53 protein-coding genes, 2 tRNA genes and 1 pseudogene (2 of these 56 only partly in view) are annotated in these 55583 nt (G+C 63.3%); 36 read left to right on the forward strand and 20 right to left on the reverse strand.

Translation table 11 applies throughout. The features are described from left to right. The 4 genes from carA to AC4BCN_RS12195 form a co-directional block, all read left to right on the forward strand. Positions 1-484, forward strand: the end of a protein-coding gene (carA, locus tag AC4BCN_RS12180) for a glutamine-hydrolyzing carbamoyl-phosphate synthase small subunit (protein ID WP_034757422.1). The gene continues 695 nt to the left of window position 1, outside the view; the window shows 484 of its 1179 coding nt (coding positions 696-1179); the start codon falls outside the window, past its left edge; it ends in the stop codon at positions 482-484. Then, the gene (carB, locus tag AC4BCN_RS12185; protein WP_034757425.1) at positions 477-3713 is read left to right on the forward strand and encodes a carbamoyl-phosphate synthase large subunit; all 3237 of its coding nucleotides are present in this window, start codon (positions 477-479) and stop codon (positions 3711-3713) included. Before carA ends, carB begins: the two co-directional genes overlap by 8 nt. 168 nt (positions 3714-3881) lie before the next feature. After that, positions 3882-4358 (forward strand): transcription elongation factor GreA, encoded by a 477-nt coding sequence (gene greA / locus AC4BCN_RS12190; RefSeq protein ID WP_034757428.1) that lies wholly within the window; start codon positions 3882-3884, stop codon positions 4356-4358. After that, a complete protein-coding gene (locus tag AC4BCN_RS12195) occupies positions 4358-4801 on the forward strand; it encodes a DUF4149 domain-containing protein (protein WP_490493399.1) in 444 nt (147 codons plus the stop codon). Before greA ends, AC4BCN_RS12195 begins: the two co-directional genes overlap by 1 nt. 188 nt (positions 4802-4989) lie before the next feature. Here AC4BCN_RS12195 and AC4BCN_RS12200 read toward each other — a convergent pair whose 3' ends face one another. Further along, the gene (locus AC4BCN_RS12200) at positions 4990-5460 is read right to left on the reverse strand and encodes a YhbY family RNA-binding protein (RefSeq protein ID WP_010397237.1); all 471 of its coding nucleotides are present in this window, start codon (positions 5458-5460) and stop codon (positions 4990-4992) included. Positions 5461-5502: 42 nt separating this feature from the next. On the opposite strand from AC4BCN_RS12200, the gene AC4BCN_RS12205 reads away from it, so the two are divergent. The 6 genes from AC4BCN_RS12205 to AC4BCN_RS12230 all read left to right on the forward strand — a co-directional run bounded on the left by AC4BCN_RS12205 (position 5503) and on the right by AC4BCN_RS12230 (position 10932). Further along, a complete protein-coding gene (locus tag AC4BCN_RS12205) occupies positions 5503-6186 on the forward strand; it encodes an RlmE family RNA methyltransferase (protein WP_128139708.1) in 684 nt (227 codons plus the stop codon). A gap of 202 nt (positions 6187-6388) precedes the next feature. Next, positions 6389-8269, forward strand: coding sequence for an ATP-dependent zinc metalloprotease FtsH (ftsH, locus tag AC4BCN_RS12210; RefSeq protein WP_034757438.1), 1881 nt, complete (start codon positions 6389-6391; stop codon positions 8267-8269). Between the two features lie 115 nt (positions 8270-8384). After that, on the forward strand, positions 8385-9218 hold the full coding sequence (gene folP, locus AC4BCN_RS12215) for a dihydropteroate synthase (protein ID WP_490493400.1): 834 nt from the start codon (positions 8385-8387) through the stop codon (positions 9216-9218). Between the two features lie 39 nt (positions 9219-9257). Continuing rightward, positions 9258-10595, forward strand: a complete 1338-nt coding sequence (gene glmM, locus AC4BCN_RS12220; RefSeq protein WP_072454632.1) for a phosphoglucosamine mutase — start codon at positions 9258-9260, stop codon at positions 10593-10595. Positions 10596-10687: 92 nt separating this feature from the next. Then, positions 10688-10764, forward strand: a tRNA-Pro gene (locus tag AC4BCN_RS12225). Positions 10765-10857: 93 nt separating this feature from the next. After that, positions 10858-10932, forward strand: a tRNA-Arg gene (locus AC4BCN_RS12230). An 81-nt stretch (positions 10933-11013) separates the two neighbouring features. Here AC4BCN_RS12230 and AC4BCN_RS12235 read toward each other — a convergent pair. From AC4BCN_RS12235 to AC4BCN_RS12245, 3 genes are all read right to left on the reverse strand, one after another. Continuing rightward, positions 11014-11193: a hypothetical protein gene (locus AC4BCN_RS12235; RefSeq protein ID WP_034757449.1), complete on the reverse strand. Its 180-nt coding sequence runs from the start codon at positions 11191-11193 to the stop codon at positions 11014-11016. A gap of 169 nt (positions 11194-11362) precedes the next feature. After that, positions 11363-11929: a PEP-CTERM sorting domain-containing protein gene (locus tag AC4BCN_RS12240; RefSeq protein ID WP_490493401.1), complete on the reverse strand. Its 567-nt coding sequence runs from the start codon at positions 11927-11929 to the stop codon at positions 11363-11365. Positions 11930-12235: 306 nt separating this feature from the next. Beyond that, positions 12236-12787: a GbsR/MarR family transcriptional regulator gene (locus AC4BCN_RS12245; protein ID WP_175560510.1), complete on the reverse strand. Its 552-nt coding sequence runs from the start codon at positions 12785-12787 to the stop codon at positions 12236-12238. A 139-nt stretch (positions 12788-12926) separates the two neighbouring features. Here AC4BCN_RS12245 and cydD point away from each other — a divergent pair, with 139 nt between their 5' ends. The 5 genes from cydD to cydX all read left to right on the forward strand — a co-directional run bounded on the left by cydD (position 12927) and on the right by cydX (position 19246). Further along, on the forward strand, positions 12927-14615 hold the full coding sequence (gene cydD, locus AC4BCN_RS12250) for a thiol reductant ABC exporter subunit CydD (RefSeq protein ID WP_490493402.1): 1689 nt from the start codon (positions 12927-12929) through the stop codon (positions 14613-14615). Next, positions 14612-16294 carry an amino acid ABC transporter ATP-binding/permease protein gene (locus tag AC4BCN_RS12255; protein ID WP_490493403.1) on the forward strand — a complete coding sequence of 561 codons (1683 nt, stop codon included), beginning with the start codon at positions 14612-14614 and terminating at the stop codon, positions 16292-16294. Before cydD ends, AC4BCN_RS12255 begins: the two co-directional genes overlap by 4 nt. 67 nt (positions 16295-16361) lie before the next feature. Next, on the forward strand, positions 16362-17939 hold the full coding sequence (locus AC4BCN_RS12260; RefSeq protein WP_490493404.1) for a cytochrome ubiquinol oxidase subunit I: 1578 nt from the start codon (positions 16362-16364) through the stop codon (positions 17937-17939). A gap of 13 nt (positions 17940-17952) precedes the next feature. Further along, positions 17953-19107, forward strand: a complete 1155-nt coding sequence (gene cydB / locus AC4BCN_RS12265; protein ID WP_490493405.1) for a cytochrome d ubiquinol oxidase subunit II — start codon at positions 17953-17955, stop codon at positions 19105-19107. 22 nt (positions 19108-19129) lie between these two features. Further along, complete coding sequence (cydX, locus tag AC4BCN_RS12270; protein ID WP_034757467.1) at positions 19130-19246, forward strand: cytochrome bd-I oxidase subunit CydX; 117 nt, start codon at positions 19130-19132, stop codon at positions 19244-19246. A gap of 69 nt (positions 19247-19315) precedes the next feature. Here cydX and AC4BCN_RS12275 read toward each other — a convergent pair whose 3' ends face one another. Together AC4BCN_RS12275 and AC4BCN_RS12280 are read right to left on the reverse strand one after the other, a co-directional pair. Next, a complete protein-coding gene (locus AC4BCN_RS12275) occupies positions 19316-19540 on the reverse strand; it encodes a hypothetical protein (RefSeq protein WP_034757471.1) in 225 nt (74 codons plus the stop codon). A gap of 204 nt (positions 19541-19744) precedes the next feature. After that, on the reverse strand, positions 19745-20005 hold the full coding sequence (locus AC4BCN_RS12280; protein WP_490493406.1) for a hypothetical protein: 261 nt from the start codon (positions 20003-20005) through the stop codon (positions 19745-19747). A gap of 164 nt (positions 20006-20169) precedes the next feature. On the opposite strand from AC4BCN_RS12280, the gene AC4BCN_RS12285 reads away from it, so the two are divergent. Beyond that, a complete protein-coding gene (locus AC4BCN_RS12285; RefSeq protein WP_490493407.1) occupies positions 20170-20889 on the forward strand; it encodes a hypothetical protein in 720 nt (239 codons plus the stop codon). Between the two features lie 60 nt (positions 20890-20949). Here the strand turns inward: AC4BCN_RS12285 and AC4BCN_RS12290 are convergent, their stop codons facing one another. From AC4BCN_RS12290 to AC4BCN_RS12300, 3 genes are all read right to left on the reverse strand, one after another. Beyond that, entirely contained in the window at positions 20950-21336 is a 387-nt protein-coding gene (locus AC4BCN_RS12290; RefSeq protein WP_139143464.1) for a hypothetical protein, read from the reverse strand. Between the two features lie 123 nt (positions 21337-21459). After that, positions 21460-21834 carry a DUF1294 domain-containing protein gene (locus AC4BCN_RS12295; RefSeq protein ID WP_139092482.1) on the reverse strand — a complete coding sequence of 125 codons (375 nt, stop codon included), beginning with the start codon at positions 21832-21834 and terminating at the stop codon, positions 21460-21462. A 59-nt stretch (positions 21835-21893) separates the two neighbouring features. Next, a complete protein-coding gene (locus AC4BCN_RS12300) occupies positions 21894-22460 on the reverse strand; it encodes a methylated-DNA--[protein]-cysteine S-methyltransferase (RefSeq protein ID WP_128139698.1) in 567 nt (188 codons plus the stop codon). 93 nt (positions 22461-22553) lie between these two features. Between AC4BCN_RS12300 and AC4BCN_RS12305 the strand changes: the two genes are divergently transcribed. Next, entirely contained in the window at positions 22554-23303 is a 750-nt protein-coding gene (locus AC4BCN_RS12305; protein WP_490493408.1) for a nucleotidyltransferase domain-containing protein, read from the forward strand. Here AC4BCN_RS12305 and AC4BCN_RS12310 read toward each other — a convergent pair. Continuing rightward, positions 23300-25534: a TonB-dependent siderophore receptor gene (locus AC4BCN_RS12310; RefSeq protein WP_490493409.1), complete on the reverse strand. Its 2235-nt coding sequence runs from the start codon at positions 25532-25534 to the stop codon at positions 23300-23302. The two genes, AC4BCN_RS12305 and AC4BCN_RS12310, sit on opposite strands and share 4 nt — an antisense overlap. A 324-nt stretch (positions 25535-25858) precedes the next feature. On the opposite strand from AC4BCN_RS12310, the gene AC4BCN_RS12315 reads away from it, so the two are divergent. After that, positions 25859-26698 (forward strand): hypothetical protein, encoded by an 840-nt coding sequence (locus AC4BCN_RS12315; RefSeq protein WP_490493410.1) that lies wholly within the window; start codon positions 25859-25861, stop codon positions 26696-26698. Positions 26699-26701: 3 nt separating this feature from the next. Here the strand turns inward: AC4BCN_RS12315 and AC4BCN_RS12320 are convergent, their stop codons facing one another. The 4 genes from AC4BCN_RS12320 to AC4BCN_RS12335 form a co-directional block, all read right to left on the reverse strand. Further along, positions 26702-27100: a bacteriohemerythrin gene (locus AC4BCN_RS12320; RefSeq protein ID WP_070304367.1), complete on the reverse strand. Its 399-nt coding sequence runs from the start codon at positions 27098-27100 to the stop codon at positions 26702-26704. A gap of 298 nt (positions 27101-27398) precedes the next feature. Beyond that, a complete protein-coding gene (locus AC4BCN_RS12325; protein WP_161781522.1) occupies positions 27399-27554 on the reverse strand; it encodes a hypothetical protein in 156 nt (51 codons plus the stop codon). A 151-nt stretch (positions 27555-27705) separates the two neighbouring features. Beyond that, positions 27706-27891 carry a hypothetical protein gene (locus AC4BCN_RS12330; protein ID WP_100427032.1) on the reverse strand — a complete coding sequence of 62 codons (186 nt, stop codon included), beginning with the start codon at positions 27889-27891 and terminating at the stop codon, positions 27706-27708. Positions 27892-28002: 111 nt separating this feature from the next. Continuing rightward, positions 28003-30516 (reverse strand): PepSY domain-containing protein, encoded by a 2514-nt coding sequence (locus AC4BCN_RS12335; RefSeq protein WP_490493411.1) that lies wholly within the window; start codon positions 30514-30516, stop codon positions 28003-28005. Between the two features lie 195 nt (positions 30517-30711). Between AC4BCN_RS12335 and AC4BCN_RS12340 the strand changes: the two genes are divergently transcribed. The 3 genes from AC4BCN_RS12340 (at position 30712) to AC4BCN_RS12350 (ending at position 34085) form a co-directional block, all read left to right on the forward strand. Then, complete coding sequence (locus AC4BCN_RS12340; RefSeq protein ID WP_139092487.1) at positions 30712-31812, forward strand: branched-chain amino acid aminotransferase; 1101 nt, start codon at positions 30712-30714, stop codon at positions 31810-31812. Between the two features lie 68 nt (positions 31813-31880). After that, positions 31881-32597 (forward strand): ribonuclease T2 family protein, encoded by a 717-nt coding sequence (locus tag AC4BCN_RS12345; RefSeq protein ID WP_436482013.1) that lies wholly within the window; start codon positions 31881-31883, stop codon positions 32595-32597. An 81-nt stretch (positions 32598-32678) separates the two neighbouring features. Beyond that, a complete protein-coding gene (locus tag AC4BCN_RS12350; protein WP_490493412.1) occupies positions 32679-34085 on the forward strand; it encodes an MFS transporter in 1407 nt (468 codons plus the stop codon). 4 nt (positions 34086-34089) lie between these two features. Here AC4BCN_RS12350 and AC4BCN_RS12355 read toward each other — a convergent pair whose 3' ends face one another. After that, positions 34090-35724 (reverse strand): acyl-CoA synthetase, encoded by a 1635-nt coding sequence (locus AC4BCN_RS12355; protein WP_490493413.1) that lies wholly within the window; start codon positions 35722-35724, stop codon positions 34090-34092. 114 nt (positions 35725-35838) lie between these two features. Between AC4BCN_RS12355 and AC4BCN_RS12360 the strand changes: the two genes are divergently transcribed. The 12 genes and pseudogenes from AC4BCN_RS12360 (at position 35839) to bla (ending at position 47058) form a co-directional block, all read left to right on the forward strand. Next, positions 35839-36540 carry a Crp/Fnr family transcriptional regulator gene (locus AC4BCN_RS12360; protein WP_490493414.1) on the forward strand — a complete coding sequence of 234 codons (702 nt, stop codon included), beginning with the start codon at positions 35839-35841 and terminating at the stop codon, positions 36538-36540. Between the two features lie 62 nt (positions 36541-36602). Next, the gene (locus AC4BCN_RS12365; RefSeq protein WP_139092492.1) at positions 36603-37196 is read left to right on the forward strand and encodes a helix-turn-helix domain-containing protein; all 594 of its coding nucleotides are present in this window, start codon (positions 36603-36605) and stop codon (positions 37194-37196) included. A gap of 36 nt (positions 37197-37232) precedes the next feature. Beyond that, on the forward strand, positions 37233-37619 hold the full coding sequence (locus AC4BCN_RS12370) for a DUF2946 domain-containing protein (protein WP_490493415.1): 387 nt from the start codon (positions 37233-37235) through the stop codon (positions 37617-37619). A 62-nt stretch (positions 37620-37681) separates the two neighbouring features. Beyond that, complete coding sequence (locus AC4BCN_RS12375) at positions 37682-38278, forward strand: SCO family protein (RefSeq protein ID WP_490493416.1); 597 nt, start codon at positions 37682-37684, stop codon at positions 38276-38278. A 19-nt stretch (positions 38279-38297) separates the two neighbouring features. Next, positions 38298-38756, forward strand: a pseudogene (locus AC4BCN_RS12380) (copper chaperone PCu(A)C); the annotation flags it as partial. A 133-nt stretch (positions 38757-38889) separates the two neighbouring features. Beyond that, on the forward strand, positions 38890-39564 hold the full coding sequence (locus tag AC4BCN_RS12385; RefSeq protein ID WP_490493417.1) for a TetR/AcrR family transcriptional regulator: 675 nt from the start codon (positions 38890-38892) through the stop codon (positions 39562-39564). After that, positions 39561-40769 (forward strand): multidrug effflux MFS transporter, encoded by a 1209-nt coding sequence (locus AC4BCN_RS12390; RefSeq protein WP_490493418.1) that lies wholly within the window; start codon positions 39561-39563, stop codon positions 40767-40769. The genes AC4BCN_RS12385 and AC4BCN_RS12390 overlap by 4 nt, the downstream gene beginning before the upstream one ends. 121 nt (positions 40770-40890) lie before the next feature. Further along, positions 40891-42237 (forward strand): DUF3422 family protein, encoded by a 1347-nt coding sequence (locus AC4BCN_RS12395; protein WP_490493419.1) that lies wholly within the window; start codon positions 40891-40893, stop codon positions 42235-42237. Between the two features lie 73 nt (positions 42238-42310). Continuing rightward, positions 42311-43831, forward strand: a complete 1521-nt coding sequence (locus AC4BCN_RS12400; protein ID WP_490493420.1) for a hypothetical protein — start codon at positions 42311-42313, stop codon at positions 43829-43831. 61 nt (positions 43832-43892) lie between these two features. Then, positions 43893-44285 (forward strand): BlaI/MecI/CopY family transcriptional regulator, encoded by a 393-nt coding sequence (locus AC4BCN_RS12405; protein WP_152252364.1) that lies wholly within the window; start codon positions 43893-43895, stop codon positions 44283-44285. Then, entirely contained in the window at positions 44282-46039 is a 1758-nt protein-coding gene (locus tag AC4BCN_RS12410; RefSeq protein ID WP_490493421.1) for a M56 family metallopeptidase, read from the forward strand. The genes AC4BCN_RS12405 and AC4BCN_RS12410 overlap by 4 nt, the downstream gene beginning before the upstream one ends. Positions 46040-46116: 77 nt before the next feature. Next, a complete protein-coding gene (gene bla / locus AC4BCN_RS12415; protein WP_490493422.1) occupies positions 46117-47058 on the forward strand; it encodes a subclass B3 metallo-beta-lactamase in 942 nt (313 codons plus the stop codon). Positions 47059-47063: 5 nt separating this feature from the next. On the opposite strand, the gene AC4BCN_RS12420 is transcribed toward bla, so the two are convergent. Both AC4BCN_RS12420 and AC4BCN_RS12425 read right to left on the reverse strand, forming a co-directional pair. After that, on the reverse strand, positions 47064-47387 hold the full coding sequence (locus tag AC4BCN_RS12420) for a tetratricopeptide repeat protein (protein ID WP_490493423.1): 324 nt from the start codon (positions 47385-47387) through the stop codon (positions 47064-47066). A gap of 71 nt (positions 47388-47458) precedes the next feature. After that, positions 47459-48445: a zinc-dependent alcohol dehydrogenase family protein gene (locus AC4BCN_RS12425; protein ID WP_338681931.1), complete on the reverse strand. Its 987-nt coding sequence runs from the start codon at positions 48443-48445 to the stop codon at positions 47459-47461. 119 nt (positions 48446-48564) lie between these two features. Between AC4BCN_RS12425 and AC4BCN_RS12430 the strand changes: the two genes are divergently transcribed. The 3 genes from AC4BCN_RS12430 to AC4BCN_RS12440 all read left to right on the forward strand — a co-directional run bounded on the left by AC4BCN_RS12430 (position 48565) and on the right by AC4BCN_RS12440 (position 52973). Beyond that, complete coding sequence (locus AC4BCN_RS12430) at positions 48565-49485, forward strand: LysR family transcriptional regulator (protein WP_338681933.1); 921 nt, start codon at positions 48565-48567, stop codon at positions 49483-49485. Positions 49486-49540: 55 nt separating this feature from the next. Beyond that, complete coding sequence (locus AC4BCN_RS12435; protein WP_338681934.1) at positions 49541-51631, forward strand: TonB-dependent siderophore receptor; 2091 nt, start codon at positions 49541-49543, stop codon at positions 51629-51631. 178 nt (positions 51632-51809) lie between these two features. After that, the gene (locus AC4BCN_RS12440) at positions 51810-52973 is read left to right on the forward strand and encodes an acetyltransferase domain-containing protein (protein WP_490493424.1); all 1164 of its coding nucleotides are present in this window, start codon (positions 51810-51812) and stop codon (positions 52971-52973) included. 6 nt (positions 52974-52979) lie between these two features. Here AC4BCN_RS12440 and AC4BCN_RS12445 read toward each other — a convergent pair whose 3' ends face one another. The 3 genes from AC4BCN_RS12445 to AC4BCN_RS12455 all read right to left on the reverse strand — a co-directional run. Beyond that, positions 52980-54851 (reverse strand): transthyretin-like family protein, encoded by a 1872-nt coding sequence (locus AC4BCN_RS12445; RefSeq protein ID WP_490493425.1) that lies wholly within the window; start codon positions 54849-54851, stop codon positions 52980-52982. 105 nt (positions 54852-54956) lie between these two features. Next, complete coding sequence (locus AC4BCN_RS12450; RefSeq protein ID WP_490493426.1) at positions 54957-55487, reverse strand: isochorismatase family protein; 531 nt, start codon at positions 55485-55487, stop codon at positions 54957-54959. Positions 55488-55537: 50 nt separating this feature from the next. Beyond that, positions 55538-55583 carry the 3' portion of a LysR family transcriptional regulator gene (locus AC4BCN_RS12455; RefSeq protein WP_490493427.1) on the reverse strand. Its footprint extends 872 nt past the window's final position, so only the last 46 of its 918 coding nucleotides appear in the window; its start codon lies off the right edge, out of view — the gene reads right to left on this strand; it ends in the stop codon at positions 55538-55540.

Genomic DNA, 55583 nt, shown 5'->3' on the forward strand with positions numbered 1-55583 from the left:
GACAGCCGCCGACGCCCTGGCACTGAATCCGGACGGCATCTTCCTGTCGAACGGTCCCGGCGACCCGGAACCGTGCGACTACGCCATCGCGGCCACCAAGGAATTGATCGAGAAGGGTATTCCGACCTTCGGCATCTGCCTCGGCCACCAGATCATGGCGATCGCTTCCGGCGCGAAAACCTTGAAGATGAAGTTCGGCCACCACGGCGCCAACCACCCGGTGCAGGACCTGGAAACGAAACAGGTCTTGATTACCTCGCAAAACCACGGTTTCGCAGTCGACGCGGCTACCTTGCCCGCGAATTGCCGCGTGACCCATGAATCGCTGTTCGACGGTTCCCTGCAGGGCTTTGCCCGCACGGACAAGCCGGCCTTCTGCTTCCAGGGCCACCCTGAAGCGTCGCCGGGCCCGATGGATGTTGCTTACCTGTTTGACCGCTTCATCAACTTGATGGCTGCGGAGGAGAAAAAGAAAAATGCCTAAACGTTTAGATATTAAAAGTATTCTGATTATTGGCGCTGGCCCGATCGTGATCGGCCAGGCCTGCGAATTCGATTATTCCGGCGCGCAAGCGTGCAAGGCCCTGCGCGAAGAGGGCTATAAAGTCATCCTGGTCAACAGCAATCCTGCGACCATCATGACGGACCCGGAAATGGCCGACGTCACCTACATCGAACCGATCACCTGGTCGGTCGTCGAGCGCATCATCGCCAAGGAGCGTCCTGACGCGATCCTGCCGACGATGGGCGGCCAGACTGCGCTGAACTGCGCGCTGGACCTGTTCAACAATGGCGTGCTGGCGAAATACAACGTCGAGCTGATCGGCGCATCGCCGGAAGCCATCGACAAGGCGGAAGACCGTTCCAAGTTCAAGGACGCGATGACCAAGATCGGCCTCGGTTCGGCCCGTTCCGGCGTGGCGCACTCGATGGAAGAATCGTGGGCCGTGCAGCGCACCTTGGGCTTCCCGACCATCATCCGTCCATCGTTCACCATGGGCGGTTCCGGCGGCGGCATCGCCTACAACGAAGAAGAATTCGAAACCATCTGCAAACGCGGCCTGGAAGCGTCGCCGACGAAAGAGTTGCTGATCGAAGAATCGTTGCTGGGCTGGAAAGAGTACGAGATGGAAGTGGTGCGCGACAAGGCGGACAACTGCATCATCATCTGCTCGATCGAAAACCTCGACCCGATGGGCGTGCACACGGGCGACTCCATCACGGTAGCGCCTGCGCAAACCTTGACGGACAAGGAATACCAGATCATGCGCAATGCCAGTCTGGCGGTGCTGCGCGAGATCGGCGTCGACACCGGTGGTTCGAACGTGCAATTCTCGATCAACCCCGTCGATGGCCGCATGATCGTCATCGAGATGAACCCGCGCGTATCGCGTTCGTCGGCCCTGGCATCGAAAGCGACGGGCTTCCCGATCGCCAAGATCGCCGCCAAGCTGGCCGTCGGTTTCACACTGGACGAGCTGCGCAATGAAATCACGGGCGGTGCCACGCCGGCATCGTTCGAACCGTCGATCGATTATGTCGTCACGAAGATCCCCCGTTTCACGTTCGAGAAATTCCCGACCGCCGACCACCACCTGACGACGCAGATGAAATCCGTCGGCGAAGTGATGGCCATTGGCCGTACCTTCCAGGAATCGTTCCAGAAAGCCTTGCGCGGCCTGGAAGTGGGCGTGGACGGCATGAACGAAAAGACCAAGGACCGCGAAAAGATCGAAGAAGAACTGGGCGAGCCTGGTCCTGAGCGCATCTGGTACGTGGGCGACGCGTTTGCCCAGGGTTTCACCCTGGAAGAAGTGCACCAGCTGACCAAGATCGACCCATGGTTCCTGATCCAGATCAAGGAAATCGTCGACCTGGAACTGTGGCTGGATACGCAGAAACTGGAAAACCTGGACAAGAACACCCTGTACAAGTTGAAGCAGAAGGGCTTCTCGGACCGCCGCCTGGGCTTTTTGCTGCAGACGACCGACACGGCCGTGCGCCAGCAGCGCCATGCGCTGAACATCCGTCCCGTCTACAAGCGCGTCGACACCTGCGCGGCCGAGTTTTCGACCGACACGGCGTACATGTATTCCACGTACGACGAAGAGTGCGAATCGAATCCGACCGACAAGAAAAAGATCATGGTGCTGGGCGGTGGCCCGAACCGTATCGGCCAGGGTATCGAGTTTGACTATTGCTGCGTCCACGCTGCCCTCGCCATGCGCGAAGACGGCTACGAAACCATCATGGTCAATTGCAACCCGGAAACCGTGTCAACCGACTACGATACCTCGGACCGTTTGTATTTCGAATCGCTGACCCTGGAAGACGTGCTGGAAATCGTCGCCATCGAAAAACCGGTCGGCGTGATCGTGCAGTACGGCGGCCAGACGCCTTTGAAACTGGCGCTGGACCTGGAAGCGAATGGCGTGCCGATCATCGGCACCTCGCCCGACATGATCGATGCGGCCGAAGACCGCGAGCGTTTCCAGCAAATGCTGCACAAGCTGGAACTGCGCCAGCCGCCTAACCGCACCGCGCGCACGGAAGCCGACGCTCTGGCGCTGGCGCAGGAAATCGGCTACCCGCTGGTCGTGCGTCCATCGTACGTGCTCGGTGGCCGCGCCATGGAAATCGTCCACGAGCAACGCGACCTCGAGCGCTACATGCGCGAAGCCGTCAAGGTCTCGCACGATTCGCCGGTGCTGCTGGACCGCTTCCTGAACGACGCCATCGAGTGCGACGTCGATTGCATCTCCGACGGCGAAACGACGTTCATCGGCGGCGTAATGGAACACATCGAACAGGCTGGCGTCCATTCGGGCGACTCGGCTTGCTCGCTGCCACCATACTCGCTGGCACCGGAAACGATTGAAGAACTGAAACGCCAGACGGCGCTGATGGCCAAGGGCTTGAACGTGGTTGGCCTGATGAACGTGCAGTTCGCGATCCAGAAGCAAGAGATCGATGGCGAAATGAAAGACGTCGTCTTCGTGCTGGAAGTCAATCCACGCGCGTCGCGCACCGTGCCTTTCGTCTCGAAAGCCACCGGTCTGCAACTGGCCAAGATCGCCGCACGCTGCATGGTCGGCCAGTCGCTGGCTTCGCAAGGCATCACGCAGGAAGTCGTGCCGCCTTACTTCAGCGTCAAGGAAGCTGTGTTCCCGTTCGTCAAGTTCCCTGGCGTGGACACCATCCTGGGCCCTGAAATGAAATCGACGGGCGAAGTCATGGGTGTGGGCCTGACGTTCGGCGAAGCGTTTGTGAAATCGCAATTGGGCGCCGGCGTCAACCTGCCAAAATCGGGCAAGGTCTTCATCAGCGTGAAAGCGTCGGACAAGCCGCGCGCCGTGCAAGTGGCGCGTGACTTGGTCGAGTCCGGTTTCACCGTGGTCGCCACCAAGGGTACCGCCGCCGTGATCGCTGCTGCCGGCATCGCCGTCACGCCAGTGAACAAGGTGATCGAAGGCCGTCCGCACGTGGTCGACATGATCAAGAACCATGAAATCGTGCTGGTGATCAACACCGTGGAAGAAAAACGCAGCGCCATCGTCGATTCGCGGGCTATCCGCACCTCGGCCCTGGCGTCGCGCGTGACGACCTACACCACCATCGCAGGCGCGGAAGCGGCCGTCGAAGGCATCCGTCACCTGGATGAGCTGCGTGTGTACGATTTGCAAGGCCTGCACAAGACCCTGCAGCAAGCGTAGTCCGCGTGCCATTTGCAGTGACCGCCGTTAGGCGGTACACTGCATGCTTATCAACCACAGAGTTCCGTGCAGAGCAGCGCGCGGCCTCTGTGGTTTTCACTTGGTAAGGCCGTTAACCGTGGCAACACACTGCAACGGCGCCGATAACTAGCAGATAGTAGAGATAACATGACCTCAGTCCCATTGACCAAATACGGCGCAGAACTCTTGAAAGAAGAGCTGCATCATTTGAAGACCAAGGAACGCCGCATCGTCATCGATGCGATCGCCGAAGCGCGTTCGCACGGTGATCTGTCGGAAAACGCCGAGTACGATGCCGCCAAGGAACGCCAGGCATTCGTCGAAGGCCGCATCGCCGAACTCGAAGGCAAGCTGGGTGCAGCGCAAATCATCGACCCGACCGCGCTGGACGCGGAAGGCCGCGTGGTGTTTGCCTCGACCGTGAACCTGGAAGACCTGGAATCGGGCCAGAAAGTCACGTACCAGATCGTTGGACTCGATGAAGCCGACCTGAAAATGAACAAGGTGTCCGTGACGTCCCCGATCGCCCGCGCGCTGATCGGCAAGTACGCTGGCGACGTGGTGGAAGTGCAGGCGCCATCCGGCCCGCGCGAATACGAAATCCTGGAAGTGCTGTACATCTGATGCTCGCCCGCGTGCGCATCCTCGTTGCCACCCTGTGGGCTGGCAGCTTGTGGACCATCGGCTTCATCGTGGCGCCGACCTTGTTCGGCACCTTGAGCGATCGCGTGCTGGCAGGCAATATCGCCGGCAGCATGTTCCGTGCCGAAGCCTGGCTGTCGATCGTTTGCGCCTTGATATTGCTGGCCCTGCTGCAATGGGCGCCCGGCGCGCTGGAGCTCAAGCGCCGCCGCCTGCTGGGCGCGCTGGTGCTGTCGATGCTCGTGTGCGCGCTGCTCAGCCATTTCGGCATCTCGCCGCTGATGGCCGAACTCAAGGCGCAAGCCCCATCCGGCCTCATGGACGAGGCCATGCGCAGCCGCTTCGGCATGCTGCATGGCGTGTCGACCGTGATCTTTGCCGTGCAAAGCTTGCTGGCGGGCGTGCTGATCTGGAAGCAGCAGTAATTGCTGCCGTGTGTGTCGGATTACGCGCTGCGCGCTAATCCGACCTACCGGTCGATGCCGTAGGTCAGATTAGCGGCGCTCTGGCGCCGCGTAATCCAACAAGCACAATTGCAATAAAAAAGCGGAGCAGGGAAGATCCCGTGCTCCGCTTCTTGTTTCAACAGCCTTGCGGCTGCTGAACGACAGGCTTACTTGCTGCCCAGTGCGCTTTTCTTGGCGCTTTTCTGACGTGGCTTGGCACGCTTGATGGAACCGCCTTCGGTAACGCGCTCATTGCCCTTGATCATGACTTTCGTCACGCTCGGGCGCTTGGTGCCGCTGGCGCTGGCCTTGACGATGGTCACTTCGCGCATGCCTTTGCCGGCGCTGACCTTCTCCTTAACCACTTCTTTTTTCGGACGGTAGATTACCAGCAGTTTGCCAATATGTTGTACCGGGGCGGCGCCGAGATTGCCGCAAATCGTATCGTACATTCCGACGCGGGCTTCGCGGTCGTCGCCGAACACGCGGACTTTAATCAGACCGTGCGAATCCAGGCCAAGGTCGATCTCTTTGAGGACAGCAGGTGTCAAGCCCGCTTCGCCAATGATGACGATAGGCTTCAGCGCGTGTGCTTCGGCGCGCAGTGCGCTGCGCTCTACGGGTGTAAGTTTTAGCATAATAATATTTAGTAATTCCCTTAAAAGCAGTATTCTACGCGAATGGCAAAGAAGAAATTAAACAAAAACTGGTTGCACGACCACATAAATGATCCTTATGTGAAGTTGGCGCAAAAAGAGGGCTACCGCGCCCGGGCAGCATACAAGCTCAAAGAAATCGATGAAGACGAGAAACTGATCAAACCTGGCCAGGTGATCGTCGACCTTGGTTGCACTCCTGGCAGCTGGGCCCAGTACACGCGGCGCAAGCTGGCCGGCAAGGACGGCGGCGGGGTCAATGGTACCCTGATTGGCCTGGACATGCTGGAAATGGAACCGATCGCCGATTTCCACTTCATCCAGGGCGACTTCCGCGAAGCGCGCGTGCTGCGCCAGCTGGAAGTGGTGCTGGAAGGGCGCAAGGTCGACCTGGTCCTGTCGGACATGGCGCCCAACCTGTCGGGCATCGCCACGGCCGACGCCGCGCGCATGGAGCACTTGATCGACCTGGCCATCGAATTTTCGCAATTGCACCTGAAGCCGTCTGGCGTGCTGCTGGTGAAATGCTTCAAAGACATGGGTTTCAGCCAGATCGTGGAGAAATTCCGCGCTGAATTCAAGGTCGTGGTGCAGAAAAAGCCCAAGGCCAGTCGCGATAAATCGTCGGAAATCTTCCTGATGGGACGTGGAATCAAGAATCCGCTGAAAAATGCCGTTGAAGAAGATGATTCCGCCCTTGATATTTAAGCGGGAATCCGCACATGGGAACGAGAAGTGCAGTAGCGTCTGATGGTATAAAAGCCTAAATTGTTTATACTGCATTTTTTTGCGTGAACGCGGTTTTTTCGCGCGCACGGATCGGCGGGCTTTGGCACGGCCCGCTTATTGCGAGTAAAATCGTGTTTCTAGCTATAGGTAAAGAGATGCGCACTGCATCCAAGGAGTCTTCGTGAATAACATGTTTTCCAAATCTGCCATCTGGGTAGTCGTATTGCTGCTGTTGTTCATGCTGTTCAAGCAATTCGACAGTCATGGCGCCACAGGCGGCAGCAAGGCCATCGCTTATTCCGATTTGCTGGATGAAGTCAAAGCCAAGCGCGTCAAGGATGTCGTGATCGAAGGTTCGTCGATCACCGCCAAGCTGATGGACGACACCAAGGTGCGTACCACCGCCACCAGCCTCGACAAGGGTCTGATCGGCGACCTGCGCGACAATGGCGTGCATTTCGATGTGCGTCCGCCTGAGGAAGCGTCTTTCCTGCAAACTATTTTTGTTTCCTGGTTCCCCATGCTGCTGTTGATCGGCGTGTGGGTATTCTTCATGCGTCAGATGCAAGGCGGCGGCAAGGGCGGGGCATTCTCGTTCGGCAAGTCGAAGGCGCGCATGATGGATGAAGCCAGCAACACCGTCACCTTCGCCGATGTCGCCGGTTGCGACGAAGCGAAAGAAGAAGTCAACGAAGTGGTCGACTTCCTCAAGGACCCGAGCAAATTCCAGAAACTGGGCGGCCGCATTCCCCGCGGCGTGCTGATGGTCGGTCCTCCGGGCACGGGTAAAACCCTGCTGGCGCGCGCCATCGCCGGCGAAGCCAAGGTGCCGTTCTTCTCGATTTCCGGTTCCGACTTCGTGGAAATGTTCGTCGGCGTCGGCGCCAGCCGCGTGCGCGACATGTTTGAAAACGCGAAAAAGCATTCGCCATGCATCATCTTCATCGATGAGATCGACGCTGTTGGCCGTCACCGCGGCGCCGGCATGGGCGGCGGCAATGATGAGCGCGAACAGACCTTGAACCAGTTGCTGGTCGAGATGGACGGTTTTGAAGCGAACTCCGGCGTGATCGTCGTGGCCGCCACCAACCGCGCCGACGTGCTCGACAAAGCGCTGCTGCGTCCGGGCCGTTTCGACCGTCAGGTGTCCGTCGGCTTGCCCGATATCCGCGGCCGTGAACAGATCTTGAACGTGCATATGCGCAAAGTACCTATCGGTACCGACGTGAAGGCCGATATCCTGGCCCGCGGCACCCCTGGTTTCTCGGGCGCGGACCTGGCCAACCTGGTCAACGAGGCAGCCCTGTTCGCGGCTCGCCGCAGCAAGCGCCTGGTGGAAATGATCGACTTCGAAGATGCGAAAGACAAGATCTACATGGGTCCTGAGCGTAAATCGATGATCATCCGCGAGGAAGAGCGCCGCAATACGGCTTACCATGAGTCCGGTCACGCCGTCGTCGCCAAGCTGCTGCCGAAGGCCGATCCCGTGCATAAAGTCACGATCATGCCGCGCGGCTGGGCCCTGGGCCTGACGTGGCAGCTGCCGGAACACGACAATCTGTCCGCTTACAAGGACAAGATGCTGGAAGAAATTTCCATCCTGTTCGGTGGCCGTATCGCCGAAGAGATTTTCGTGGGACAAATGTCCACCGGCGCGTCGAACGACTTCTCGCGTGCCACCAAGCTGGCCCGCTCCATGGTGACCCGCTTCGGCATGTCCGACAGCATGGGCGTGATGGTCTACGAAGACAGCGAAAACGAAGGTTTCTTCGGTGGCGCCACCAAGACGATCTCGGAAGCGACCCAGCAAAAGGTCGACGCTGAAATCCGCAACATTCTCGACAAGCAATATGCTTTGGCGCGTACCTTGCTGGAAAGCAACCGCGACAAGGTCGAAATGATGACCAAAGCTTTGCTGGAATGGGAAACCATTGATGCAGAGCAAATCAATGACATCATGGCCGGCCTGGAGCCGCGTCCACCGAAAGTCATTCCGCCACGCCGCAATGCGGGCGACAGCGGCACGGGCGGCATCTCGCCAAACGTGACGGCGCCAGCCTGATAAGGGCCGCCCCGACCGGCGGCGCGCAAGGGTATGGCAAGAACGAGGGTAAGGAGCAATCCTTGCCCTTTTTCGTTGCCGCAGCAGTTTTTTCCTGAAGACTACAAAGATTCACATGCGACACTATTTGCAATTCGGCCGTTTTGGCTTCAACCTGCAGGGCACGCAGGCGCTGGTGATGGGCATCCTGAACATCACGCCCGACTCGTTTTCCGATGCGGGCCAGTATCAACACCTGGAGTTTGCCATTTCGCGCGCCGAGCAGATGATTGTTGACGGCGTCGGCATCATCGATATCGGCGGCGAATCGAGCCGTCCCGGCGCGCCACCGCTGCCGCTGCAGGACGAGCTTGCGCGCGTCATGCCGGTGCTGTACGCCTTGCGCGACTGCGGCAAGCCCCTGTCCGTCGACACGTACAAGCCCGAAGTGATGCGCGAAGCCATCCTGGCGGGCGCCGACATGATCAACGACATCAACGGTTTCCGTGCGCCGGGCGCCATCGAGGCCGTGCGGGACAGCGACTGCGCGCTGTGCATCATGCACATGCAAAGCGTGCCGCAAACCATGCAGGACCAGCCGCAGTACGAAGACGTGGTGCGCGAAGTCATCGACTTTCTGCGCGAGCGCATCGACACGATGACGGCGGCCGGCATCGCCCGCGAACGCCTGTGCGTCGATCCCGGTTTTGGCTTTGGCAAGACGGTGGAGCAGAATTACGCCTTGCTGCGCGCCACGCGCCAGTTGCGCAGCGAACTGGACCTGCCTGTGCTGGCCGGGCTGTCGCGCAAGTCGATGATCGGTGCCGTCACGGGCCGTCCCGTCGAGCAGCGCCTGGCCGGCAGCGTGGCCGGCGCGCTGGCTGCGGTAGCGCAAGGCGCGGAAATTATCCGTGTGCATGATGTCGCGGAAACCGTCGATGCACTGAAGGTCTGGCGCATGGCGCACTGAGCCTGTAAGATTCATTATAAACAACAAAAAGAGAAAACTATGACGCGTAAATATTTTGGCACCGATGGCATCCGCGGCCTGGTGGGCACGGCTCCAATCACCCCCGATTTCGTCATGCGCCTCGGCTATGCGGCCGGCAAGGTGCTGGCGAAGTCGCAAGGCGGCAAGGCGCGCCCGACTGTGCTGATCGGCAAGGACACGCGCATTTCCGGCTACATGCTGGAAGCGGCGCTGGAAGCGGGCCTGTCGGCCGCCGGCGTGGACGTGATGCTGGCCGGCCCCATGCCGACCCCGGCGATCGCTTACCTGACGCGGGCGCTGCGCTTGGCGGCCGGTGTCGTCATTTCCGCCTCGCACAATCCGTACCACGACAACGGCATCAAATTCTTTTCCGGCCAGGGCACCAAGTTGCCCGACAGCGTGGAACTGGAAATCGAGGCGGCGCTCGACGAACCCATGGCTTGCGTGCCATCGGACAAGCTGGGCCGCGCCAAACGCCTGGACGATGCCCAGGGCCGCTACATCGAATTTTGCAAGAGCACCTTCCCGAACGAACTGGACTTGCGTGGTTTGAAGATCGTCGTCGATTGCGCGCACGGCGCCGCCTACCATATCGCGCCGCATGTGTTCCATGAGCTGGGTGCGGAAGTCATCGCCATCGGCAACAAGCCCGACGGCTTCAATATCAATGCGGGCTTCGGCGCCACGGCGACCAAGGCCATGGCCGAAGCCGTCGTCGAGCACGGCGCGGACCTGGGCATCGCGCTCGATGGCGACGCCGACCGCCTGATTATGTGCGACGCCACGGGCCGTATGTACAACGGCGACGAGTTGTTGTACGTCATGGTCAAGGACCGTCTGGCGACGGGTCCTGTGGCCGGTGCCGTCGGCACCTTGATGACGAATATGGCGCTGGAAGTGCTGTTCAAGCAGCAGGGCATCGGCTTTGCGCGCGCCAAAGTGGGCGACCGCTACGTGCTGGAAGTCATGAAGGAAAAGGGCTGGATACTGGGCGGCGAAGGCTCGGGTCATTTGCTGTGCCTGGATCGCCACACGACGGGCGACGGCATCGTCTCCGCGCTGCAAGTGTTGTCTGCGCTCAAGCGCAGCGGCCAGAGCCTGCAGCAATGCCTGGCCGAACTGGTGCTGTTCCCGCAAACCCTGATCAACCTGCGCGTGGCGCCCGGTTTCGACTGGCAGAAAAATGCCGCCATGGTGGCCGAGAAAGAGCTGGTCGAGGCCGAGCTGGGCGACACGGGCCGCGTGCTGATCCGCGCTTCGGGCACGGAACCGCTGATCCGCGTGATGGTGGAAGCGAAGGACAAGGAAAAGGCCGAGAGCATGGCGCGCCGCATCGCCGATAAAGTTGGCGCTTAAGGGACAGGCACGGGGCAGCGCCGATAGTTATTTCCATCTAATTCGTCTATGGCAATTGACGAAATTGGGTGGGGGCGTTATTATCTTGTCTTCGGAGTGTGGCGCAGCCCGGTAGCGCACCTGGTTTGGGACCAGGGGGTCCAAGGTTCGAATCCTTGTACTCCGACCAAAGTCATAAGCGGGCTGTCAGAAATGACAGCCCGTTTTCTATTTCGCGCTGGCATTTCATTGCTGGCGCGCATGGATTAAAATACTGCACCTTCCGCCCATCGTTCAACGGATAGGACAACGGTCTTCTAAACCGTGAATGGGGGTTCGATTCCCTCTGGGCGGACCAGCTCATGCTGGCCATGCATGCGACAGCCTGTCGCATTGCCATCACTCTTCATCTCTGTTCATCGCTCGCCTGCAAGCCGTGTCACGGCTGCGCAAACAGCACCACGCTCAGCAAATACAACAGCGGCGCCGCGCACAGCAGCGCCGAGCATGCCGAAATGATTTTTCTGTTGGCCAGTCGGGCCAGGCGCAGCCGTTCCCGCACGGGCAGGTGCTGGCGGATCACGCTGCGCGCGCGTGGCTGAAACGGTTGTTCATGCATGAGTACTCCCTCGTCGGTCAGCAGTGGATGCCGTCGAGCATAGCGAGGGGCGTCTAAAGATAGTGTAAAAAGCGGGACTTTCGCCGCAAGCGCGGCGTAAACAGGCCAAACAGGCCGCTGGCGTTGAGGGCGGCAGCGGGCGCCGGTGCGCCGCTGCCGCAGATGAGGCTTACTTTCCCTGGCGACGGCGTGCCATAAAGCCCAGAAGGCCCAAGCCGGCGAGCAGCATGGCATAGGTTCCAGGTTCCGGCACGGCGGAAATGAAGGCCCTGTAGTTGCTCAGGTCCTTGGGCAGGCCCGAGATCGTGAAGGTGGTGCCGGCAGCCACGGGAGCGGCCCAGTGGAACACCAGTTCGCCCTGGCCGAAGTGGATGGCCAGGTAATCATAGGCGGCCGCGCTCGTATACGAATTGACGCCGCCGCTCACGCCCGCTGTCGTTCCGGCTGTGCAGCCCGCAGTGGCGCTTTCGCAAAACGACACGGCGGTGCCCAGGCTGGTACCGAACACGCCATTGATATAACCCTGGATGTCCGAGGGATCCTGTGGCACGAGATTATCGTCATAATATTTCACCTGCAGTGCCGGCGATGGCGAATAAGTGACGGTGCTGCCGGCGATGACGAAACCGCTGGCCGGGCCCACATCCACCCAAGTGGCGGCTTGGGCCGCACTTGCCAGTACGGTCATTGCGGCCAGCATGGATGCCCTGATGGCAATGCTCTTTATGCTTTTCATGAAAATCCCCTTGTGCTTGAGACAGTCGCTTCATAGTGTTGGGAGGCGTCCCTGCATACCGGGGAAGTCATCCCATTGCCCGTTTTTATCTAGTTCTTCTGCGTAGCGAGTACGCAAATGCAAGCTTACTCTTGATATAAATTAATACAATTTAAATAATACTATTGGTTTTGTTGACAACATCGCATACGGCTATGTCCGCTTGTGTTAACGACAGACAACATGACGTCAGGAAATGGCGTGACAAGACGCGCCAGCTTGTGCTAGCGGCGTCTCGGCTTTTTTGGGAGGGGGGAGGCGGGTGCTTCAGTCGTTGTTGTTGCTGACGCCAAACAGGCGATCCTTAGCGTTGAGCAACTTTTGTACCTTGGCGCCCATTTTCATCAGCTGCGCCATCGATTCGGGCGACAGGCGCTGCAAGTCGTCGAACCAGGTATTGGCCAGGTCGACCAGTTCATACATTTCGCGCATGCGTTCCTGCGCATATTGATCCACGGGTTCCGTGGCCGGCGCCAGCAGCGATTCGCGCAGCACCGTCAGGGTAGGCGCCACTTCGCGGCGGCGGCGCTCGGCGGCCACCACGCGGAAGATTTGCCACACATCGCCCAGCGAGGAAAAATATTCGCGCCGGTCGCCAGGGATGCGTGACTGGCGGATCAAGCCCCAGCCCTGCAGTTCCTTGAGGCCGATGCTCACGTTCGAGCGTGAAAAACTCAGGTGCTCCGCGATTTCATCCGCGTGCAAAGGGTGCTCCGCGACAAATAACAAGGCGTACACTTGCCCCACTGTACGGTTGAAGCCCCAGCGGCTGCCCATCTCGCCGAAATGGCTGACGAAGGTCAGGATCAGCGGCGTCATTTGGATATGTTGAGTTTTCATAATTATCTGAATTTTTTCACGCCATACTGGTGGGGTCAATTGATATATGTCATGTTTCGCAGTATTATACAAAATATCGAATTTACAGAAAATTCTGAAAACTCAAGAAGTATAAAAGATGCCGACCACGCCCTTGTCCTTGCCCCGCTTTATTCTTCCCCGTCTCCCCAGCCTGGCGCAAGGCGGCGCCGCCTTGCTGTGGTTGCCGCAAGCGGCTTTGCTGGCCTGGGCCGTGCAAGCCATGCAGGGCGGCGCACCCTGGCGCGCGGCCCTGCTGCCGGCCGCTGGCGTGCTGCTGCTGGGCGTGCTGCGCGCCGGCTGCGAAGCGTGGGGCGCGCGGCGCATGTATGCGGCGGCGCGCGCACACCTGTCCACCTTGCGCGCGCAAGTGGCGCAGGCGCTGGCGCAGCGTTCGCCGCTGGACCGCCAGCGTGCCCAGTCGGGCCAGGCGGCCAGCGTCATCGCCGAGCAGGCCGAAGCCATCGTGCCGTATCTGGTGCGCTACAAGCCTGCGCGCTGGAAAGTGATGCTCGTGCCGCTCGTGATCCTCGCCGTGGTGACGCCGCTGTCGTGGATCGCCGCCTTGATCCTGCTCATCGCCGCCCCCTTGATTCCCGTCTTCATGGCCCTCGTCGGCATGGGCGCGCAAGCGGCCAGCCGCGCGCAGATGGTGGAAATGGGCAGCATGAATGCCTTCCTGCTGGACCGCCTGTGCGGCCTGGCCACCTTGCGCGCGCTCGACGCCGTCGACGCCACGGCCGAACGGCTCGATGCCTCGTCGCAATCCGTACGCCGGCGCACGATGGTGGTGCTGCGCATCGCCTTTTTGTCGTCGGCCGTGCTGGAACTGTTTTCCGCGCTCGGCGTGGCCATGGTGGCGGCCTTCATCGGTTTCTCTCTGCTGGGCAGCATCAATTTCGGCACCTGGGGCCGCGAGCTGAGCCTGGGGCAGGGCTTGTTCATCCTGCTGCTGGCCCCCGCGTTCTTCGAACCGCTGCGCGAACTGGCCGCCGTCTGGCACGACAAGGCGGCTGGCGAAGCGGGCCTGGCCGGTTTGCACGACCTGGCGGCTGATGGCGTGCCCCTGCCTGGCGCCAGCGTGGAAGTCGCGGCCGTTTCCGCCGCCGCCATGGCCGTGGCGGCGGCGCCCGCCGTGGAACTTCGGCAATTGCGCTTTGCCCATCCCGGCGAGGCGCCCGTGTTCGACGGCTTCGACCTGTCCGTGCATGCCGGCGAGCACGTGGCCCTGCTGGGCGCCAGCGGCGCCGGCAAGACCACCTTGCTGTCCCTGCTGGCCGGCTTGCTGCCCGCCAGCGGCGGCGACATCCGCATTGGCGGCGTGCGCCTGACCGACAGCACCGTTAATACCTTGCGCCAGCGCATGGCGTGGATGGGCCAGCGTCCGCACGTGTTTGCCGCTTCCGTCAGCCAGAACGTGACCCTGGGCCGCGTGGGGGCGAACGCCGCGCAGGTAACGCAGGCGCTGCACCTGGCCGACCTGGCCAAGGTGGCGCAGGCGCAGCCGGCCGTCATGCTCAGCGATGGCGGCCAGGGCTTGTCCGGCGGCGAAGCCGTGCGCCTGGCCCTGGCCCGCGTGGCCCTGCATCCGCATGCGGATTTGCTGCTGGTCGATGAACCGACGGCCCACCTGGACAGCGAAACGGCGGCGCGCGTGACGGACGCCCTGCTGGCACTGGCGAAGGGCAAGACGATGATCGTCGCCACGCACGACCCCGTGCTGGCGGGCCGGCTGCAGCGCACAGTGCAGGTCGATGCGCATGCCCAAGTGCAGGAGTTGCGCGCATGAAAAACTCACTTGGCTTGAACCCCGTCCTGCGGCAATTGCTGCTGGCCCAGCCCCGCAAGCTGATCGTGGGCGCCTTGCTGGCGGCCCTGACGGCGGTGGCCGGCATGGCCTTGCTGGGCTTGTCCGGCTGGTTTATCACGGCCACGTCGATTGCCGGCTTGCACGCCTCGACGGCCATCGTCTTCGACGTCTTCGGCCCGTCGGCCGGCATCCGCCTGCTGGCCATCGGCCGCACGGGTTCGCGCTATGCGGAGCGGCTCGTCACGCACGACGCCACGTTCGCCGCGCTGGCCAGCATCCGCGTGCACCTGTTCCGTGGCTGGTCGCGTCCGGAAGCGGCCAGCCGCTTGCTGCGCCAGCCCGCCAAGCTGCTGTTCCGCTTGACGGCCGATATCGACGCGCTCGAATCGCTGTACTTGCGCCTGCTCGTGCCCGCCTTCACGGCCCTGTGCGCGGCCTTGCTGGCCGGGGTGGCGCTGGGCGTCATGCAGTGGCAGCTGGGCCTGGGCCTGGCCGTGTGGCTGCTGGCCGCCGGTGGCGGCATCAGCTGGCTTGTGGCGCGTGGCGCCCGCCGTCCCGCCATCGTGCGCTCGCGCGCCATCGAAAAACTGCGTTCCGGCACCATCGACCTGGTGGCGGGCCAAACGGACCTCGTGATGGCGGGCCGCATCGACGCCCACTGCGCGGCGCTGGGGCAGATCGACCGCTCGCTGGCGCAAGCCGATTTTGCCCTGCTGCGCCTCGAGACGGCGGCCGGCGCCGCATATGGCGTGGCCGGCAGCGCGACTCTTGCTGGCGTGCTGCTGGCCGTGGCCGCGCTGGTGGAACAGCAAACGATGAGTTTGCCGCTGGCGGCCCTGGCCTTGCTGATCGCCTTGACGGCCGTGGAGCCGTTTGCCGGACTGCGCCGCGGCGCGCTGGAAGCGGGGCGCATGCTGCTGGCCGTACGGCGTCTGGCGCCGCGCCTCGATGTTGAAGAGATCGCTGCGCCGCCGGCTGATAGCGCACCGGGCTTGCGCCTGGAACACGTCAGCGCCGCGCATGCGGGCAGCAATAATGCCATCTTGCATGACGTATCGCTGCACATCGCCGATGGCGAGCGCGTCGCCTTGATCGGCCCCAGTGGCGCGGGCAAGTCCACCTTGCTGGCCATCGCCGCGCGCGAACTGGCGCCCTTGTCGGGCACGGTGGCCGCGCCGCGCGCCTGCCTGTTTACGCAGAAGACGGAATTGTTCCAGGACAGCTTGCGCGACAACCTGCGCCTGGCCGACCCGTCCGCCAGCGATGCACAGCTGTGGGAAGCGCTGCAATCGGCTGGCCTGGACGACGAGGTGCGCGCGTTTGCGGGCGGCCTCGACACCATGCTGGGCGAGGGCGGTCTGGGCTTGTCCGGCGGCCAGGCGCGGCGATTGGCGCTGGCGCGGCTGTTCCTGCATGAATCGACCTTGTGGCTGCTGGACGAAGCGACGGAAGCGCTCAATGCGCAGACGGCGATTGACGTCTTGCAGCGCCTGCGGGCCCGCAGCGCCGGGCGCAGCTTGCTGATCGCAACCCACTTGCGGCGCGAAGCGGCGCTGGCGGACCGGCTGGTCAGCCTGCGCGATGGCCGTATCGTGGGCGATGCACGGCGTGGCACGGATGCCTTCGAGACTGCTCTGGCGGGCTTGCGGGGGGACTGACGGGCAACCGGTCAGTATTGGAAAGGTAGCAAGTTTACACACAGTAGGGTAACACCAAGGAAATCATATGGACTTCGATATTGTCGCTTTATCCAGACTGCAGTTCGCGCTGACAGCTCTGTACCACTTTATATTTGTTCCGCTGACGATAGGCCTGTCAGTGCTGCTCGCCATCATGGAGACGGTCTACGTGATGACGAACCGTCCCATCTGGCGCGACATGACCAAGTTCTGGGGTGTCTTGTTCGGCATCAACTTCGCCATGGGCGTGGCAACGGGTGTCGTCATGGAATTCCAGTTCGGCATGAACTGGAGCTATTACAGCCATTATGTGGGCGACATTTTCGGCGCGCCGCTGGCCATCGAAGGCTTGATGGCTTTCTTCCTGGAAGCGACCTTCGTCGGCCTGTTTTTCTTCGGCTGGGACAAGCTGTCGAAGCGGGGCCATCTGGTCACGACCTGGCTGGTGGCCATCGGCTCGAACTTCTCGGCCCTGTGGATCCTGATCGCCAACGGCTGGATGCAAAATCCCGTTGGCGCGGCCTTCAATCCGCAGACCATGCGCATGGAAGTGACGGATTTCGGTGCCGTGCTGACGAACCCGGTAGCGCAGGCGAAATTCGTGCACACGGTGTCGGCCGGGTACACGGCAGCATCGATTTTCGTGCTCGGTATTTCCGCCTGGTATCTGCTGAAGGGCCGCCACGTGCAGCTGGCCAAGCGCTCGATGACGGTGGCCGCCTCGTTCGGCCTGGCCGCCACCTTGTCGGTGGTGGTGCTCGGCGATGAAAGCGGCTATCTGTCGTCGGAACATCAGAAGATGAAACTGGCCGCCATCGAGGCCATGTGGACGACGGAGCCTGCCCCGGCCGCCTTTACGGCCATCGGTTTCCCCGACGCGAAAGCGCGCGAGACGCATTACGCCGTGCACATCCCGATGGTGATGGGATTGATTGGCACGCGTTCGCTGACGACGGAAATTCCCGGCATCGAGCAACTGGTCGACCGCGGCGAACTGCTGATCCAGGATGGCATCAAGGCGTATGACGCGCTGCAAACCATCCGCAGGGTGGCGCCGGGAGCGCCCGTGCCGCAGGACGCGAAGGACGTGTTCGAGTCGAAAGGGCAGTCCATGGGCTATGCCTTGCTGCTGAAACGCTATGTCGACGATCCGCGCCAGGCCACGCCCGAGCAGATCCGCAAGGCCGCGCTCGATACCGTGCCGCCCGTGGGGCCATTGTTCTGGTCCTTCCGCGTGATGGTGGGCCTGGGCATGTTTTTTATCCTGTTGACCGGCACGTTCTTCGTGCTGTCGACGCGCCGTACGCTGGACAAGCACCGCTGGCTGCTGAAGCTGGCCGTGTTCGCCATCCCGCTGCCGTGGGTGGCCATTGAGGCGGGCTGGATCGTGGCTGAAGTGGGCCGCCAGCCGTGGGTCATCGAAGGCGTGCTGCCGACGGCCGTGGCCGTCTCTAACCTGGGCGCGACGACCTTGCTCATCACTATTGCCGGCTTTGCCGCCATCTACACCGTGCTGTTGATTATCGAAATGAAGCTCATGCTCAAGGCCATCCGCAAGGGGCCGGAAGAGACGGCACCGGCCCCCGCGCCAGCGGCCACAGCCATTCATACTCAACGCGCCTGAGGAGGACCAGACCATGATTTTGCATGAAATGATTTCGTATGAAACCCTGCGCCTGATCTGGTGGCTGCTGATCGGCATCTTGCTGGTGGGCTTTGCCATCACGGACGGCTTCGACCTGGGCACGGGCATCTTGCTGCCGTTCGCCGGCAAGACGGACCTCGAGCGCAGAGTCATCATCAACAGTATCGGCCCCGTGTGGGAAGGCAACCAGGTGTGGCTGATCCTCGGTGGCGGCGCCATCTTTGCCGCCTGGCCGCAGCTGTACGCCGTCTCGTTCTCGGGCTTTTACCTGGCCATGTTCGTCATCCTCGTGGCGCTGATCGTGCGTCCCGTGGCGTTCAAGTTCCGCAGCAAGCGCGAAGATCCGCGCTGGCGCGCCCGCTGGGATGCGGCCCTGTTCGTGGGCGGCTTCGTGCCGGCCCTGATCAGCGGCGTGGCGATTGGCAACGTGCTGCAAGGCGTGCCGTTCCGTTTCTCGTCGGACATGCACATCTTCTATGACGGCAGTTTCTTTGCGCTGCTCAACCCGTTCGCCTTGCTGTGCGGCCTCGTCTCGGTGGCCATGCTGGTGATGCACGGCGCCACCTGGCTGCAAGTGAAAACGGACGGTGCCGTGGCTGAACGCTCGCGCCGCTACGGCAGCGTGGCGGCAATCGCCACCGTCGTGCTGTATGCGCTGGCCGGCCTGGCCCTGTGGCTGTGGGTCGATGGCTACCGCATCACCAGCGCCGTCGTCGTCGACGGTCCATCGAACCCGATGCTGAAAACGGCGCAAGTGCACGTGGGCGCCTGGTTCCTCAACTTTGCCGCCCATCCATGGACCTGGATCGCCCCTGCGCTGGGCTTGCTCGGCCCCTTGCTGGCGTTCGCCTTGTTGCGTGCGCGCCGCGAAGTGCCCGCCTTGCTGGCCAGCGCGGCCAGCATCGCCGGCATCATCCTCAGCGTGGGCGCGGCCATGTTCCCGTTCATCCTGCCATCGTCGATCGACCCGCGCGCCAGCCTGACGGTGTGGGATTCCTCGTCCAGCCACATGACCCTGTTCATCATGCTGGTCGTCACGGCCGTCTTCATTCCCCTCATAGTGGCGTACACGACCTGGGTGTATAAAGTGCTGTGGGGTAAGGTTGATGAAAAAGCCATCAACGACGACAGCGGTCACGCCTACTAAGATTTTACGAAAGGAATTAACTATGTGGTATTTCGCCTGGATACTGGGTCTGCCGCTGGCAGCGACCTTCGCCGTACTCAATGCGATGTGGTATGAAATCGCCGATGGCGACACGACGCCCGAGCAGTACCGCGACTAGTTCAACTGGCCGCAGTACGGACTGAACAGCCCCGCCTGGTGCAATGCCCGGCGGGGCTTTTTTTGCTTGCTACAGCAAGATGAATTCGCCACGGATGCGCAGTTTCATGCCGCGCGGCGCGTCGGCACCCGCCGCCACGGCCCAGGCGGTAATCCAGCGTGCACAGCGTTCGCGCGCCGCCGCATCGGCCAGCGCCTCGTTCAGCCGCCGCAGGCGCGCATCGGCACGGTCGATGCGCTGGGCCAGGTACAGGCGCTGGTCCATGGGATCCGTCTTTTTGCTGTAATGCTGCATGGCTTTCCCTTTCCGCGTGGTAACAAATCAGGTGATGGCATAGCCATCTACGCACGGGAGCGTCATTTGGATGTGGTGCAGGCATAACAAAAAGGCTGCTGTCATCGCAAGCTGGGAAAGGTGGCGTCGTCGGCTTACGCGCTGCGCGCTAAGCCGACCTACGGGCTGGCGGACGGGTTGCTGGCGGTGGGGAGGTAGGTCGGATTAGCGGGGCCGCCGAGGCGCGCAAGCGCGTAATCCGACAATATTGTTGACCGCGACGGTGGTGTCGTCGGCTAACGACCTACCGGCAGGTGGCTTGCTCGGCGGTTTGGGTGTTGCAATGGCAATCGGGTCGCTGGCCGGAAAGCTTTCCTTCAGTGCTTCATCGAGGATTTCCTCGGCGTGGCTTTCGTTGGCCGGCGTAGGTGAATCGCGCTCAGGCGGCGGGGCGGGTGCGGTGGCGGCGTTGGTGCTCGAATGCATGATGATCTCCTCGCGGTGGTGCGCCACGCTGCCGAGGTGGCCGTGGCGCGTGCTGCTGTTTCCAGCCTAGCACATCGTGCAGGAATGGCGCGCCGGATGCGCCTGCCGAAGCGAAGATGGCGGCGTCTGCTACACTGCGCTCCACTTTTATCGATGGAACCGCCATGACCTCCCTTTCCCTGCCATATCGCGCTACCGCACTTGACGCCTGTGCCTGGCTGGCGCAACAGACGGGCACGCCGTGGACCCTGGCGCGTCTGCTGGAGCAGGGCGGCTTGCCGTACGTCTGGCTCGATTACAGTGTAGCGTGGGCCGAGCTGTTCCATGACGGCGTGACGCGCTATGCGGCGCCCGTCGTGTTCATCGGCGACAAGCAGCACCTGGCTTCGGGCGCCGATGACGTGTGGCTGCGTTTTACGCGCGATTCAAGCAATATCGCCATCGAACTGAAGGCGCCGGGACTGCGCGTGCCGCTGGACGGCTTGCATTTCCAGGAGCGCGATCTGTTGCGTTTGCTCAAGGACTTGCAGCACCCGCAGCCGGCCGAAGCGGAAGCGGAGAAGGCACCCGTCGCTCTGCCCAGCGCCCTGAAGGGCCTGGGGCGCGAGCAGATTCTGATCGCCTTTGCCGGCGTGGGCAAGGTCGACCTGGAGCAGGGGCTGGCCAGTGGCGTGGGTATCTTTGGCGACGATGGCGCGCGCGTGCGCAAGAATTCGCGCGGCGGCAAGAATAGCCACCTGTGGCATCCGGTGACCCTGGCATTCGGTTTGCACGACGTGCACCGCGTGCCGATGGCGCATCTGAAAAAGGCCTTCGCCACGCAACCGTTGCTGCGCGAATGGAAGGCCGACTGGCTGGAATCGCTGCGCTTGCTGGGCGAGTAACTAGACGAAGCTAGCCGGCCGCGCCGGCGTCTTGTTAAGCGGCATATGCCTTCCGGCCGTTTATTGGCTTTCCTCGATCCTGCCGCCGCACTGCGTATAGCAAGCTCTGTAGTCGGAGTCGCATTGCCATGTCGATGCGCTGGATGAACAATATTGGCGTTTCTTCGCACATAGTTCGCGGTCCGCATCTGTTTTCGCCACGGCCAGGCAGATGGAAACGGTACTGGTGTTGCGCATTTCGCAAGCCTGTGCCTGGCTCGCCGCAATCTGCTCTTTGCCGGCAATGCATATTTGCTGATTGGTCCCGCAGCTCGTCACGCATTGACGGCCCGCATCCGAATCCGGAGGAATATAGCGATAGCTTGTGCAGCCGGCCAAGGTGATTGCGAAACAAATCGCAACAGCAAGGCGGAACAAGTAGAAATTGTGGATTTGCAAAGTGCGCATGGTCGAAAAGTGCTTTCCCGTGTCGATGAATTAGGTTGATTGCCGGATATGTTGATATTCTGACAGGCGAGCTTTTCACCTACAACGCGCCGCAATAACTGTTACATTTTCGCGTTGATAGGTCTACAGCTCGATCGGTGCGACTTCCGTGCCGATATCGGGCGCCGCGTAATGCATGCTGAAATACACGAAGGCCCCGATATTGATGGCGACCGTGAGCCAGAACAGTACCCGGAACGAGCGCTTGCTGGATTTGTGGCGCAGCCATTGCTGGGCCAGTACGGCGCCGGGCCAGCCGCACAATAAGCCCAGCAGCAGCAAGGTGCGCTCCGACGTGCGCCAGCGGCCCTCTTTGGCGGCCGACTTGTCGATCGCATAGGCAACGAAGCAGCTCAGGCTCAGCACGCCATACACGAGGGCGACCAGGACGGGGATGTGGAAAAAGAACGTGGCCAGTAAATACAGAACGACAAAGAACAGGATGACAAGGTAGGGCATAGGATGTGTTTGCTTGAGCGAAGGGCGTGAGTATCCCACAAGGGACGCCATGCCGCAGCCTAAAACAGACAGCCTTGCGCCGTATCTATTTGAACAGCGCGGCGCCGGGCATGGCCCGTCTTCAGCGCTTCGCGGTCGCTGGACAGGGAAATGCCTTCCAGCGCCAACAAGGTTTCCTTGGCATGCAGGCCGCCCGCAAAGCCCGTCAACTCGCCCGTGGCGCCGATGACCCGGTGGCAGGGGGCGATGATGGAGATGGGATTCTTGCCGTTGGCGGCGCCCACCGCGCGTACGGCGGCGGGGCGGCCGATCTGGCGCGCGATCTCGCCATAGCTGCGCGTCTGGCCGTACGGTATCGTCAGCAGCGCGCGCCACACTTCCTGCTGGAATGGCGTGCCGGCAAAGTCGAGCGGCACGTCGAATTGCTGGCGCGTGCCGGCGAAATATTCAGCGAGCTGGCGCGCCGTTTCCTGCAGCACGGCGCAACCGTCATCGACGCGCATCGCGCCCAGACGCACCCTGTTCGGCTTGTCGTTTTCCCACAGGATGGCGGTCAGGGCTTCCCCGCGCGCCACCAGGGTCAGCTCGCCCACGGGCGAGGGCACCACGATGCAGTCGTATTCCATGTTTGTTCCTCGGTCAGATGGCGCCAGTGTAGCAGGATGGCGGCATGCCGCATATTGCGTGTAGGATGGCGTTTTCGGCATGGAGCACAGGCTTTGACGACGATCCCCACTTATGACGCCATCCGCGCGATTGCCCTGCGGCTGGTGCACGAACGCTATCCCTCGGCCACGGCGGCCATCATCGGCGGCTCGTTCGCCACGGGCCGGCAAACGGCCACTTCCGATATCGACTTGCTGCTGCTGTTCGACCACGTCGACTGCGCCTGGCGCGACACGCTCGTGGCCGAAGGACGCACGGTGGAACTGTTCGGGCACGACATGGCCACGTTCACGTATTTTTGCCATGAGATGGATGCGCCTCGCGGCACGGTGCCGCTGGCGATGATGGTGGTCGAAGGGGAAAACATCGTCGCTGCCGGCGATGCCTACGCCCGGCTGCATGCGCTGGCGCACGCCATCGATACGGCCGGGCCGCCCGTGCTCGACGTGGAAAACCTGCAGCGCCGCCGCTATGCCACCACCACCGCGCTGGAAGACCTGGTCGACAGCACGCACCCGGGCGAGGCGCTGGCCGTCGCTTGCCAGCTGTATGAGGCGCTGGCCGACTTGCGCTTGCGCGCGGCCGGCGAATGGAGCGGCGGCGGCAAGCATTTGTTCCGGCGCCTGCAGACATTTGACGCCGCCATCGCCGCGCAGCTCGACGGCGCGCTGCGCCTGGTCGCCAGCGACTTGCCGGCCGGCCAGCGCGCCTTCGAACAAGTCGCCGCCGCCGTGCTGGCGCCCGTGGGCGGTCCCTTGCTGGACCCGTCCGCAGTGCAGGCACTGGTGCACGAAATTATTTAAAACGCCGTGCGCACAGAAAGGCTGATGTTGCGCGGTTCGCCCCAGAACACGCCATCGAAGAAGCCCACGTTGCGGTAGTACTTTTTGTCGAGCAAGTTGTTCACGTTCAGCTGCACGCTGGCGTGGCGGTTGAGCGCGTAGCTGGCCATGGCGTTGACCAGCGCGTAGCCGGCTTGCGGGATGTTTGTGATCGCGTTCGATGGCGGGCGGCCATACCACGATTCGCTGTAGGTGGCGCTTTGCGCCGTCATGCTGGCGCCCGCCCTCAAGCCGGCCAGCTTGCCGTCGAAACGGTAGCTGGTGGCCAGGCGCAGCAAATGGCGCGGCTGCGTGGTGGCGGCGCGGCGGCCATCGGCCTCGGCCGCGTGCAGATAGGTATAGCCGCCGCTCGCTTCCCAGGCGGGCGTGATCTGGCCGGCAACGTCGAACTCGACGCCCTTGGCCGTCACGCCCTTGCCGTTGGCCACCATGGCCTGGCCGCCGTCGGGCAGCAAGAAGCCGGGCGGCACCGTGCGGTCGAGTTCCGCCAGATTCTTTTTCTTCGTGTGGAACAGGGCGGCCGATGCGTTCAGCTTGCCTTCATAGAATTCGCCCTTGATGCCCAGTTCCGCGTTGTCGCCCGTTTCCGGCGGCAAAAACTTGTCGTTGCGGTCCTTGCTCGATTGCGGGTTGAACAGCTGCGTGAAGCTGGCGTAGGCCGCATACTGCTTGTTGATGTCGAACACGGCGCCCACATAGGGCGTCACTTCATTGCGCGTCTCGGCAAAGTCGCTATTGTCCGTGTGTACGCCGCGCGTATCGTAATTGCGCGTGTCCGTGCGATAAGTGCTCGTGCGCGCGCCGATGATGACGTGCAGCGGATCGGCCAGGCTCAAACGCGTGGCGACATAGCCGCCCGTCAGGCGCGTGACGGTTTCCGAGTGCGAGCCGTCCGGATGGAAGACGGGGCGGGGAATGTTGCCCGTCCAGCTGCGGTAATCGGGAACGAAGGCCGGGTAATCGATGTCCGCATCGCCTCCCAGCGAACGGGCGCGCTGGTTGCCGCCGTTCCAGCCGACGATGGCCGTGTGCTTGCGCCCCAGCAAGGTGAACGGGCCGCTGGCGTACAGGTCGAAATTGTCGTTGGTAGTCTTGCCCGGACCATAGGCGCCCGTCCACAGGAGCATGCCTGCGCCCGTGGCCGGGTCTGGATGGCCGCCACCCGCATAGGCGACGGTGGTGCGGTTCGTGCTTTCCGTGCGCGCGTAGCCCAGGTGCATATTCCAGTTGCCGGGCAGGCGCTGGTCCAGCGACGTGAACAGCGTGTGCTGCTTGTTGGCCCAGGTGCTCCATGGCGTCGTAAGGCTGGTGTTGCGCGGCAAGTTCGCCAGGCTGCCATCCGCATTCCAGTAAGGCACGGCGCCCCAAGTGGCGCCTGTGGGCTTGTTGTCCTGGAAGTCGACGCCGGCCGTCAGCAGGGTGCCGGGGCGCAAGTCCGCCTCGACGATGACCATGCCGACCGTCTTGCGCTCGTGATACATGTCCAGGTAGGAATCGCGTTTTTGCCAGGCCAGGGCCGTGCGCGCCCGCACGCTGCCCTCCGCGTTCAGCGGCGTGGACAGGTCGGCTTCGAAGCGCTGGTCATCCCAGCGGCCCATGATCAGGCCGGCGCTGGCCTGGAACTCCTTCGTGGGCCGCTTGCGTATCATGTTGATGGTGGCCGACGGGTCGCCCGTGCCGCCCATCAAGCCCGTGGCGCCGCGCACGACTTCGATGCGGTCGTACAAAATCGTGTCTTGCAGCGGTGCATTGCCGCCGCGCGCCATGCCGTCGATCTGGAGATTGTTGATGCCGAAGCCGCGCGCATAAAACCGCGTGCGCTCCGTGTCGTTCTGGCCCACCTGGATACCCGTCGTCTGCGCCAGCGCCTGGTCCAGCCGCACGGCGCCCAGGTCGTCGAGCAACTGGCGCGTGATGACGCTGACCGATTGCGGCGTTTCGCGCAAGGTCAGCTCCATGCGCGTGGCGCTGCGCGCTTCGCCTGCCGTGTACGACTGCGTGCCTTCCGTCGTCGCGGCCGACTGGCCCAGCACGGTGACGGCCGGCATGGTGACGTCGGCCGCGGCGACATCGGCGGCCTGTGCCGGCAGGGCCACGCCGGCGGCGAGGCTCAGCAGGGCAAGGTGTAACAGACGGGGGAGGGGGCGCAAGGCGGGCTGGCGCGAAGAAGAGGAGACTGTCGTTGATTGCATCATTTTCCTGGAATATTTTTAGTCGTGAGTGTTCCTATCTCGTCTGGCGAGGTGCGCAGTAGCTGGGGGGATGGCGTGACGCTGGCCCGTGGTCTGGCTTGGATAGCAGTTCCACCGCAAGGCCCGGCGCGGACGGGCAGTGGAAAGGAAGGGCGCGCGATTCCCGTCAATTTCTTGAATAGGAATCATTATCAATATAGGTGGTATTTGCCAAATAATCAAGCGTGCGCACCAAAACCGTGCAGAAGCCCATGGCGGCGTAAGGTCTGGCCTTCTGCGATAATGCACGCGCTGACAAAATATTTTCCTCATTGAAAGAAATGCATGCGTACATGGATCGCTTGTGCCGGATGGTTGTGTGTCGTGTCGCTGGGCCAGGCTCAGGAACACGCGACGCCGCCGGCTGTTCCCGCGCCGCTGCAGAGCGCCAGCGTGCCGCCCGCCGCCGCCGTCATATCGCCACCTGTTGCCCCGGTAACGCGCGCCGCGCCAGAGGAAGAGGCCTTGCCTGCGCAAACGGTGACGATCACGGCCAGCAGCGACGCCAAGGCGCCGCGCGTGCGCTTCACGGCTTACCGCGAAAGCTATCTGACGGCCAGGAAAGTGTGGCAAGTGTCGAGCGGCAGCGTGGTCATGGCCCTGCGCCTGATTCCTGCCAAGCTGAGCGCTACCATCGACGACGTGCGCGTGGCCTTGCAAGGCAATGGCGCGCCCATGCCGATCAAGGTATCGGACGGCGGCGTGTTTGTCGTGCCTCTCAATGACGATATCGCCGCGCAGGATGGCACTTTCCTGGTGAACAAGGGCAGGGGCGAGCTGACGGCGAATATCGTCCTGCAGCCCGCCGTGGCGCGCGATGCGTGGAACGTCACGCGCGTGGGGCAAGTCTTGCGCGACGCGCGGCGCGCCGTGCGGGCCATCACGCCGTGGTACAAGCGGCCGTTCGCCAGCGACGTGCAATCGCTGGCCTTTTGCGCGGCCGAGCGGGGCAGCGCCTTGCAGTTGATGGATGGCGAGCAGCTGATCGCCACCTTGCCCATGAACGAGGCGGCCGTCAACGACATCAACCAGCCCGTGTTTTGCAAGATTTTCGATGGCGAAGACAAATACCCGGGACACTACCGCGTGGTCATGCCCGAGCAGGCGACGGTGCTGCTGCTGTAGAGGCTAGTTGGGCTGGCGCTGCACCAGTTCCAGCGCCGCCGCCAGGGCCAGGTCCATGGTGGCCTGGTGGAAGATCAGCCATTGCGGCAACAGCGACAGCGCATGGCGTCCCTGTTCCAGGTCGCCTTCATCGACGGCGGCCCAGGCATGGTGCAGGCCGCTGAGCACGCGCGCATGCTGTTCGCGGTGGTTGGCCAGCGAGGGAAAGGCGATTTGTTCCATCAAATCCTCTTCCTCGCGGAAATCGCGTTCGACGGCCGCAATCAGCTCGCGAAACGCCACGCTGAAATGCTGGTCGCCCAACTGCTGCAGCCGCGCCAGCTCCTGAAACAGCGCCTCATGCGCCTCGTCGATGACGGGAACACCCAGCGCCATCTCATCCTTCCAATGCGATTTACCCATGCCGATGCTCCCGGTTAAGTCCGTCGCGGTGCGAAGCGGACTGTTCCAGTGTGGGCGCAGCGAAGAGGGAAATCCATGACCTGGATCAAAAGTATGGTGAAGAGGGGGCGAGGAAAACAAAGCAAAAACAAATGGATGTAGGAACCAATTTCCCCTCCGTAATAAAGCGGTTTCAGCGATGCGCCGCGTTACCGAGCGCCGCTGAAAAACGCCGCTGGCAAGGCGCCGTGCCGAAGGCAGTACGAATGTACGACGAGGCACGGCAACGCGGTCAGCGGTGTTTTCTCAGCCACGCGTCTTATTGCCGAGGCCAATGGCTCCACATGGCATGCGCATCGACATTGGGCACCTGCAACTGCTGCCCGGCGGACAGCTGCATCGTATCCCTCAACACGAGGGGGGCAAGCATCAGGGCCGACAGGGCAAGGCAGGCCAGCACTTTGAGCGTCAACATGGTCGTCTCCCGGTGTCCCGGCGGCGGCGCGGGGATGCGGCGTCTGCCGGTCACTTCCTTATGTACTACCATGCTTGCAGTTTAGTTCATCTGGTCGTAACTTCAACTTATTGCTGTGATGCACTGCACCAGTTCGCCTGCTGCCAGGGGCCTATTTGGCCTTGCGGCTGCGCCGTGGCTTGCCTGCGGGAGGCAGCAAGGAATCGAACCACACTTGCGTCAACTGCCGCGTATTTTTCGCCGCCTCGCGCTTGACGGCGGCCGTGGCGTGGCCGCGCGCCGTGTTGGCGATGCGGTTGGCGGCGCTCAGGTACATGCTCATCCAGGGATTTTTCATGGCTAGCCTCGCAGGCAGTGGGTGGGAATGCCTCCACTCTAGTCCGATGGCTGGTGCTGACCGTGCGCCTGCCCACATAGCCGGGCGGCGCGGACGGCAGGCTGATCTAAATCAATACACGTCGCGGCGGTAGCGTCCGGCCGCCAGCAGGGTGTCGAGGCCCTCCTGGCCCAGCACTTCTTGCAGTACAGCATCGATTCCTGCCGCCATGCCTTGCAGACTGCCGCACACGTAGACGATGGCGCCTTGCGCCAGCCACTCTCGCAGCTCGTCAGCGTTGGCGCGCAGGCTGTCTTGCACGTATTCCCGGGTTTCGCCATCGCGCGAAAAGACCCTGTCCAGGCGCGCCAGGTGGCCAGCGTCTAGCCAGCCTTGCAACTCTTCGCCGCAGACGCTGTCAAAAGCTTGCTGGCGCTCGCCGAACAGCAGCCAGTTGCGGGCCAGCCCCGCCCGCTGGCGCGCGCGCAAGTGGGCACGCAGGCCGGCCAAGCCGGAACCGTTGCCGATATAAATGCAGGGCACGTCGGCCAGGGCGGGCGCGAAGGCGGGATTGGCTTGCAGGCGCAGGCGGATGCGGGCGTCCAGCGGGGCGAAGCGGGTGAGCCAGCCGGAACAGACGCCAAATCCCTGGTTCTCAATGCACGCATGGCGTTCCTGGCGCACCAGCAATTGCAGTTCACCATCGGATGGCAGCGAAGCGAGCGAATAGCTGCGGGGTGCGTGGTGCGCATTATCTGCATCGCCATCGCTGCCATCGGCATTGCAGGCGATGATTTCGGCCAGCGCGCCCGCTTCCCATGTGGCGCCGGCAGGGCCCGTCAAGGTGATTTCATGCAGTTCGCCACCCTGGCTGCCAGGGTTGAGCAGCACGCGGCGCGCCAGGCGCCACTCGGCATACGACGCTTCTTCCTGCACGCCGATGGCGTCGATGGCGCTGCCGCTGCAGCGGGCCAGCGCTCGGGACCAGTCGGCCAGGGCGGCGGGGTCGTGCTTGTCCACCTCGATCAAGGGGAACAAGGGCGTGGCGCCCAGCGCTTGCAATTGCTGCGTCAGCGCATGGCCAAAGCCGCAGAAGGCGCTGTAATGGCGGTCGCCCAGGGCCAGCATGCCAAATTCCAGGCCCGCCAGCGGCGTGCCCGATGTTGCGTGCAGCAGGCGCGCGAAGCGGCGCGTGCCGTCCGGCGCCTCGCCTTCGCCAAAGGTGCTGGCGATGATCAGGGCCCGTTCGTACTGGCGCAATTGCGCGGGGTCAAACCGGTCCAGCGACTGCACGTCGACGGCGACCCCGGCCTGCTGCAGGGCGCGCGCGCTTTCCAGGGCCAGGCGCTCGGCTTGGCCCGACTGGCTGGCGTAGGCGATGAGGGTAGGTAAACCTGTGTCCGTCTTGCCCGGCGCACCGGCGCCCAGCATGGCGCGCTGCGCCTGCACTGCCCGTTTTGCCTTGCGGCGGCCCAGGTACAGCATCCAGCCCGTGACGGCGAACAGGGGCAGGCCCAGGCTGGCCAAGGTAACGATGATGCGGCCCGGCAAGCCGAAATACGTGCCCATGTGCAGCGGATAAATGATGTTGACGAGGCGCGCACCGAGGCCCTGCTGGCCGTACGGCTCGTTTTCCGTGACCGTGCCGTCGGCCGGTGCAATGCTCATGCGGCTGCGCGCCCGTTCGTGCGGCGCATCGCTGGCCAGCCACGTGAATTGGACGGCTTCGCCGGCGCGCGTGGGCAGGCGCACGCTGGCCAGGGTCCAGCCGGCGGCGTGCTGCTGGAAGCTGGTCCAGGCCAGGCTGATGTCGACGGCGGGCGCTTTCTCCTTGCCGCCGCCTTTTTTCGCGGGCGCCTGTGCCATCCTTGGCGGCTTGCCGGCCCAGGCATCGATATTGTCGCGCACCACGTCATAGCTCCAGTAAATGCCTGTCAAGGTCAGGGCCACGTAGACGACCAGGCACCAGGTGCCGGCCACGGCGTGCAAATTCCACAAAAACGAGCGGCCCTTCAGGGCGGGATCGAAGGTCAGCCACGTGCGCCAGTCCAGCGGCCGGCGGGGCCAGCGCAGATACAGGCCGGACAGGGCTAACCCCAGCAGGCACAGGGCCAGCGCACCCGCCACTTGCCGCCCCGGATCGCGCGGCAGCAGCAGCCAGCGGTGCAATGACTCCGTCCACTCGAAAAATTCCGCCCCCGCCAGCGCAGGCTGAGTCGTGCCCGTGTACGGATGCACATAGATGGACTCGCCGCGCCGCTGGCCGTTCTTCGGCGCGAAGAACAGCCGTGGCGCCGCGCCCGCTTGCGCATACATGGTGATCGACGCCACGCGCTGGCCGTGTTCGGCAGCAGCAATGTTGCTCAGCTGGGCCGGTGTCAGCGGCGCCCGCGTTTCCATGGGTACATGGCGCACGCCGGGGTTCATGACATCAAGTAACTCATCCTTGAAGGCCAGGGTGGCGCCGCTCAGGCCAATGATCACCAGCACCGTGCCGGCCGTGATGCCGATGAACCAGTGCAATTGAAACCATACCTGCTTCCAGGTCCAGTGCCAGCGCCGTTGTTGCGGGGCGGCGCTTGGCTGGCGCACTGCGGACACGGCGTCGGTGCTGGCGCGCAACTGGGGGAGGGAGGAAGTGGTCATGGCGGCTTTCGATAGCGCCGCCATGCAGTGCGTCAGGCATGGCGGGAAGAAGGAAGGCTGACATTTTAACGCAAACGAGAATCATTCGCAAATGATGGAGCCGTGTGCTCACGGGGCGGGGGCCATCCCCGTTTGCCTGATCGGGCGTCATAGGCGCTACAATAGGGATACTGTTCACTAGTTCCCATTGCTGCCATGACCACTTCCACACCGAATCTCGTCGTCACTCCATCCGCCCACCCCTTGTCTGACGCCGAGCGCGCCGCGCGCATGGTCAATCCCGCCTTTGGCCGCATCTTCACCGACCACATGGTGGTGATTCCTTACCGTGACGGCAAGTGGCAGCAGGGCGAACTGAAGGCTTACGGCCCGCTGATGCTGGACCCATCCGCCTCGTCCCTGCACTACGGCCAGGCCATCTTCGAAGGCTACAAGGCGTTTGCCCAGCCGGACGGCAGCATCAAGACTTTCCGCCCGGAACAAAACGCGGAGCGCTTCAACCGCAGCGCCGCGCGCCTGGCCATGCCGGCCATTCCTGTCGAGCTGTTCCTGGAAGCGGGCGATGCGCTCATTGCGCAAGACCGCAACTGGGTGCCGAAGAACACGGGCGAGAGCCTGTACATGCGTCCGCTGATGATCGCTACCGACCCGTACCTGGGCGTGCGTCCATCGGAAGAATACCTGTTCGTACTGTTCGCCTCGCCGGCCGGCGCCTACTTCCCGAAAGGCGTGAAACCCGTCACCGTGTGGATCAGCGAAGACTTCGTGCGCGCCGCGCCGGGCGGCACCGGTGAAGCCAAGTGCGCGGGCAACTACGCGGCCAGCCTGATGGCCCAGTCGCAAGCGCAAGAGAAAGGCTGCGACCAGGTCGTGTGGCTGGACGCCGTGCACCGCGAGTTCATCGAGGAAATGGGCGGCATGAATTTGTTCTTCGTCTACAAAGATGGCGAAAAGATCACCGTCGTGACGCCGGAGCTGACGGGCACCTTGTTGCCAGGCATCACCCGCCGCAGCCTGCTGGAAATGGCGAAAGACCTCGGCTATGCGACGGAAGAGCGTAAATTGTCCGTCCAGCAATGGCGCGACGACATCGCCTCGGGCCGCATGACGGAAGTGTTCGCCTGCGGCACGGCCGCCGTCATCACGCCGGTGGGCGTGGCCAAGGCCAATGGTTTTGAAATGACGATCAACAACAATGAAAACGGCGCCGTCACCCTGGCCCTGCGCGAAGCGTTGCTGGGTCTGCAGCATGGCACGGCGGCCGATACGCATGGCTGGATGCACAAGGTCTGCTGATCAGCTTGTTTGATTGATACCGCGCCGGCACCCAGTTGCCGGCGTTTTTATATCTTGAAGGAATTATGATGAAAATTCACTCTGTCCTGCCCGCGCTGGCCGCCGTTTTCCTCAGCCTGTCCACTGGCGCCGTCCATGCGGCTGATGCCAGCTGCGCCATTCCGCGCAACGTCAGTTACTACGATTACGACGTCAAGCCGTCGGACGAGAAAAACACGTGCTACAAGCAAAGCACCAACGTGCCCACCGATTACTTCATGCTGGCGCTGTCGTGGTCGCCAGGCTTTTGCGACAGCCAGCGCCGCCGTGGCGCCGTGTCGAAGAAGGCCGCTTTCCAGTGCGCCGAGAGCAACCAGTTCGGCTGGATCGTGCATGGGCTGTGGGCGCAGTCGAACAATCCTGCCACGTGCGAAGACATTTCCGTGACGCCGCCGCGCAAGACGGACATGCACCCGCGCTACTGCAAGGGCAATTTGCCGAAACTGGCGCCGTCGGACATCCTGCCCTACATGTGCATGCAGCCGGGCGAAGCCTTGCTGCAGGGCGAATGGGAAAAGCATGGCGCCTGCGATTTCGATACGGCGAAGGAATATTTCGAGAAGGAACGCGAACTGTTCCAGGCCTTGAAGTTGCCGGATTCCACCATGCCAAAGAATGAGCTGTTCCAGTGGATGAAGCAGCACAACCCACAGCTGAAAGGCCGCTGGCTCGGCTATGAAAAGCACTCGGGCGAATTGCGCATCTGTTATTCGAAAGATTTCAAGGTGATTGACTGCCAGAAGTGATGGTGCTTGCCTGCCCGGCAGAGTCCGTCCATCCATGCTAGTGTATTGCCCGGATCAGCAAGATGAACAGGTAGTGTATTTATGCAGAAGCAGCACACGCAAGCCGTCATGGTAGGCGAGGACGGCTTGCCGCCCGGCGCCCGTTTATGGGCCATGCTGGCGCTGGCCATCGGCGTGGGCATGGCCTCGCTCGATACGGCGATTGCCAACACGGCCTTGCCGGCCATCGCCAGCGAGCTGCACACGACGCCGGCCGCCTCCGTCTGGATCGTGAATGTCTATCAACTGGCCATGGTGGCGACCTTGCTGCCGTTCTCCGCACTCGGTGAAATCGCCGGCTACCGGCGCGTGTTTATCTCCGGCATGTTCCTGTTTACCTTGGCCTCGCTCGCCTGCGCACTGGCCTGGTCCTTGCCGTCGCTGGTGGTGGCGCGGCTGTTCCAGGGTGTCGGCGCCAGCGCCATGATGAGCGTCAACACGGCGCTGCTGCGCGCCCTGTACCCGAAACATTTGCTGGGCCGCGCGTTTGGCAACAATGCGCTGGTGGTGGCCGTCGCGTTCGCCATCGGGCCCACGGCCGCGTCGCTGATCCTGGCGACGGCCTCGTGGCCGTGGCTGTTCGCCATCAATGTGCCGCTGGGCGTGGCCGGTTTTTTCCTCGCCAGCCGCATGCTGCCGGCCACCAAGTTGTCTGGCCACATCCTCGATGCGCGCACGGCGCTGTACAACGTGGGCGCCTTCGGTTTGCTGATCCTGTTGTTTGGCGATGCGGCCCATCACGCGGCCCTGTCGACCTTGCTGCCGGAACTGGTGGCCGTGGCGGTCTTCTTTGTCTTGCTGCTGCGCCGCCAGGCGGGGCACGCGGCGCCCATGCTGCCGATCGACCTGTTCCGCCGTCCATTATTCCTGCTGTCGTCGCTGACGGCCATCTGCACGTTTGCCGCGCAGGGGCTGGCGTTTGTGTCTCTGCCATTCTATTTTGAAGTGACCCTGGGCCGTTCACCCGTCGAGACGGGCTTCCTGATGACGCCATGGGCCGTGCTGGTGGCCGTGATGGCGCCTGTGGCCGGGCGCCTGAGCGACCGGTATTCGCCGAGCGTGCTGGGCGGCATCGGCCTGGCGGCGCTGGCCGGCGGCTTGCTGACACTCGTGTGGATACCGGCCCACCCCAGCGTCTTCGACATCGGCTGGCGCATGGCCTTGTGCGGCATCGGCTTCGGCTTTTTCCAGGCGCCCAATCTGAAAGCCATCATGGGCAGCGCGCCGCCCGAGCGGGCTGGCGGCGCCAGCGGCGTGGTGGCCACGTCGCGCCTGATCGGGCAAGCCACGGGCGCGGCGCTGGTCGCATACTGCTTCACCGTTTCGGCCAGCCGGGGCACGACGTATGCGCTGTGCCTGGCGGCAGGGTTCGCCGCCGTGGCCAGTATCGCCAGCTTCTCGCGCCTGATGGTGGCGCAGCCGGCGTGGCTGAGCGGCAAGGGCAGTTAAGCGCCTAGACGTCGATGGCCTTGTCCGACTGCATGCGCTTGCGCAGTTCGAACTTCTGGATCTTGCCCGTCGACGTGCGGGGCAGGGGACCGAAATAAATGGCTTTCGGCACCTTGAAACCGGCCAGGTTGTTCTTGCAAAAGGCGATCAATTCCGCTTCCGTCACGGTGCCGCCTTCGCGCAGTTCGACGAAGGCGCACGGCGTCTCGCCCCACTTCTCGTCTGGCTGGGCGATGACGGCGGCGGCCAGCACTTGCGGGTGGTGGTAGAGCGCGTCTTCCACTTCCACGCTGGAAATGTTCTCGCCACCGGAAATGATGATGTCCTTGCTGCGGTCCTTCAGCTTGATATAGCCGTCCGGATACATGACGCCGAGGTCGCCCGTGTGGAACCAGCCGCCGGCGAACGCTTCCAGCGTCGCCTTTTCATTTTTCAGATAGCCCTTCATGCAGATATTGCCGCGGAACATGATCTCGCCGATCTGTTCGCCATCGGCTGCCACAGGCTCCATCGTTTCCGGATCGAGCACGGCGACGGCGCTTTGCAGGTGGTAGCGCACGCCCTGGCGCGATTTCAATACGGCCCGCTCTTCCTGCTCAAGCGCCGCCCACTCGTCCTGCTCGGCGCAGATGGCGGCCGGGCCATACACTTCCGTCAAGCCATACGAGTGGATCAAGTCAAAGTCCATGGCTTCGATCTTTGCCACCATGGCCGCCGGCGGCGGCGCACCGGCCACCATGCCGCGCACGGTCCAGGCTATGCCGTCGCGCCAGTTGGCGGGCGCGTTGGCCAGGGCCGCGTGCACGATGGGCGCGGCGCAATAGTGGGTGATGCGCAATTCGCGCATCAGGTCGAACACGAGCTTCGGTTCGAACTTGCGCAGGCACACGTTCACGCCGGCGCGCGCGGCCACGGTCCACGGGAAGCACCAGCCATTGCAGTGGAACATCGGCAAGGTCCACAGATACACGGCGTGCTTGGGCATGTCCCATTCCAGGATGTTCGACAGGGCATTGAGGGCCGCGCCGCGGTGGTGGTAGACGACGCCTTTCGGATCGCCCGTGGTGCCGGACGTGTAGTTCAAAGCGATGGCGTCCCACTCGTCCGCCGGCGGCTGCCAGTCGTAATCGGGGTCGCCGCTGGCCAGCAAGCTTTCATAGTCGAGGTCGGAAAATGCTTCCACCTCCGGTCCCAGCACGTCATTGACCTGGATCACGCGCAAGCCGGGAATCTGCGCCGCCATCTGGCGCGCCAGTTCCGCAAATTCCGTGTCGGCCAGCAAGACTTTCGCCTGGCCATGGCGCAGCATAAAGGTCAATGAGGCCAGGTCGAGGCGGATATTCAAGGCATTGAGGACGGCGCCAGCCATGGGGACGCCAAAGCTCGCTTCCACCATGGCGGGCGTGTTCGGCAACATCACGGCCACCGTATCGCCCGTGCCCACGCCAAGTTTGATGAGGCCGGACGCAAGGCGGCGCGTGCGCGCATACGTCTCGCGCCACGTCTGGCGCACGGCGCCATGTGCAATTGCCAGGCGATTGCCATATACTGCGGCTGCCCTGGCGATATAGTCGAGCGGGGTGAGGGCGGCGTAGTTGGCGCTGTTTTTGCCGAGGCCGGTGTTGAAATCAGCTGTCATGCTTGTCTCCTGGTAAAAGAATCTTGTAGCTCCCTGTTTCGGGATTGATACCGGTTAGCATAGCACCGGTGCTGGAAAATCACTGTCATCTTAGTGACAGGTCTGAAGGATGGAATGGATAGCAACGATAGTGTAGACCTTGCTGTGCCCGAACTCGACAGCCACGACTGGTTCGCGGCCCTCGATCCCCGGCATCAGACCCTGCTGCGTGCCGGCAGCGTGCTCCGGCATTACGAGGCGGGCGCCGTCATCACGCGGCGCGGCGAACCGTCCGCGCACTGGATCGGCGTGCACACGGGCTTGATCAAGCTGGCCGTCTACAACGCCGATGGGCGCGGCGCCACCTTTTCCGGCGTACCGGCCGGCGGCTGGTGCGGCGAGGGCAGCGTGCTCAAGCGCGAACTGCGCCGCTACGACGTGGTGGCCGTGCGCGCTGCGGACATCATCCTCGTGCCGGTGGACCTGTTCCATCTGCTGCTGGCCGAGAGCCTCTCCTTTAACGCCTTCGTCATCCGCCAGCTGAACGAACGCATGGGGCAATTCATCGCCACCATCCAGAACCAGCGCCTGCTGGCCGTCGACGCGCAAGTGGCGCAAGCCATCGCGCAGCTGTTCCACCCCATGCTATATCCGCGCACCTCCAGCGTGCTTGAGCTGTCACAGGAAGAAATCGGCTTGCTGACCGGCATTTCCCGCCAGCGTGTGAACCAGGCGCTGGGTCATCTGGCCGAATTGAAACTGATCAGCATTGCCTACCAGTCGATCCGCGTCGTCGACCTCGACGGCTTGCGCCGTTATGGCGTAGCGTCGCTGTGATGACAGACCGGACGCGCGATGTGTGGCATGCTGGCGGCTCGTTCACCATATTGACCTGACGCATGGCCCTCGTTTCCGATCATCCCTTGCACTTGCTGGGCTTGCGCTTTCCGCTCAGGCTGCGCGTTACCGTGCGCCAGGGCTTTGTGACTTTGCACAATGAAATCACGACCAAGAAGCTGGCCAGCGGCGACAGTTTCGTCGTGCCCGCCTTCTTGCGCTTCGCCTGCGACGTGATGCCGGGGCGGGGCAAGCCGGCCGTGTTCACCCTGGCGCTGGAAGACGATGAGCCTGATGGCGGCCACGGCGGCGGCAAGCGCTGGAGCCAGGCGCTGGCACAGCACATCTTTGATACGCCGCAAGGCAAATGGACGGCGGCGCGCTTGGCCACCCTGTGGCAAGTGACGCCGCACAAGGCCAGGGCGCGCCTGTTTGCCGAGGGCGAGGCATTGCTCAGCCTGGTGCGCGAGCAGCGCCTCGCGCACGCGCTGCACACGGCGGCGCAAGCGGGCGCCGATGGCGAAGACGGCGAGCGCGACCTGGCGCAAGTGGCGGCAGGCTCCGGTTTTGCTTCGATCCCCGCGTTTTGCGACGCCTGCGTGGATGTGGCCGGCGTGCGCCCCAGCCTGTTCCTGCGCGGCCAGGCGCCCGGATAGCCAGACTCCGTTATAATCGGGGCCATGGGATCTTTATTGAAGCGCAAACAGTGGCACATGTGGTTCGTCTGCCTGGCGATACTGCTCAATGCGCTGTCGCCATCCCTGTCCTATGCGTTTGCTTCGCAGCACGCGAACGTGAACAATGCCGCCGTCGACATCTGCTCGGCCAGCGGCGCCGTCTACACGCAGGCCGATCTGGCGCCTGCCGCCACATCCACCACCGGTTCCGTGCTGCACCACATCGAGCATTGCCCGTTCTGCATCAGCCATGCGGGCAGCGTGGGTCTGCCGCCGCCGTCTTCAGCGCCGCTGCCCGTCATCACGGGCCACGACGACTATCCACCCTTGTTTTACCAGGCGCCGCGAGTCCCGTTCGCGTGGCTGGCCGCCAGCCCGCGCGGTCCCCCTTCGGCTGCCTGAACGCCCAGTCACGCCTTCCCCGTCTTAACTGTATCCACTACGCCCATCGGGCCGGAATTATCATGAAACGTCGTCTTTTCCTTCTCGCCGGCACGGCGGGATTGCTCACGCTTGCCGCTTGCGAACCAGCGCCGAAACCCCATTACAACGGCCTCGACTTGACGGGAGGCGATTACAAGCCCGACTTCAAATTGAGCGGCCCCGACGGCAAGGTCTACACCCTGGCCGACTTCAAGGGCAAGTATGTGATGGTCTTCTTTGGCTTCACGCAATGTCCGGACGTGTGCCCGACAGCCCTGTCGCGCGCGCTGGAAATCCGCCAGAAGCTGGGGTCGGATGCCGACAAGCTGCAAGTGATCTTCATCAGCATCGACCCCGAGCGCGATACACCCGAGTTGCTGGGCGAATACATGCGTGCCTTCGACCCCAGCTTCCTCGGCTTGCGCACGGACCCGAAGAACACGGCGCAGACGGCCTTCAACTACAAGGTCTTCTACCGCCGCGTGCCCAGCGGCAGTTCATACACGATGGACCATACGGCCATTAGCTATGTGCTCGACACCGAGGGCCGCATGCGCCTGGGCTTGAAACACCAGTTGACGGGGGATGAGTGCGTGCAGGACATCAAGACCCTGATGAAATCGAAATACACCTTATAACCATTGCGAGGAAATAATCATGACCCATCTGAAAACCCTGCTGGCCACGGCCCTGGCCGTGCTGTCCTTCTCTGCCGCTGCCCAGACGTCCGTGCAGATCACCGACCCGTGGGTGCGCGCCACCGTGCCGCAGCAAAAAGCCACGGGCGCCTTCATGCAGATTACGGCGCCAAAAGCCATGCGCCTGCTGGAAGTGCGCTCGTCCGTGGCGGGCGTGGCGGAAATCCATGAAATGAGCATGGCGGACAATATGATGCGCATGCGCCAGGTCAAGGAAATCGCCTTGCCAGCCGGTAAAGCCGTCGAGCTGAAGCCGGGCGGCTACCACGTCATGCTGCTGGACCTGAAAGGGCAGGTGAAGGCGGGCGACAAGATCCCGCTGACCCTCGTCGTCGAAGGCGAGGACAAGCGCCGCGAAACCATCGAATTCAATGCCGTGGCCCGTCCGCTGGGCGCGACTTCGGCTCCGATGCCGGCGATGAAGCACTGTTTGCCGCCATCCCCCCTTGAAGCCCGGTTCGCCGGGTTTTTTTGCGCCCGCCTGAAAGTTAAACGACTGTTTGATATAATTCCGTACAATATTAAACGACTGTTTAAATGATGGGGATGGCATGAGGCAAGACAAGGAAAACGAAAGAGAAAGCGAACCGGCGCGCACGCGCATCCTGCAGGCGGCGGTCCAGCTGTTTGCCGATGAGGGCTACAAGCTCGCGTCCGTGCGCAGGATCTGCGAGGCGGCCCACGTCAACGTGGCGATGGTTAATTATTACTTTCATGGCAAGGAAGAGCTGTATCTGGCCGCCTTCGACCATGCGCGCGACTTGGCGCGGGCCTCGGCCGCTGCCGCGCCCGATGCGGGCCCGCAGTGGCCGCTGGCGCCCGTGGAACAGTTGCGCCTGGCGATAGAAGCGATGGTATGCGACATGCTGCGCTCCGGGCGCGCTTCGCTGTTCAGCCGCCTGGTGGCGCGCGAACTGATCGAGCCGACGGCCGCCATCCACCTGCTGGCCGAACGCGACGTGCGCGCGCACCATGCGCTGTTTACTGGCTTGATCCGTGGCGTGGTGGGGGAGTCGCTGCCGGACGACGTGGTGCAGAAATGCGTGTTCAGCGTGATCGGCCAGGCCGTGTTCTATGCCCGTTCGCGCATCGTGCATGAGCTGGTGGCGCCCGAGATCACCTATGACGAGGCGGGCACCGCCAGCATCGCGCGGCATGTCGCCGCGTTTTCGCTGGCGGCCCTCGACGGCTTGCGCCGCCAACATTCTGCGCAGGCCGTCGCATGAAGACGAGAAACCTGACCCTCGTGCTGGCCGGGCTGGCCATGCTGGGCCCGTTCGCCACCGATACCTTCTTGCCATCGTTTCCCGCGATCGGCACGCATTTCGACGTCAGCAGCGTCCTGGTGCAGCAGACCCTGAGCGTCTACCTGGCCGCCTATGCCTTCATGACCTTGTTCTACGGCACCTTGTCCGACTCGTTTGGCCGCCGTCCCGTGATCCTCGCTTCCCTGCTGATCTTTGCCGTGGGCTCCATCGGCGCCGCGTTCGCGCCCAGCTTTGGCTGGCTGCTGTTCTTCCGCGGCATGCAGGGCGCCTCGGCGGGGGCGGGCAGGGTGATCGGCCAAGCCATCGTGCGCGACAGCCTGTCGGGCGCGGCCGCGCAAAAGATGCTGGCCAATATCATGATGGTGTTCGGCATCGCGCCCGCCATCGCCCCCATCATCGGCGGCTGGCTGCATGTGGCCTACGGCTGGCAATCGACGTTCGTGTTCACCTTTTCCGTCACCGTGCTGCTGTTGCTGGCCTGCCTGAAAGGCTTGCCGGAAAGCTTGGCCGTCGAACAGCGCCAGCCTTTTCATCCGGGCAACATCGCGCGCAATTACTGGCTGGCCTTGCGCCACCGGGCTTTCCTCTTGCGTTCGCTGGCCGTCGCCTTCGCCTTTGGCGGCTTCGCCCTGTACATCGCGTCGGCACCGCATTTTATTTTGGAACTGCTGCGCCTGCCGGAAACGGCGTTTGGATGGATGTTCATCCCCATGGTGGCGGGCCTGGTGGGCGGCTCGGCGCTGTCGGGCAAGCTGGCCCACGCGGTGAAAAGCACCGTGCTGGTGCGCTGGGGCTTGCTGGCCATGGCGGCCACGGGCGCGCTCAATATTGCTTACAACCACTGGTTCGCGGCCAGCATCCCTTTCGCCGTCGTGCCCGTGATGCTGTACGCGTTCGGCATGTCGCTGGCCTTGCCGGGCATGACCATGTCGACGCTCGACATATTCCCGCAGATGCGGGGCCTGGCCGCCTCCTTGCAAAACTTCGTGCAAATGCTGGTGTTTGCGCTGGTGTCCGGTTTTGTCGCACCATTGCTGTTCGACAGCGCATTCAAGCTGGCGCTGGGGCAAGCCTCCGCCGTGGCGCTGGCCGCGTTTTTCTGGTGGCTGGGCACGCGCCAGAACGCGGCGCACGGTGCGACTGGGGTTGCCAAAGCGGCATGATCGGGGTTTGAAAAGGTAGGCATGCTTCCTGCTTTGTTACACTGTGACAATCAGACCCCTGCTGCGGCAGCGCAGCACCCGCGTGGGTCTAAGCAGTTTTGCAACTTTACCTTTGGCTATCATGCACTTGATTAACTCCAGTTTGAACCACGCCTTGCGCGTGCCGCTGGCTGCGGAAATCCACTCGCGGCCGTTTTTGCAGCTCGACGCCCCCGAGCTGATCACCCATCTGGCCGTGTATAAAGATGACAGCGCGGCGCCCGGTGCGTCGAATATGGCGGCTCAGCACGCCACCCTGGCGGCCCTGTGCACGCATTTTGGCGTCACGCCGCCCAGCGCCGAAGCCAAGTACTTCTATTACGACTTTGGCCGCTTCCGCCTGAAATGGGAATGCCACACGGAATTTGCCACGTTTACCTTTGCCGAGCATCCTGGTGCCGTCTTGCCCCTGGAACAGGCGTTCGAGCGCATGCCCCTGGAGCAATTGCCGCAGCAGTGGCTGGTGGGCTTGAAGGGCAAGCTGATGGTGGCGGCCCACGTGGTGCTCGAGCAGGCGACCGAGCCTGCCGAGATCTTCATGCAGGGCTTGTCGCGCGTGTTCGAGGGCAATACCCTGGCCGGCAGCAAGGTGCTGCAGGGCGGCGAATTGTGGACGGATTTCACGATCCAGTCGGACGGTTTCAGCCGTTTCGTCATCCGCGATGCGGGCATGCGCTCGCAGCAGTCGGGCCGTTTGGTGCAGCGCGTGCTGGAAATCGAAACCTACCGCATGATGGCCTTGCTGGGCTTGCCCTACGCTATGCAGGCGGCGCCATCGCTGAACGCCATCGAAAATGAGCTGGCCACCCTGGCCGCCGCCATGGTCGACACGGACGACGCACCGGGCCTGGCCAAGACGGACGACGGTGTCTCCGAGCAAGGCTTGCTCGACCGCATCACGCGCCTGGCCGCCCGCATTGAAAAGCTGTCACTCGACAATAGCTACCGTTTTTCCGCCTCGAAAGCCTACATGGGCCTCGTCAAGGCGCGCATCGACGAGTTGCGCGAAGTGCGCATCGAAGGCATCCCGACGGTCGAGGAATTCATGGACCGCCGCCTGACACCGGCCATGAACACGTGCGAAGCGATGGCCAGCCGCCAGGAAGCGATGGCGCAGCGCATTGCCAACACGAATGACTTGCTGCGCACGCGCGTGGGCATCGTGCAGGAATTGCAGAACCGGCAAATCCTGCAATCGATGAACGCCCGCGCGGCGCAGCAGCTGCGCTTGCAGCAGGCCGTGGAAGGCCTGTCGGTTGCCGCCATTTCCTATTACGTGATCGGCCTGTTCAGCTATACGGGCAAGGCGGCCAAGGTGATGGGGCTGCCCGTGAATCCGGAAATCCTCGTCGGCGCCCTGGTGCCGTTCGTGGCGGCCGCCGTCTGGCTGGGCCTGCGCCGCATGCACCACAAGCTGCACGCGGACTGAACAGGACGACGCTGCGCTGTCATATTTGCTATCTTTCAACATTCGACCGTCAGGTGTTTTGAAAGGAAGTTGCGTGCTACCGAATGTTGGCGATGTTTACAGTGTGTTTTCGTCCGAGCTGCAGCAGTATGTGGCTTGCCAGGTCACCCGCATCAAGGATGCGTCCTCGTCCCGGCCTGTAGCTGCCGTGCTGGAGCTGGACTGGACCGGCGACGCCTTGCCCGATGCGGCGGCCGTGCAAGCCATGCGGCCGCTGCTGTGCGATTATTTCTTCTGGAATAATCGCCACGACCACTGCTATGCCACGGCAAACGTGCCGCCTGGCCATACCCTCGTGGGCAATATCGCGCCGCTGGTCGATGTGGAAGTCAACAGCTACCGCAGCGGCTGGAACGTGGGCGACAGCGTGCTGCGCCAGCGCAACTGGGAGCGCATCGACCCGTTGCGGCGCCAGCAATTCAAGGCCGCGTCGGACGAGCGTGAAGTGACGCTCGGCGGCCAGGTCTTGCGGCAGGACACGACGAAAATCGATGACAGCGTCTTGCAGGCGCTGGACGACATGTCCGAGCTGGAGCAACTGCCTTGCCTGATGTCGATCGAGACCAGCAATGGCACGCAAGCCTTGATGGAGTTTATCCAGGGCAATCCGTTCATCAATGAGCTGCACTGGCAATCATCGACGGTGCATGTGCTCGATTTCAGCGGCAGCGGCTTGAGCCGGCTGATCCTGCAGCCCGATGGCGTTACCAGCCTGGTCTTGAACGAAGGCTTGAGCCTGCTCGCGCTGCGCGGCGCGCCATCGCCGGCGCTACGCATCGACGATGGCGCCGATGGCCGCCATCTGACACTGCAGTGCACGCAGACGCTGGCGCCATTCCACGGCCTCGGCCAGCTGGGCGGCCTGTCGCTGGTGAGCATGAAGGAAGTCGACCTGGCGCAAGTGGCGCAGCGCTTTCCCCATCTGACGGCCTTGCGCATCTGGGGCAAGCCGGGGCTGGCGTCGCAGGTAGCCAGCCTGGCGCAGCTGAGCCAGCTGCAGATGTTCACCGCCTATGACCTGTTCGGTTACACAGCGGAGGAGTTTCCATCGGCCACGCAATTGCCGCAGCTGTCGGCCTTGTGGCTGACCAGCTTGCCGGCCGATGTGGCCAAGGCCATCAAGACCGGCTACAAGAGGGCTGCGGCGCTGGGACTGGACTTGTCGGTGACCAAGGCGCGCAAGCCGGAATGGCTGGCGGACAACCTGCTCAACCCGTTTCGCGACTGGGATGGCCGCGAACATATCTCTCCTGCGTATGCAAAAAAGGCGGCGCTGGCCTACAAGAACATGCTGGCCGTGACGCGCGGTATCGATGCCGCCATGGACGTGACGGTGGCCGCCACCGCGCTGGAGGCGATGGTCGCCGCCTATGTCGATGCATTCAACAAGATCGAGCGGCGGGCCAGCATCATCGAAACGGTTGAGCGCGAGGAAATCTACACGGTGCTGGCGGAACTGCTGGCGCAGCTGCGGCAGCAATTGGGCGGGCAGGGGGCGGCGCTCGTCGATGAGGCGGCCTTGCTGGAGCTGTTCGACCGCTTGCGCGAATTCTAGTTTTTCACGAACTAGAAAAAAAGTTCTAGACATTGAGTTCTAGAATCGGTATTCTGGCGGCATGTTAAAAAATACCTCCACTCCCCATCCCACGGCCGCCGAACTGGACCTGCTGCGCATCTTGTGGCAGCGCGGTCCGTCCGATGCCCGCGCCGTGTATGACGCGCTGGCCGCCGAGCGTGCCGACGCCAGTTACGCCACCGTGCTGCGCCAGTTGCAGTTGATGCATGGCAAGGGCTTGCTGAGCCGCGATGAAAGCCAGCGGCCGCAACTGTATGCGGCCGTCGAAGCGCAGGAAAAGTTACAGACCAGCTTGCTCAAGGACCTGATCGGCAAGGTGTTTTCCGGTTCCGGCAAGGCGCTCGTGCTGACGGCGCTGCGCGAGCACGTGAGCGACGCGGAACGCCTGGAAATCGAAAAAATCCTGCGCAGCAAGGACGGCAAGGCGCCATGAACCTGGACATGGGCTTGGGCATTGAGTTGGGCAAGCTTGTCCCTGCGCTGGGCTGGGTCTTGCTGTATTTTGTCTGGCAGGGCGTGATCGTCGGCGCAGTGTCCGCTGTCCTGCTCTGGCTGCTGCGCCACGCCAGCGCGCGCTGGCGCTATGCCGTCTGCGCGCTGGCGCTGCTGCTGTGCCTGTGTATTCCCACCGTCCATTTGCTCTCGCTCCTGTCCGGCACATCACTGGCCCAGCTGCCGGTGGACGCGCCGCCGGCCTGGCGCGCCGCGCTGCAAGCGTGGATGCCGGCCCTGGTGCTGGCCTGGAGCGCCGGCGTTGGCCTGATGAGCTTGCGCCTGTGCCTGGGCCTGGCGTGGGTCGGCAAGCTGCGCCGCCAGGCCGTAGCCGCCCCGGCCATCTGGCAGGCGCGCCTCGATGGGCTGGCGCAGCGCATGGGCCTGCACCGGCGGCCGCCGCTGAAGCTGCATGCGGGCTTGTCCAGCCCCGTCACCGTGGGCTTCTGGCGCCCCGTCATCCTGCTGCCGGCCGCCTTGCTGAGCGGCATGCCCGTCGCCTTGCTCGAAGCGCTGCTGGCGCATGAACTGGCCCACGTGCGGCGCTGGGATTACCTGGTCAACTTGCTGCAAAGCGTGGCCGAGGCGCTGCTGTTCTTTCACCCCGTCGTGTGGTGGCTGTCGGCGCGCATGCGGGCCGAGCGCGAACAGGTGGCCGACGCCCTGGCTGCGCAAGCACTGCAGGATCCGCAGCGGCTGGCCACGGCGCTGCATGCGCTGTCGTTGCACACGGCCGCGCCGCAGCAGCCCGGCCTGCTGATGTCGGCCCGGGGCGGGGCGTTGCTCACGCGTATAGAACGTTTGATGGCGCCCGGTCTGGATGCCGGCAGCTGGAAGCTGGCCGTGCCTGCCTTGCTGCTGGCCTGCGCCACCTTGCTGCTGCAGACGCAGGGCAAGCCTGCCGTCAGCGGGGCGATCTTGGCCGAAGCCGCCGCCGGCATGCTGGACTTGCCCGTCAGCGCCAAACACATGCTGGTGTTCGATGACGCCAGCGGCAAGGTATTGATGGCGAAAGACGCGGACGCCGTCGTGCCCATCGCCTCGATCACCAAGCTGATGACGGCCATGGTGGTGCTCGATGCGGGCCTCGACCCCGATGAACAGCTGCGCATCGTGCGCGCCGATGGCGAGGCGTCCTTGCAGCGCCACAGCCTGCTGGCCGATGGCGTGGCCGTGTCGCGCGGCGCGCTGTTGCAACTGGCGCTGCTGCCGTCCGAAAACCGCGCGGCCGCCGCGCTGGCGCGCACCTATCCGGGCGGCAGCGCGGCTTTTAATGACGCCTTGCAAGCGAAGATCCGCAGCCTGGGCTTGCGCCGTACCACCTTGCTGGACCCGGTCGGCAGTTCGCCCGCGAATACGTCCACGGCCAGCGAGGTGGCGAAGATCGTCGCGGCCGCCGCGCGCTATCCGGACATCGCGCGCATCACCAGCCACCCGCAAGCGAGCGTGGCCGTCAATGGCAAGACACGCACCTTGCACAACACCAACCCGCTTGTCGGTGGCAAGGGCTGGGACATTGTGCTGTCCAAGACGGGCAGCAGCCACGAGGCGGGCAGCTGCCTGAGCATGCGCATGCGCAGCGGCGGCAAGCACGTCACCGTCGTACTGCTGGACGCCGACGGCGCACAGCGCCGCTCGCTCGACGCCGGAAACATCCGCGACACCCTGGCCGACAGGACCGGCCGCATGTATTGATACCCCCCCCGGGCGCGCCAGTGCGGGCGCCCTTTTTTTACACTCTGGAGATGAAGATGACACTATTGGCGAAGTTGATGCTGGCTACGGTTGCGACCATAGCGGCTGGTACGGTGCAGGCGAAGACGCCGGCGACTGTGCAGGATAAACCGGTTAATTGCGACAATTGCAAGGAATGGAACGCGCCCGTCAAGCCGTTCAATGTCTTTGGCAATACCTGGTATGTGGGCACGGCCGGCCTGTCGGCCGTGCTGGTGACGAGTCCGCAGGGCCATATCCTGCTCGATGGCGCGCTGCCGCAATCGGCACCGTTGATCGTGGCGAACATCAAGGCGCTGGGCTTTCGCATCGAGGACGTGAAATACATCCTCAATTCGCATGCCCATTGGGACCATGCGGGCGGCATCGCCGCGCTGCAGCGGGCCAGCGGCGCCACCGTGATGGCCAGCGCAGCGGCCGCCCCGGTGCTGCAAAGCGGCACCAATGGCAAGGACGATCCGCAGTACCAGGCCAATCCCGTCGTGCATGTGGCCAAGGTGAGCAAGGTCGGCGTGGTGGGCGAGGGCGATACCGTCAAGCTGGGACCGTTGACCCTGACGGCCCACATGACACCAGGCCACACCCCCGGCGGCACGACGTGGACGTGGACGTCGTGCGAAGGCCAGCGTTGCCTGGACGTCGTGTATGCGGATAGCCTGAACCCATATGCGAGCGGCGATTTCCGCTATACGGGCAAAGGCGCGGGCAAAGGCGGCACGCCCGATATCTCGGCCTCGTTCGAAGCGAGCATCGCCAAAGTGGCCGCCTTGCCATGCGACATCATCATCCCCGTGCATCCGGGCACGACGGACGTGCTGGGCAAGGCCGCCAGGCGCAGCGGCTCGGACAATCCCCTGATCGACGCCAACGCCTGCCGCGCCTATGCGGCCGAAGCGGGAGGCTTGCTGGCCAAGCGCCTGGCGAAAGAACGTGGCGGGCGTTACCAGCTCGAAGTCAAAGGCGCGGCGCACACGCATTAAGCTTTTTACTCTGCCGTCTGCCGCTGTTTGTGCAGGCGTTTGACGAACACCGTCATTTCCTTGACGGCTTGCAGGTCGCCTTGCTGCTGGGCCACTGTCACGCCGGTGGTCCACGCGGCCTGCGCTTCGTCCAGCCGGCCCAGCTGGTGCAAGGCCTTGCCCAGCAGTTTCCAGGCGGCGGAATAGCCGGGCTGCTGCACGGTGGCTTGCGCCAGGTGCAGGGCTGCTTGTTCGGCGTCATGGTCTTTCAGGCAGGCATCTCCCAGGCCAAAGCGCAGCAGCGCGTTGTCGCGCCCCTGCGCCAGCAGTTTTTCCAGCTTTTCACGCATCAAGAGCTCCGTTAATATGCAAGTTTATTCTTGCATATTAACGTTTCCTCTTGCAAGTAACAAGCCCGCGTTCAATCCCGCACCTCCACCACCAGCTTGCCGCGCGCGCTGCCGTCGATTTGCGCCGCGTGCGCATCGTGCGCCGTGTGCAAGGTAAAGCGGCGTGGATCGAGCCGCACCTGCAGCTTGCCCGCCTCGATCAGCTTGTTGGCTTCGCGCAGGATGGCGCCATGGCGCGCATGATGCTCACCGCTCAACAGGGGCAGCAGGGTGAACACGCCCGAGTACGTTGCCGCGCGCGCCGTCAGCGGGCTCAGCGCGAACGTGCCCCAGCCGAGGCAGCTGACGACGTGGCCGCCGTATAGGCGTGCCGCCTGGAAGCTGGCGTCCAGGGTGGCGCCGCCCACCGTGTCGTAGACGATGTCGAAGCCGGCGCCGCCCGTATGTTCGGCCACGTAGTCGTCCACCGTGCTGGTCCGGTAATCGATGAAACGGGCGCCCAGCGCTTCGATGGCATCGCGGCTGGCGGCGCTGCCCGTGGCAAACACCGTGGCGCCAAGGGCGACGGCGAGCTGCACGGCCATGTGGCCCACGCCGCCCGCGCCACCATGCACGAGCACACTGTCGCCCACCTTCACGTGGGCACGATCGACCAATCCTTCCCAGGCCGTGATGAAGACGAGGGGCAGGGCGGCTGCTTCGCGCATGCTCAGCCCAAGCGGCACGGGCGCCAGCAGCGCGGCGTCAAAGACGCCGTACTCGGCCAGCGAGCCCTGGATGCCGCCGATGCCGCCCGCCATGCCATACACTGTTGCGCCAACGTGAAAAGTCGTCACGCCATCGCCGACGGCCTCCACCGTGCCGGCCACGTCGATGCCGAGGATGGCGGGCAGGCTGGGCCGGGCGTGCGGGGCGGCGCCGGCCGCGATTTTCGTGTCGAGCGGATTGACACCGCTGGCGGCGATACGCACGAGGACTTGCCCGGGACCGGGCTGCGGCACGGGCAGGTGTGCGATGCTCATAGGGGCGGCAAAGCTGGTGAGGACGAGGGCTTGCATGGGATTCTCCTGTGGTTGATGCTTCAGTCTAGGCGGCGATGGCGCAAAGAAAAACAGGGCGCGGCCCCATGCACTATTTCGATATCGTGGATAATAATAGGCAAACGGGAGGGGAATGCATGGACAGGCTGGAAGCGATGCAGGTGTTTTGCGCCGTGGTCGAGGCGGGCGGCTTCAGCAAGGCGGCGCAGCGCCTGGGCATCTCGACCTCATCCGTGACGAACCAGGTGGCGGCGCTGGAAAAACACTTCGGCGTGCGCCTTTTGCAGCGCACCACGCGCAGCATGTCGCTGACGGCCGAAGGCCGGCAATGCCACGCGCAGGCGCGCCAGATGCTGGCCGATATGGCGGCGCTGGAGTCCAGTCTTGAACAAGCGGCCGGGAAACCATCGGGCAGCTTGCGCGTGGATATGCCCAGCAGCATCAGCCGCAACCTCGTGGCGCCCGCCTTGCCCCGCTTTATGGCCGCCTATCCCGACATTTCCCTGCGCCTGACCGTCAGCGACCGCCTGGTCGACATGGTGGAAGAGGGCATCGACGTGATGCTGCGCATCGGCGAACCGCAGGATTCGTCGCTGGTCGCGCGCAGCCTGCTGAACATGGATTATCTGTGCTGTGCCTCGCCCGCCTTTGTCTCCCGGCATGGCCTGCCGCGCACGCCGCAGGAGCTGGACCAGTTTGCCTGCCTGCATTTCCTGTATCCGAAATCGCGCCAGGTGCGGCCTTGGCTGTTCCAGGCCAAGGCTGGAGAGGAGGGCGACGCGGCATATGCGCATACGCCGCCGGCCGCCCTGGCCTTCGACCATATCGAATCGATGATTGCCGCCGCCCAGGCCGGCTGCGGTATCGTGCAGGCGTTGTCCGTTTCCGTGCTGCAGCCGCTGCGTGAAGGCAGCCTCGTGGCCGTGCTGCAACCGTTCCGCACGCGGGGGCCGGACCTGTGGGCGCTGTTCCATCCGCGTCAGCTGCGCGCGGCCAAGGTGCAGGTGTTCGTGGAGTTTTTGACGCAGATGTTTGATGAAGGCTTTAATGGGAATTGATTATCAATTATAATGCAAGCCTATTGCATTGAATTGCCCATTGTCAGGAATCCCCATGTCCGTGTTTTTACGCCGCCCCGTGGCGCTCTTGCTGGCCGCCGCCAGCCCCTGGTCACTGGCAGTCGATGGTGCGCAGGCTGATGACGTCGTTACCGTCAAGGCCGAGCGCCAGCATTACCGCAGCCTGTCGGCCACAGGCGCCACCAAGACGGACGCCTTGCTGATGGACTTGCCGCAAAGCGTGCGCGTGCTGACCGGCGACCTGCTGCGCGACGCGGGCGTGACGACCCTGGCCGGCGCGCTGGACCTGGCCAGCGGTATTTCCAAACAAAGCCCGCTGGGCGGCCTGTGGGACAGCTACGCCATGCGCGGCTTTACGGGCGACCCGAATTTCGGTTCCGACTACATGGTCAACGGTTTCAGTTCCAGCCGCGGCTACAACGGCATGCGTGACGGCGGCAATACGCAGGCAGTGGAAGTACTGAAAGGTCCTGCGTCGGCCCTGTACGGGCGGGGCGAACCGGGCGGTACGGTGAACATCACGACGAAAAAGCCGAAGTTCGCGCCGGAATACAGCGCCGATGTCTCGCTCGGCAGCTTCCAGACGCGCCGCGCCGCCGTCGACTTGACGGGACCCTTGAGCGGCACCATCGCCTACCGCCTGAACGCGGCGCATGAAGCAGGGCACAGCTTCCGCGATACGGTGAAAGTCGAGCGCAGCCTGTTTTCGCCGTCCTTCCTCTGGCTGGTGGGCGAGCATACGACGGTGTCGTATGAAATCGAGGCCGTGCGGCAGCGCGCGCCGTTCGACCGCGGCGTCGTCGCCGTAAATGGCCAGCTGGGACTTGTCCCCGTGTCACGCTTTCTGGGCGAACCTGGCGACGGTCCCATGACGGTCAAGTCGCTGGGGCAGCAGCTGTTCATCCACCACGCCTTGTCCGACGACTGGACGGTGCAGGCGGGCGCGTCCTACCGCGACAGCGAATTGAGCGGCTATTCGACCGAGGCGAGCAAGCTGCTGGCCGATGGCCGCACCCTGCAACGCCAGCGCCGCCACCGCGATTTCTCGGCCACCGACGTGTCGGCACGCGTTGAAGTGCTGGGCAAGTTCAGGACGGGCGTGCTGGCGCACGAAGTGCTGGCCGGCGTCGACGCCTATCATTTCGACGACCACCGGGTGCAGCTGCGCCGCAATCCCTCGGCCGCGAATGCCTATGCCATCGATATTTTCAATCCCGTGTACGGCGGCAAGGCCGATCCGCTGGCCCTGTCCATCGATACGCAGGAAGGGCAAAGGGCGCGCGGCCTGTATGCGCAGGACCAGATCGACCTCGGTGCGCAATGGAAGGCGCTGGTTGGCGTGCGCCACGATACGTACACGCAGGACGTGACGAATAATCGCCTGCAGGTGAGCAACCGCCAGTCGCTGTCGGCCACCAGCCCGCGCGCGGGCCTCGTCTACCAGCCGACGAAAGCGTGGTCGCTGTATGCGAGCGCGGCCAAGGGTTTCCGGCCCAACAGCGGCATCAGCATAGCCAACCAGGCGTTCCCGGCCGAGCGCAGCCGCTCGTATGAGCTGGGTGCCAAGCTGGAAACGGGCAAGCTGACGGGCACCGTGGCCGTGTACGACATCCGCAAGAGCAATGTGCTGACGACCAATCCCGCCAACACGGACTTCGCCATCGCGGCGGGCGAGGTGGGCAGCCGGGGCCTGGAGCTCGACGTGTCGGGCGAAATGGCGCGCGGCTTGCGCGTCTCGGGCGCCTATGCCTACACCAACGCCACCGTCACGCGCGGCGACAATACGATCGTGACGGGCAGCCGCTTCGCCAACGTGCCACGCCACAGCGGCAATCTGCTGGCCACGCAGCAATTCGCGCTGGGTACGGGCACGGCCAGCGTGGGCGGCGGCGTGCAATATGTGGGCGAGCGCCTGGGCGACGTCGCCGTCAGCAGCAAATTTACCTTGCCGGCCTACACGACGGCCAAACTGCTGGCATCGTATTCTCCCAACGCCAAACTGCGCCTGGCGCTGAACGTGGAAAACCTGTTCAACCGCAGCTACTATGCGAGTTCCTATAGCCAGCTGTGGGTGGCGCCGGGGGCGGAGCGTATGGTGACGTTGAATGCGCATTACAGGTTTTAACGGTGGCACTCTGTACATGCCACAGAATTGTTTGAACCCAGCAGCGTAGAGCCGGGGTCAGTTCCTTCGGAATCGGAATGCGCCCCACTGGGGCGTATTCCCCCGGCGGGTCTGACCCCAGTTTTTGCCTGTGGGCTGAAATAACACTGTCGACTCACTAAAGTTTTTACATCAACCAATGACTGCTTCCCTGACTTCCCCCGCCACCCTGCGCGCCCGCATCGCCGTCATCGACGTCATGCGCGGCCTCGTCATGCTGATCATGCTGTTCGACCATGTGCGCGAAACGGTGTTTCTGCACCACCAGGTGGGCGATCCGATGGACGCTGCCCACGTCGACCCGGCACTCTTCTTCACGCGCCTGGCCGCCCACGTGTGCGCGCCCATGTTCGTCTTTTTGACGGGTTTGTCGGCCTGGCTGTATGCGCATCCGGCCGCCGGTCCGCGCAGCGCTACCGGCTTTTTGTTCAAACGGGGCTTGCTGCTCGTCGTGCTGGAACTGGTGTTCGTCAACTTTGCCTGGATGGGTACTTTCACGCCGGCGATCCTGTATCTGCAGGTGATCTGGGTCATCGGCCTGGCCATGATGGCGCTGGCCGTGCTGCACAAGCTGCCGTTGAAAGTGCTGGTCGTGCTGGGCGTGGCGATTATCGCGGGCCAGCATTTGTTTACCTGGCTGCACGCGGAAGAGGGCAGCCTTGGCTACTATCTGCTGACGGTGCTGCTGCAACGCGGTTATCTGGTCGCCGATGGCGCCATGAAGATCAAGGTCAGCTATCCGCTGCTGCCGTGGATAGGCGTGATCGTGCTTGGCTATGCGGCCGGGCCCCTGTATGCGCGCGGGCTGTCCGCCGAAGGCCGCCGCCGTCTGCTGCTGGCGCTCGGTGCGGGCAGCTTGCTGCTGCTGGCCTTGCTGCGCGGCTTCAATCTCTATGGCGAGACCTTGCCATGGGTGGCCGGCGACACGGCCGTGCGTACGGTCATGAGCGTGCTGAACTTCACCAAGTATCCGCCGTCGCTGGACTTTCTGCTGTTCACCCTGGGCCTGGGCTTGCTGGGCATGGCCTGGCTGGAAAGCGTCGATAACTGGTTCACGCGCGCTTGCGCCACCTTTGGCGGCGCGCCCATGTTCTACTATTTGCTGCACCTGTACCTGCTGCTGCTCATCGGCATCACCTTGACGGCCGTGCTGGGCGCCAACCATGGCAACCGTTACGGCGTCGAGCACATCTGGCAAGTGTGGCTGATCGCGCTGGCCCTGATGCCCGTGCTGTACTTTCCTTGCCGCGCGTTTGCCAATTACAAGCGCACGTCGAAGCAGGCCTGGGTGCGCTACTTCTGAGCTTGCCTATTTGCAGTAGAGGCGGTCAATGCTGTGCGGCGACGCCAGGTAGTGGCGCGTCTGCCAACCGATGGCCACCCGGTAGGCGCATGGCGGGTCGAGTGCCACGTTGACGGGGAAGCCGCCATTGTTGCCCGATAAATGCGGCCCGCCCGCGCCGCCACGGAACAGATAATTGCTGGACGGTGGAGGCGGCGTGAAGCTGGCGGCCGGCAGCGGTGGCGGCGGATGCGTGATGCCGTTGTTGTTGGAAATCGTGATATTGAAGAAGCGCAGATGCGGGTGGTCGATCGTGTACAGGATATGCACGAGGCCGCCCGCGATGGGATTGCAGGCATTGCTGCGCAACTCTTCCAGGTCCAGCGCCACGATGACGGGCGAGTTGTCGAAGACGATGGAATCGAGCCCGTCCGTGGCCACCAGCGCCAGGCTGATGCCGTCGCGCACTTCGAAGCCCAGGCGGTAGCGGCGTATCGGTTCGCTCTCGGCCGCCGTCAAGCTGCGGCCCGCGTCGAGGATGGGCAAGCCGCCCGGCAGCTTGGCCGGATGCAAGCTCGTGATGGCCGGCGTATTCACGGTCAGCAAGTCAAAGGTGCGCAGGAAGATGTTGGGCGCCACGTTGATGATGGCCGTCGTGCCGTCGCGCATGTCCACGGTGACGGGCTTGCCGTCCACCCGTATCCAGCCGCCCGGTTTCAGATCGCCCGCATCGATGATGACGGGCGCCGAATCGCCGAGGCCCAGCCCGTTCGTATAGAACACATAGCCGACGTGCGTGCCGAGGATTTGCGTCAACGGCGCCAGGCTGGCGGGCGCGACCGAGGGGATGGCCGTCGGGTCGTCGCTGCCACCGGGCCAGGACCATTCACCGATGAGGAAACGGTATTCGAGCGGGTTGGCGGGAATGGCGCTGTTGCGCAGCGGACAATTGCCCTTCAGGGTGACGCCGCCGGCGAATACATACGAGGCGCCGGGGCCGCCCGCATAGCCTTGCGCGGAAAAGCCGGCCAGCGAGGGAAACGGGTGGATGTCGAAGATTTCCACCTGCTGCCAGTGGGGCACGCCTTCCACATCGGGCGGCAAGACTTCTTTCGAGCACAATTCCACGCAGAAACAGTGACCCACGTTTTCGCGCCCTGGCTGTCGGCCGTTGGCCTGCGTTTCCGACAGAATGGTCACGCTGCCCAGTTGCGCCGTGAAATACACGTCGGGCCCGCTGGCAAATTCCACGTTGATGAAAGGAGAGAAAGGCGTCAAGGTGAAGTCCGACGTCAGATAATCGATGCGGAAGCGCCCGCTGGCGTCCGTCACCGCGACGCCGAGCGCATCGTCCTGCAGCCAGTCGGCGTCGAAGGCCCGCACGGTGGCGCCGGCGATCGGCGCGTGGGGAGCGTCGCAGGTGCGCAGGCGGCCGCAGATGGTCCAGGCGCCGAAGCGGGCGCGCACGAGGCACCAGAAGCGTTGCGGCAGGCAATAGTCCCAGATGGCGAGATAATTGTTTTCGGCCTGGCGCCAGCGGGGCTGAATGGTGGTGATGGAAAACTGCAGCGGCACGGGGTCTTTCGGCCCCGGTTTCAATCGCGGCACGGTAGGGCACAGGATATCGACTTCCACGGCTTCGCCCTGGTAATCGCCTGCCAAGGTGAAACTGTAGTTGCCGTCCTCGTCCGTGCGCGCTTCGGCCAGCAGGAACGGTGCTTTCGCCTGCACCTCTTCTTCCGTGAGGATGGCGAAGGTTTCCTTGGCGCTGGCCATGGCCAGGGCCGTGACGTTTTGCGACTCGCGCGGCCGGTACAGGCGCACGATGACGTGGGACAAGGCTTCAGGACACTCGGCACAGATCAAGCCGCATAGCTTGCCTCGCAGGATGTAGGCCATGATGGCTCCCTTGCTGATGTGGACGGCGCGTCGCCCGGAATGGCGGCGCTGTTACCAAGCTAGCAAATGAGCAGCGGTCGGGCTTGATCCTGCGTAAAAGTATGGCTATTTGATCAGCGCCAGCACGTCGCGGAAGCGCGGGTGCTTGCAGTCTCGCAGCCACTCGAAGGCCAGCATCTCCACCGTCACCAGATGCGCACCGAGCTTGTCCAGGCGGGCCAGCGCCGCGTCGCGGCTGGCTCCCTGGCGCGAACCGACGGCGTCGATGGCGATGATGACCTCGTATCCCAGCTCCAGCAGGCCGATGGCCGTCTGCAGCATGCACACATGGGCTTCGCACCCCGTGACGACGATCTGTTTGCGCCCGGCGGGCAGCATCTGCTGCAAGCCATCGTAACAGGCGCCGAAATGCGTCTTGTGCAAGGTCCGTTCGCACAGCGCGGCGATCTCTTCCACGTTCGGCCCCAGTCCCTGGCGGTTCTGTTCCGTACCCAGCACGGGCACGTCGAGCAGGCGGGCGATCTTTGCCAGACGCAGGTTTTGCGCCAGCACGAGGCCGGCATCGTGGATGGCCGGCATCAAGCGGCCTTGCAGGTCGACAATGACCAGCACGGCCTGGTTCGCATCCATCAGCATGGCGTTCTCCTTATTAGTATGTGGCGACAGTGTAGCGCGCCGCAGCGTGCTCAAGCTGGCCAGCTGGGCAAGGCCGTTTCGCCCATCAGGTAGGCG

Source organism: Janthinobacterium sp. Bl 1, assembly GCF_058215535.1.

What these genes read in the sequence shown, in the direction of transcription:
- AC4BCN_RS12425 (WP_338681931.1), bottom strand. Translation starts at nt 48,445, where the DNA reads ATGCAAGCCCTCGTCCTCACCAGCTTTGCCGCCCCTATGAGCATCGCA.
- AC4BCN_RS12205 (WP_128139708.1), top strand. Translation starts at nt 5,503, where the DNA reads ATGGCAAAGAAGAAATTAAACAAAAACTGGTTGCACGACCACATAAAT.
- AC4BCN_RS12440 (WP_490493424.1), top strand. Translation starts at nt 51,810, where the DNA reads ATGACTGCTTCCCTGACTTCCCCCGCCACCCTGCGCGCCCGCATCGCC.
- AC4BCN_RS12240 (WP_490493401.1), bottom strand. Translation starts at nt 11,929, where the DNA reads ATGAAAAGCATAAAGAGCATTGCCATCAGGGCATCCATGCTGGCCGCA.
- AC4BCN_RS12280 (WP_490493406.1), bottom strand. Translation starts at nt 20,005, where the DNA reads ATGCATTCGAGCACCAACGCCGCCACCGCACCCGCCCCGCCGCCTGAG.
- AC4BCN_RS12290 (WP_139143464.1), bottom strand. Translation starts at nt 21,336, where the DNA reads ATGCGCACTTTGCAAATCCACAATTTCTACTTGTTCCGCCTTGCTGTT.
- AC4BCN_RS12365 (WP_139092492.1), top strand. Translation starts at nt 36,603, where the DNA reads ATGGCCCTCGTTTCCGATCATCCCTTGCACTTGCTGGGCTTGCGCTTT.
- AC4BCN_RS12330 (WP_100427032.1), bottom strand. Translation starts at nt 27,891, where the DNA reads ATGAAAAATCCCTGGATGAGCATGTACCTGAGCGCCGCCAACCGCATC.
- AC4BCN_RS12355 (WP_490493413.1), bottom strand. Translation starts at nt 35,724, where the DNA reads ATGACAGCTGATTTCAACACCGGCCTCGGCAAAAACAGCGCCAACTAC.
- AC4BCN_RS12235 (WP_034757449.1), bottom strand. Translation starts at nt 11,193, where the DNA reads ATGCATGAACAACCGTTTCAGCCACGCGCGCGCAGCGTGATCCGCCAG.
- AC4BCN_RS12335 (WP_490493411.1), bottom strand. Translation starts at nt 30,516, where the DNA reads ATGACCACTTCCTCCCTCCCCCAGTTGCGCGCCAGCACCGACGCCGTG.
- AC4BCN_RS12200 (WP_010397237.1), bottom strand. Translation starts at nt 5,460, where the DNA reads ATGCTAAAACTTACACCCGTAGAGCGCAGCGCACTGCGCGCCGAAGCA.
- folP (WP_490493400.1), top strand. Translation starts at nt 8,385, where the DNA reads ATGCGACACTATTTGCAATTCGGCCGTTTTGGCTTCAACCTGCAGGGC.
- AC4BCN_RS12360 (WP_490493414.1), top strand. Translation starts at nt 35,839, where the DNA reads ATGGATAGCAACGATAGTGTAGACCTTGCTGTGCCCGAACTCGACAGC.
- AC4BCN_RS12315 (WP_490493410.1), top strand. Translation starts at nt 25,859, where the DNA reads ATGCGTACATGGATCGCTTGTGCCGGATGGTTGTGTGTCGTGTCGCTG.
- AC4BCN_RS12395 (WP_490493419.1), top strand. Translation starts at nt 40,891, where the DNA reads ATGCACTTGATTAACTCCAGTTTGAACCACGCCTTGCGCGTGCCGCTG.
- AC4BCN_RS12310 (WP_490493409.1), bottom strand. Translation starts at nt 25,534, where the DNA reads ATGCAATCAACGACAGTCTCCTCTTCTTCGCGCCAGCCCGCCTTGCGC.
- AC4BCN_RS12340 (WP_139092487.1), top strand. Translation starts at nt 30,712, where the DNA reads ATGACCACTTCCACACCGAATCTCGTCGTCACTCCATCCGCCCACCCC.
- cydD (WP_490493402.1), top strand. Translation starts at nt 12,927, where the DNA reads ATGCCGACCACGCCCTTGTCCTTGCCCCGCTTTATTCTTCCCCGTCTC.
- cydX (WP_034757467.1), top strand. Translation starts at nt 19,130, where the DNA reads ATGTGGTATTTCGCCTGGATACTGGGTCTGCCGCTGGCAGCGACCTTC.
- AC4BCN_RS12300 (WP_128139698.1), bottom strand. Translation starts at nt 22,460, where the DNA reads ATGGAATACGACTGCATCGTGGTGCCCTCGCCCGTGGGCGAGCTGACC.
- AC4BCN_RS12325 (WP_161781522.1), bottom strand. Translation starts at nt 27,554, where the DNA reads ATGTTGACGCTCAAAGTGCTGGCCTGCCTTGCCCTGTCGGCCCTGATG.
- AC4BCN_RS12295 (WP_139092482.1), bottom strand. Translation starts at nt 21,834, where the DNA reads ATGCCCTACCTTGTCATCCTGTTCTTTGTCGTTCTGTATTTACTGGCC.
- AC4BCN_RS12320 (WP_070304367.1), bottom strand. Translation starts at nt 27,100, where the DNA reads ATGGGTAAATCGCATTGGAAGGATGAGATGGCGCTGGGTGTTCCCGTC.
- AC4BCN_RS12420 (WP_490493423.1), bottom strand. Translation starts at nt 47,387, where the DNA reads ATGCGTGAAAAGCTGGAAAAACTGCTGGCGCAGGGGCGCGACAACGCG.
- AC4BCN_RS12385 (WP_490493417.1), top strand. Translation starts at nt 38,890, where the DNA reads ATGAGGCAAGACAAGGAAAACGAAAGAGAAAGCGAACCGGCGCGCACG.
- AC4BCN_RS12390 (WP_490493418.1), top strand. Translation starts at nt 39,561, where the DNA reads ATGAAGACGAGAAACCTGACCCTCGTGCTGGCCGGGCTGGCCATGCTG.
- AC4BCN_RS12260 (WP_490493404.1), top strand. Translation starts at nt 16,362, where the DNA reads ATGGACTTCGATATTGTCGCTTTATCCAGACTGCAGTTCGCGCTGACA.
- greA (WP_034757428.1), top strand. Translation starts at nt 3,882, where the DNA reads ATGACCTCAGTCCCATTGACCAAATACGGCGCAGAACTCTTGAAAGAA.
- AC4BCN_RS12345 (WP_436482013.1), top strand. Translation starts at nt 31,881, where the DNA reads ATGAAAATTCACTCTGTCCTGCCCGCGCTGGCCGCCGTTTTCCTCAGC.
- AC4BCN_RS12435 (WP_338681934.1), top strand. Translation starts at nt 49,541, where the DNA reads ATGTCCGTGTTTTTACGCCGCCCCGTGGCGCTCTTGCTGGCCGCCGCC.
- AC4BCN_RS12255 (WP_490493403.1), top strand. Translation starts at nt 14,612, where the DNA reads ATGAAAAACTCACTTGGCTTGAACCCCGTCCTGCGGCAATTGCTGCTG.
- AC4BCN_RS12405 (WP_152252364.1), top strand. Translation starts at nt 43,893, where the DNA reads ATGTTAAAAAATACCTCCACTCCCCATCCCACGGCCGCCGAACTGGAC.
- carB (WP_034757425.1), top strand. Translation starts at nt 477, where the DNA reads ATGCCTAAACGTTTAGATATTAAAAGTATTCTGATTATTGGCGCTGGC.
- AC4BCN_RS12275 (WP_034757471.1), bottom strand. Translation starts at nt 19,540, where the DNA reads ATGCAGCATTACAGCAAAAAGACGGATCCCATGGACCAGCGCCTGTAC.
- AC4BCN_RS12450 (WP_490493426.1), bottom strand. Translation starts at nt 55,487, where the DNA reads ATGCTGATGGATGCGAACCAGGCCGTGCTGGTCATTGTCGACCTGCAA.
- AC4BCN_RS12445 (WP_490493425.1), bottom strand. Translation starts at nt 54,851, where the DNA reads ATGGCCTACATCCTGCGAGGCAAGCTATGCGGCTTGATCTGTGCCGAG.
- glmM (WP_072454632.1), top strand. Translation starts at nt 9,258, where the DNA reads ATGACGCGTAAATATTTTGGCACCGATGGCATCCGCGGCCTGGTGGGC.
- bla (WP_490493422.1), top strand. Translation starts at nt 46,117, where the DNA reads ATGCTGGCTACGGTTGCGACCATAGCGGCTGGTACGGTGCAGGCGAAG.
- cydB (WP_490493405.1), top strand. Translation starts at nt 17,953, where the DNA reads ATGATTTTGCATGAAATGATTTCGTATGAAACCCTGCGCCTGATCTGG.
- AC4BCN_RS12195 (WP_490493399.1), top strand. Translation starts at nt 4,358, where the DNA reads ATGCTCGCCCGCGTGCGCATCCTCGTTGCCACCCTGTGGGCTGGCAGC.
- AC4BCN_RS12430 (WP_338681933.1), top strand. Translation starts at nt 48,565, where the DNA reads ATGGACAGGCTGGAAGCGATGCAGGTGTTTTGCGCCGTGGTCGAGGCG.
- AC4BCN_RS12375 (WP_490493416.1), top strand. Translation starts at nt 37,682, where the DNA reads ATGAAACGTCGTCTTTTCCTTCTCGCCGGCACGGCGGGATTGCTCACG.
- AC4BCN_RS12285 (WP_490493407.1), top strand. Translation starts at nt 20,170, where the DNA reads ATGACCTCCCTTTCCCTGCCATATCGCGCTACCGCACTTGACGCCTGT.
- AC4BCN_RS12245 (WP_175560510.1), bottom strand. Translation starts at nt 12,787, where the DNA reads ATGACGCCGCTGATCCTGACCTTCGTCAGCCATTTCGGCGAGATGGGC.
- AC4BCN_RS12410 (WP_490493421.1), top strand. Translation starts at nt 44,282, where the DNA reads ATGAACCTGGACATGGGCTTGGGCATTGAGTTGGGCAAGCTTGTCCCT.
- AC4BCN_RS12350 (WP_490493412.1), top strand. Translation starts at nt 32,679, where the DNA reads ATGCAGAAGCAGCACACGCAAGCCGTCATGGTAGGCGAGGACGGCTTG.